Annotated in this window: 51 protein-coding genes and 2 tRNA genes; 19 read left to right on the top strand and 34 right to left on the bottom strand. The window is 68.4% G+C overall.

What is annotated here, in order from left to right:
* Positions 1 to 472: 472 nt before the first annotated feature.
* The 14 genes from G5V65_RS17920 to hisD form a co-directional block, all read right to left on the bottom strand.
* A tRNA-Phe gene (locus tag G5V65_RS17920) sits at positions 473 to 548 on the bottom strand.
* Positions 549 to 676: 128 nt separating this feature from the next.
* Complete coding sequence (locus G5V65_RS17915) at positions 677 to 856, bottom strand: DNA gyrase inhibitor YacG (RefSeq protein ID WP_165052861.1); 180 nt, start codon at positions 854 to 856, stop codon at positions 677 to 679.
* On the bottom strand, positions 853 to 1896 hold the full coding sequence (locus G5V65_RS17910; RefSeq protein ID WP_165052858.1) for a ribonuclease E/G: 1044 nt from the start codon (positions 1894 to 1896) through the stop codon (positions 853 to 855). Before G5V65_RS17910 ends, G5V65_RS17915 begins: the two co-directional genes overlap by 4 nt.
* Positions 1893 to 2468: a Maf family nucleotide pyrophosphatase gene (locus G5V65_RS17905; RefSeq protein ID WP_165052855.1), complete on the bottom strand. Its 576-nt coding sequence runs from the start codon at positions 2466 to 2468 to the stop codon at positions 1893 to 1895. The genes G5V65_RS17910 and G5V65_RS17905 overlap by 4 nt, the downstream gene beginning before the upstream one ends.
* Positions 2465 to 2683 (bottom strand): translation initiation factor IF-1, encoded by a 219-nt coding sequence (gene infA, locus G5V65_RS17900; protein ID WP_023664579.1) that lies wholly within the window; start codon positions 2681 to 2683, stop codon positions 2465 to 2467. Before infA ends, G5V65_RS17905 begins: the two co-directional genes overlap by 4 nt.
* Positions 2684 to 2831: 148 nt before the next feature.
* Complete coding sequence (locus tag G5V65_RS22730; protein WP_165052853.1) at positions 2832 to 4658, bottom strand: M10 family metallopeptidase C-terminal domain-containing protein; 1827 nt, start codon at positions 4656 to 4658, stop codon at positions 2832 to 2834.
* Positions 4659 to 4770: 112 nt separating this feature from the next.
* Entirely contained in the window at positions 4771 to 5091 is a 321-nt protein-coding gene (locus G5V65_RS17890; RefSeq protein ID WP_165052850.1) for a hypothetical protein, read from the bottom strand.
* A gap of 187 nt (positions 5092 to 5278) precedes the next feature.
* Positions 5279 to 6148, bottom strand: coding sequence for a carbon-nitrogen hydrolase family protein (locus G5V65_RS17885; protein WP_165052847.1), 870 nt, complete (start codon positions 6146 to 6148; stop codon positions 5279 to 5281).
* Positions 6149 to 6303: 155 nt separating this feature from the next.
* Positions 6304 to 6564: a glycine zipper 2TM domain-containing protein gene (locus G5V65_RS17880; RefSeq protein WP_165052844.1), complete on the bottom strand. Its 261-nt coding sequence runs from the start codon at positions 6562 to 6564 to the stop codon at positions 6304 to 6306.
* 236 nt (positions 6565 to 6800) lie between these two features.
* Positions 6801 to 7406, bottom strand: a complete 606-nt coding sequence (locus tag G5V65_RS17875) for a GNAT family N-acetyltransferase (protein ID WP_165052841.1) — start codon at positions 7404 to 7406, stop codon at positions 6801 to 6803.
* Complete coding sequence (locus tag G5V65_RS17870) at positions 7403 to 7813, bottom strand: ketosteroid isomerase-related protein (protein WP_241250631.1); 411 nt, start codon at positions 7811 to 7813, stop codon at positions 7403 to 7405. Before G5V65_RS17870 ends, G5V65_RS17875 begins: the two co-directional genes overlap by 4 nt.
* Positions 7810 to 8211, bottom strand: coding sequence for an arsenate-mycothiol transferase ArsC (locus G5V65_RS17865; RefSeq protein ID WP_206526866.1), 402 nt, complete (start codon positions 8209 to 8211; stop codon positions 7810 to 7812). The genes G5V65_RS17870 and G5V65_RS17865 overlap by 4 nt, the downstream gene beginning before the upstream one ends.
* Positions 8212 to 8276: 65 nt before the next feature.
* Positions 8277 to 8753 carry a UPF0262 family protein gene (locus tag G5V65_RS17860; protein ID WP_165052867.1) on the bottom strand — a complete coding sequence of 159 codons (477 nt, stop codon included), beginning with the start codon at positions 8751 to 8753 and terminating at the stop codon, positions 8277 to 8279.
* Positions 8754 to 8966: 213 nt separating this feature from the next.
* Positions 8967 to 10268, bottom strand: coding sequence for a histidinol dehydrogenase (hisD, locus tag G5V65_RS17855; RefSeq protein ID WP_165052838.1), 1302 nt, complete (start codon positions 10266 to 10268; stop codon positions 8967 to 8969).
* A 224-nt stretch (positions 10269 to 10492) separates the two neighbouring features.
* Between hisD and G5V65_RS17850 the strand changes: the two genes are divergently transcribed.
* Positions 10493 to 10912 (top strand): hypothetical protein, encoded by a 420-nt coding sequence (locus tag G5V65_RS17850; RefSeq protein WP_165052835.1) that lies wholly within the window; start codon positions 10493 to 10495, stop codon positions 10910 to 10912.
* A 517-nt stretch (positions 10913 to 11429) separates the two neighbouring features.
* Here the strand turns inward: G5V65_RS17850 and G5V65_RS17845 are convergent.
* Genes G5V65_RS17845 through G5V65_RS17835 form a run of 3 tightly spaced genes read right to left on the bottom strand, consistent with a single transcriptional unit; the run spans position 11430 to position 13381 of the window.
* Positions 11430 to 11906, bottom strand: a complete 477-nt coding sequence (locus G5V65_RS17845) for a DUF2948 family protein (protein WP_165052832.1) — start codon at positions 11904 to 11906, stop codon at positions 11430 to 11432.
* Positions 11906 to 13177 carry a UDP-N-acetylglucosamine 1-carboxyvinyltransferase gene (gene murA / locus G5V65_RS17840; protein ID WP_165052829.1) on the bottom strand — a complete coding sequence of 424 codons (1272 nt, stop codon included), beginning with the start codon at positions 13175 to 13177 and terminating at the stop codon, positions 11906 to 11908. The genes G5V65_RS17845 and murA overlap by 1 nt, the downstream gene beginning before the upstream one ends.
* A 9-nt stretch (positions 13178 to 13186) precedes the next feature.
* Complete coding sequence (locus tag G5V65_RS17835) at positions 13187 to 13381, bottom strand: hypothetical protein (protein WP_165052826.1); 195 nt, start codon at positions 13379 to 13381, stop codon at positions 13187 to 13189.
* Positions 13382 to 13514: 133 nt separating this feature from the next.
* Here G5V65_RS17835 and G5V65_RS17830 point away from each other — a divergent pair.
* A tRNA-Thr gene (locus G5V65_RS17830) sits at positions 13515 to 13589 on the top strand.
* A gap of 155 nt (positions 13590 to 13744) precedes the next feature.
* Positions 13745 to 14092, top strand: coding sequence for a YnfA family protein (locus G5V65_RS17825; protein ID WP_165052823.1), 348 nt, complete (start codon positions 13745 to 13747; stop codon positions 14090 to 14092).
* Positions 14093 to 14104: 12 nt separating this feature from the next.
* On the opposite strand, the gene G5V65_RS17820 is transcribed toward G5V65_RS17825, so the two are convergent.
* Together G5V65_RS17820 and G5V65_RS17815 are read right to left on the bottom strand one after the other, a co-directional pair.
* Complete coding sequence (locus tag G5V65_RS17820; RefSeq protein ID WP_165052820.1) at positions 14105 to 16498, bottom strand: YbcC family protein; 2394 nt, start codon at positions 16496 to 16498, stop codon at positions 14105 to 14107.
* 28 nt (positions 16499 to 16526) lie between these two features.
* Positions 16527 to 18080: a proton-conducting transporter transmembrane domain-containing protein gene (locus G5V65_RS17815; RefSeq protein ID WP_165052817.1), complete on the bottom strand. Its 1554-nt coding sequence runs from the start codon at positions 18078 to 18080 to the stop codon at positions 16527 to 16529.
* A gap of 116 nt (positions 18081 to 18196) precedes the next feature.
* Here G5V65_RS17815 and G5V65_RS17810 point away from each other — a divergent pair, with 116 nt between their 5' ends.
* Positions 18197 to 19069 (top strand): LysR family transcriptional regulator, encoded by an 873-nt coding sequence (locus G5V65_RS17810; protein WP_165052814.1) that lies wholly within the window; start codon positions 18197 to 18199, stop codon positions 19067 to 19069.
* Positions 19070 to 19078: 9 nt separating this feature from the next.
* Here the strand turns inward: G5V65_RS17810 and G5V65_RS17805 are convergent, their stop codons facing one another.
* From G5V65_RS17805 to iolC, 3 genes are read right to left on the bottom strand one after another with little or no spacing between them, the layout of a single operon-like run.
* The gene (locus G5V65_RS17805; protein ID WP_165052811.1) at positions 19079 to 19921 is read right to left on the bottom strand and encodes a class II fructose-bisphosphate aldolase; all 843 of its coding nucleotides are present in this window, start codon (positions 19919 to 19921) and stop codon (positions 19079 to 19081) included.
* Positions 19918 to 20757, bottom strand: coding sequence for a 5-deoxy-glucuronate isomerase (locus G5V65_RS17800; RefSeq protein ID WP_165052809.1), 840 nt, complete (start codon positions 20755 to 20757; stop codon positions 19918 to 19920). Before G5V65_RS17800 ends, G5V65_RS17805 begins: the two co-directional genes overlap by 4 nt.
* 12 nt (positions 20758 to 20769) lie before the next feature.
* The gene (gene iolC / locus G5V65_RS17795; protein WP_165052806.1) at positions 20770 to 21762 is read right to left on the bottom strand and encodes a 5-dehydro-2-deoxygluconokinase; all 993 of its coding nucleotides are present in this window, start codon (positions 21760 to 21762) and stop codon (positions 20770 to 20772) included.
* 153 nt (positions 21763 to 21915) lie between these two features.
* On the opposite strand from iolC, the gene G5V65_RS17790 reads away from it, so the two are divergent.
* Genes G5V65_RS17790 through G5V65_RS17780 form a run of 3 tightly spaced genes read left to right on the top strand, consistent with a single transcriptional unit; the run spans position 21916 to position 25081 of the window.
* On the top strand, positions 21916 to 23031 hold the full coding sequence (locus G5V65_RS17790) for a Gfo/Idh/MocA family protein (protein WP_165052804.1): 1116 nt from the start codon (positions 21916 to 21918) through the stop codon (positions 23029 to 23031).
* Positions 23032 to 23047: 16 nt separating this feature from the next.
* Positions 23048 to 23938 (top strand): sugar phosphate isomerase/epimerase family protein, encoded by an 891-nt coding sequence (locus G5V65_RS17785; protein WP_165052801.1) that lies wholly within the window; start codon positions 23048 to 23050, stop codon positions 23936 to 23938.
* A 9-nt stretch (positions 23939 to 23947) separates the two neighbouring features.
* Positions 23948 to 25081 carry a Gfo/Idh/MocA family protein gene (locus G5V65_RS17780; protein ID WP_165052798.1) on the top strand — a complete coding sequence of 378 codons (1134 nt, stop codon included), beginning with the start codon at positions 23948 to 23950 and terminating at the stop codon, positions 25079 to 25081.
* Here the strand turns inward: G5V65_RS17780 and G5V65_RS17775 are convergent.
* Positions 25078 to 26076 carry a LacI family DNA-binding transcriptional regulator gene (locus G5V65_RS17775; protein ID WP_165052795.1) on the bottom strand — a complete coding sequence of 333 codons (999 nt, stop codon included), beginning with the start codon at positions 26074 to 26076 and terminating at the stop codon, positions 25078 to 25080. The two genes, G5V65_RS17780 and G5V65_RS17775, sit on opposite strands and share 4 nt — an antisense overlap.
* Before the next feature lie 175 nt (positions 26077 to 26251).
* Here G5V65_RS17775 and G5V65_RS17770 point away from each other — a divergent pair, with 175 nt between their 5' ends.
* Positions 26252 to 26656, top strand: a complete 405-nt coding sequence (locus tag G5V65_RS17770; protein WP_165052791.1) for a rhodanese-like domain-containing protein — start codon at positions 26252 to 26254, stop codon at positions 26654 to 26656.
* A 7-nt stretch (positions 26657 to 26663) separates the two neighbouring features.
* On the opposite strand, the gene G5V65_RS17765 is transcribed toward G5V65_RS17770, so the two are convergent.
* The 3 genes from G5V65_RS17765 to G5V65_RS17755 form a co-directional block, all read right to left on the bottom strand.
* The gene (locus G5V65_RS17765) at positions 26664 to 27620 is read right to left on the bottom strand and encodes a Hint domain-containing protein (protein ID WP_165052789.1); all 957 of its coding nucleotides are present in this window, start codon (positions 27618 to 27620) and stop codon (positions 26664 to 26666) included.
* Positions 27621 to 27622: 2 nt separating this feature from the next.
* Positions 27623 to 28228 (bottom strand): toxin-activating lysine-acyltransferase, encoded by a 606-nt coding sequence (locus G5V65_RS17760; protein WP_241250630.1) that lies wholly within the window; start codon positions 28226 to 28228, stop codon positions 27623 to 27625.
* A gap of 170 nt (positions 28229 to 28398) precedes the next feature.
* Positions 28399 to 29187, bottom strand: a complete 789-nt coding sequence (locus G5V65_RS17755) for a DeoR/GlpR family DNA-binding transcription regulator (protein WP_206526865.1) — start codon at positions 29185 to 29187, stop codon at positions 28399 to 28401.
* A 220-nt stretch (positions 29188 to 29407) separates the two neighbouring features.
* Here G5V65_RS17755 and G5V65_RS17750 point away from each other — a divergent pair, with 220 nt between their 5' ends.
* The 5 genes from G5V65_RS17750 to G5V65_RS17730 all read left to right on the top strand — a co-directional run bounded on the left by G5V65_RS17750 (position 29408) and on the right by G5V65_RS17730 (position 36805).
* Positions 29408 to 30379: an ABC transporter substrate-binding protein gene (locus G5V65_RS17750; protein ID WP_165052786.1), complete on the top strand. Its 972-nt coding sequence runs from the start codon at positions 29408 to 29410 to the stop codon at positions 30377 to 30379.
* Positions 30380 to 30463: 84 nt separating this feature from the next.
* Entirely contained in the window at positions 30464 to 31489 is a 1026-nt protein-coding gene (locus tag G5V65_RS17745) for a quaternary amine ABC transporter ATP-binding protein (protein ID WP_165052783.1), read from the top strand.
* A complete protein-coding gene (locus tag G5V65_RS17740; protein ID WP_165052780.1) occupies positions 31486 to 33492 on the top strand; it encodes an ABC transporter permease in 2007 nt (668 codons plus the stop codon). The genes G5V65_RS17745 and G5V65_RS17740 overlap by 4 nt, the downstream gene beginning before the upstream one ends.
* Positions 33489 to 34373, top strand: coding sequence for a phosphotransferase (locus tag G5V65_RS17735; RefSeq protein WP_165052777.1), 885 nt, complete (start codon positions 33489 to 33491; stop codon positions 34371 to 34373). The genes G5V65_RS17740 and G5V65_RS17735 overlap by 4 nt, the downstream gene beginning before the upstream one ends.
* Positions 34370 to 36805 (top strand): GcvT family protein, encoded by a 2436-nt coding sequence (locus G5V65_RS17730; protein ID WP_165052774.1) that lies wholly within the window; start codon positions 34370 to 34372, stop codon positions 36803 to 36805. The genes G5V65_RS17735 and G5V65_RS17730 overlap by 4 nt, the downstream gene beginning before the upstream one ends.
* A 122-nt stretch (positions 36806 to 36927) precedes the next feature.
* Here the strand turns inward: G5V65_RS17730 and G5V65_RS17725 are convergent, their stop codons facing one another.
* Positions 36928 to 37575 carry a class I SAM-dependent DNA methyltransferase gene (locus tag G5V65_RS17725; protein ID WP_165052771.1) on the bottom strand — a complete coding sequence of 216 codons (648 nt, stop codon included), beginning with the start codon at positions 37573 to 37575 and terminating at the stop codon, positions 36928 to 36930.
* A 74-nt stretch (positions 37576 to 37649) separates the two neighbouring features.
* Between G5V65_RS17725 and G5V65_RS17720 the strand changes: the two genes are divergently transcribed.
* From G5V65_RS17720 to G5V65_RS17710, 3 genes are all read left to right on the top strand, one after another.
* Positions 37650 to 38552 (top strand): choline/ethanolamine kinase family protein, encoded by a 903-nt coding sequence (locus tag G5V65_RS17720; protein ID WP_165052768.1) that lies wholly within the window; start codon positions 37650 to 37652, stop codon positions 38550 to 38552.
* Positions 38553 to 38798: 246 nt separating this feature from the next.
* Positions 38799 to 39413 carry a hypothetical protein gene (locus tag G5V65_RS17715; RefSeq protein WP_165052766.1) on the top strand — a complete coding sequence of 205 codons (615 nt, stop codon included), beginning with the start codon at positions 38799 to 38801 and terminating at the stop codon, positions 39411 to 39413.
* Between the two features lie 229 nt (positions 39414 to 39642).
* On the top strand, positions 39643 to 40281 hold the full coding sequence (locus tag G5V65_RS17710) for a hypothetical protein (protein WP_165052763.1): 639 nt from the start codon (positions 39643 to 39645) through the stop codon (positions 40279 to 40281).
* A gap of 73 nt (positions 40282 to 40354) precedes the next feature.
* On the opposite strand, the gene G5V65_RS17705 is transcribed toward G5V65_RS17710, so the two are convergent.
* Together G5V65_RS17705 and G5V65_RS17700 are read right to left on the bottom strand one after the other, a co-directional pair.
* Positions 40355 to 41170 carry a CpsD/CapB family tyrosine-protein kinase gene (locus G5V65_RS17705; RefSeq protein WP_165052760.1) on the bottom strand — a complete coding sequence of 272 codons (816 nt, stop codon included), beginning with the start codon at positions 41168 to 41170 and terminating at the stop codon, positions 40355 to 40357.
* Between the two features lies 1 nt (position 41171).
* A complete protein-coding gene (locus G5V65_RS17700; protein WP_165052758.1) occupies positions 41172 to 42632 on the bottom strand; it encodes a Wzz/FepE/Etk N-terminal domain-containing protein in 1461 nt (486 codons plus the stop codon).
* 296 nt (positions 42633 to 42928) lie between these two features.
* On the opposite strand from G5V65_RS17700, the gene G5V65_RS17695 reads away from it, so the two are divergent.
* The 3 genes from G5V65_RS17695 (at position 42929) to G5V65_RS17685 (ending at position 47108) form a co-directional block, all read left to right on the top strand.
* Positions 42929 to 45427: a tetratricopeptide repeat protein gene (locus tag G5V65_RS17695; RefSeq protein ID WP_165052755.1), complete on the top strand. Its 2499-nt coding sequence runs from the start codon at positions 42929 to 42931 to the stop codon at positions 45425 to 45427.
* A 435-nt stretch (positions 45428 to 45862) separates the two neighbouring features.
* Positions 45863 to 46432 carry a sugar transferase gene (locus G5V65_RS17690; protein ID WP_165052752.1) on the top strand — a complete coding sequence of 190 codons (570 nt, stop codon included), beginning with the start codon at positions 45863 to 45865 and terminating at the stop codon, positions 46430 to 46432.
* A gap of 64 nt (positions 46433 to 46496) precedes the next feature.
* On the top strand, positions 46497 to 47108 hold the full coding sequence (locus G5V65_RS17685) for an ElyC/SanA/YdcF family protein (protein ID WP_165052749.1): 612 nt from the start codon (positions 46497 to 46499) through the stop codon (positions 47106 to 47108).
* Here G5V65_RS17685 and G5V65_RS17680 read toward each other — a convergent pair.
* The 5 genes from G5V65_RS17680 to G5V65_RS17660 all read right to left on the bottom strand — a co-directional run.
* Positions 47072 to 48109: an EpsG family protein gene (locus G5V65_RS17680; RefSeq protein WP_165052746.1), complete on the bottom strand. Its 1038-nt coding sequence runs from the start codon at positions 48107 to 48109 to the stop codon at positions 47072 to 47074. The genes G5V65_RS17685 and G5V65_RS17680 overlap by 37 nt on opposite strands.
* Positions 48106 to 49188: a glycosyltransferase family 4 protein gene (locus G5V65_RS17675; RefSeq protein WP_165052743.1), complete on the bottom strand. Its 1083-nt coding sequence runs from the start codon at positions 49186 to 49188 to the stop codon at positions 48106 to 48108. The genes G5V65_RS17680 and G5V65_RS17675 overlap by 4 nt, the downstream gene beginning before the upstream one ends.
* On the bottom strand, positions 49185 to 50396 hold the full coding sequence (locus G5V65_RS17670; protein WP_165052740.1) for a glycosyltransferase: 1212 nt from the start codon (positions 50394 to 50396) through the stop codon (positions 49185 to 49187). Before G5V65_RS17670 ends, G5V65_RS17675 begins: the two co-directional genes overlap by 4 nt.
* A complete protein-coding gene (locus tag G5V65_RS17665; protein WP_165052736.1) occupies positions 50393 to 51493 on the bottom strand; it encodes a glycosyltransferase in 1101 nt (366 codons plus the stop codon). The genes G5V65_RS17670 and G5V65_RS17665 overlap by 4 nt, the downstream gene beginning before the upstream one ends.
* Positions 51490 to 52088: hypothetical protein (locus tag G5V65_RS17660; RefSeq protein WP_206526864.1), on the bottom strand; the 599-nt coding region annotated here is incomplete at its 5' end. The genes G5V65_RS17660 and G5V65_RS17665, both read right to left, overlap by 4 nt.

Here is a 52088-nt window from a genome sequence, read left to right as displayed (position 1 = left end):
CATGACACGAAATCCATAACCAATGGTGGGTCACTTCTCGATGGAAAACCCGGGTCAGCTCTCAGTGCAAATCAACAATCACAAGCAGGGATTGTGTCAAGACGGGCTCGGTTAAACTTCACCCCTCACTGCGGGGCCGCTGTTCAGATGTGGAAATTCAACTGCGTCAGCGTGGCATGCACATCCGGTTCGGCCGGGTGCTCGATACCCTCAATTGCTGTTTCGCCACGACTTGATGAAAGCGAATGACCCAAAGTTCGTCCGCTTCCAACGCGTCCGAAAATGACCTCGCCAAGCTCGATTCTTTTCCCGCCCCACCGCTCCCCAAAACCCGCACAACACTCTTCCCCCACGCCCTCCCACCATGCATTCTGCAACCAAATTGAAGTCCAATTGAAGTCCAGAACCCCAAACCGCAGGAGAACCGCGCCAAGCCACGCAGAGCAACTATCTGATTTTGTTGGATTTTAATTGGTGCCCAGAGCCGGAATCGAACCAGCGACACGCGGATTTTCAATCCGCTGCTCTACCAACTGAGCTATCTGGGCACCGTGATCAAAGGGGCAGGCCCCTTCGGGTGGGCGGGTGATACGTCAGGCGGGCGGGGCTGTCCAGAGGGTTTCGGCAGAAAATTCGTGCGCCCGCAAAGGCCCCGCACAATGGCCAAAGGCCGGTCTCAGTGCCGCCGCGCGGGCGGGTCTTCGCCGGGCTCGGGCAGGTCGGCCTCCTCGGCCGGTTCGGCCGGGATAGCATAGCCCCCCGTCAGCCAGCGCCCCAGATCCACATCCGCGCAGCGGCGCGAACAGAAGGGGCGATAGGCCGCGACCACCGCCTTGCCGCAAACCGGGCAGGTCATGCCCCCGCCTCCAGCAGGGCCGCCAGCGGCAGCCGGTCGCGCTTGCGCGTCATCTCGTAAAGGCCCAGCGCCGTCCAGCCCGCCAGATGGCTTTCGCCGCCCTCGGCCCGGAAGGCCGCCTTCATCACCTGGTCCAGCGTGCCCCGGTCCTTCTTCGGCACCGGCGCGAAATCCACCACCACCTGCCCGCCCAGGCCCCGCAGCCTCAGCTGCCGCGGCAGATCCCGCGCCGCCGCGATATTGGCCTTCAGCGCGGCGGCGGGCGAGGTATCGGGCCCCGTATTCACATCCACCGCCACCAGCGCGCGTGTCGGCTCCACCATCATGTGCCCGCCGCCTGGCAGATCGACCCGGGGCGCCAGCAGCGCGTCGATCATCTCGCGCACGCCATGATCGTCAAACCCGCCCTCGATCACCTCATCCGCCGCGGGCTCGGCCCAGTCGCGCCAGGCCGCCTCATGCGCGCCCGGCCCATCGACCAGCAGTTCCGGCCCCCCCGCCAGATCGGCCACCACGGCGGCGGCCATCTCCTTCATCGCCAGGATATCCTCGGCCACCGCCGCCTCATCCTCGCCCTCGGCGGCCGAGCGCAGGATCAGCCCGTGATCGGCCGGCGCCCCCGCCATCGCCTCTTCCGCCAGCGCCTGCAGATCGGCCCGCGCCGCCTCGTCCCGGATCCGGCGCGAGATGTTGATCCCCGGCGCCCCCGGCGTGACGATCGCCCAGCGCGACTTGAACAGCAGCCGCACCGTCACCGGCACCGCCTTGCCCGGCTCCGTCGGGCCGGTCACCTGCACGATGATCCGCTGCCCCGGCGCCAGGCCCGAGACCTGCCGCAGAAAGCCCGATCCCCCCGGCAGCTTCACGAACATGCCGCCCTGTCCCTTGACGGGCCGGTCCGCCACCGCGCGATAGATCGCGCCCGGCAGCACCTCGTCCCCCGCCGGGTCGATCAGCAGATCCTCCAGCCGCCCGTCCACGATCAGCGCCGCCGCATCGCGGCCCCCGATCTGATCCAGACAGATCACACGCCCCTTCATTCCCGCCTCCAGACCGGCCATCCCGCCGCCTGCAACAGGGCCGCCGTCTCGGCCAGCGGCAGGCCCACGATGCCGGTGAAACTGCCCGAAATCCACGGGATGAAGGCCCCCGCCGACCCTTGGATGGCATAGGCCCCGGCCTTGCCCTCCCATTCGCCGCCCGCCAGATAGGCGTTCAGCTCCGCATCCGACAGCCGCTTCATCTTCACCGCGCTGACGCTCTCGCGCGCCCAGAGCCGCGCGCCCCGGCGCACCGCCACCGCCGTGATCACCTCATGCCGCCGCCCGCCCAGCATCGTCAGGAATTCCGCAGCCTCCCCCGCATCGCGGGGCTTGCCCAGGATGCGGCGGCCCAGCGCCACCGTCGTATCCGCGCACAGGATGATGTCATCAGGACCGGCCGCCACCGCCGCCGCCTTCTCGCGCGCCAGCCGCGCGGCATAGGGGCGGGGCAATTCCCCCTTGCGGGGATCCTCGTCGATATCGGGCGGCAGGATCGCATCCGGCACGATGCCCAGCTGCGCCAGAAGCTCCTTCCGGCGCGGGCTCCCGGACCCGAGGATCAGCTTCACTTGAAGCGATAGTTGATGCGGCCTTTCGACAGGTCGTAAGGCGTCATTTCCACCTGCACCTTGTCGCCTGCCAGAACGCGGATGCGGTTCTTGCGCATCTTGCCTGCCATCGTCGCGATCAGTTCATGGCCGTTGTCCAGCTCGACCCTGAATGTCGCGTTCGGCAGGAGTTCCTTCACGACACCGGGGAATTCGAGGATGTCTTCCTTGGCCATGGTCACTCCAAATGGGGTTTGCGCCCGCAAGCAGGGCTCGCGGGCTTCGGGCACAGCTATTGCGCCCAGTCGGCAGATTTTTCAAGGGGAAAACAGGCATCCGGCGCAGATTGGGGCGGGGCGGGCCATGCCCGCCCCGCCCGATCCGCTAGAACAGCACCAGGTCATTCTCCAGCACGGCCACATCCGTCACGCCCATGACCACCAGCCGGTTGCCGCTGCCGAAGTTGAAGACGATGCTGTCCGCGCGTTCATCGGCCAGGGCCGAGAATGTCTCCCAACTCGCCCCCGCCCCCAGCAGATCCGCCTCGACGCGCAGCGTATCCACATCGTTCTGGAAGCCGAAGATCGTGTCACTGCCCAGCGCATAGACAAAGACATCCGCCCCCAGCCCGCCGGTCATCTGGTCATTGCCCGCCCCGCCATCCAGCCGGTCGGCCCCGTTTCCACCGAACAGCTGGTCATTGCCCGCCTCGCCAAAAAGGGTATCAGACCCGTCCCGTCCCACCAGGCGGTCATCACCGTTCCCGCCGCGCAGCGTATCAAAACCGGCACCGCCATCCAGCAGGTCATTTCCCCCAAGCCCCGACAGCCGGTCGTGGCCCGCATTGCCGGTCAGCTGGTTCACCGCATTATTGCCGACGACGGTATCATTGCCCGACCCGGCCTCGAAATTCTCGATCACCGTGCCCCGGGCGATGGTCATGTTGCCAAGCCCCCCCATCACATCCGACCGCCCCAGCGAGGCGAGCGAGACATTCTGGTTCGTCACATCCTGCGTCATGCGGATCGTGTCGATCCCGCCCTCGTCATAGACGGTGAAGGACCGGGTCGTCATGCCCGCGCCGCCCTCGAAGATGTCGGACAGGAAGGTTCCCAGCGCATTGCCCAGCGTGTTGCCCTCACCCCAGACCGTGTTGCCCGCAGTCGCCCCGCCGCTGGCCGCGCCGTAAAGGTTCTGGATCGCCACGATATCGGCGGGCATCGCCGACAGGATATAGGCAAAGCTGCCCGGATCGGTCGTGTTCTCGTCCTGATGGAAATAGGACATCACCGACATCGACCAGCTGTCGTTCAGGAAATCCTCGTCCTGGCCATAGCTGGCAGCCCCGTTATAGCCGCCCTGATGGCCCAGCCCCAGCGCATGGCCGATCTCATGCACATAGGTCTGGAAGCTGTAGCTGCCATATCCCGTGCCATAGCTGTTCAGCCAGTTCTCGCCGACATTGACCGTGGACCGGTCGATGAACATCCAGGTGGTCAGGCTGTTCGCATAGGCGCCATCGGCCGCGTCATCGAACATGATGTCCGCGTTGTATTCGGCCGAGGCCTGGAAGTCGATATTCGCGACCATCTCCCAGATATCCATCGCCCACAGCGCCAGCTGCTGCCCCGCCGCCGTCAGCGCCGTGATGTTGTAGGTGATGATATTGTCCGTCTGCACATCGAAACTGTGGCGAAGACTGCCGACACTTTCCCAGTATCCATCGGTCAGATAATCCGCCAATTCGTTCAGCGTCCCCACGGCCGGCGGGGCCGGCGGGGCCACTTCGGCAATCGCCAGCCTGTAGCTGCCGGCCTGACTGTCGCCATAGCCGCCCGCCGAAAGGTAGAACGTCCCCCCGGAGGACGGCGTAAAGGAAATCCGCGACGACAGGGCCGAACTGTAGTCGTCATTCTCGGCGATGACGTTGCCGCTGCTGTCCAGCACCCGAAGATAGGTGTCCAGTTCGGGCGTGCTTCCCGTTCCGGCCAGCGTGATCTCATAGGTCTGGCCCGCCACCAGCGTCACCGCGACAAGGTCGCGGTCCCCGCCGGTGATGCTGCCAAGGAATTCATCCCCGACGGCGATGGTCACGATCGAGGGATCGCTGAAGCTGCTGGTGGCATCGCCGGATTCAAGGATCGTCGCCGAGACTGTCACCGTGGGATTGGAATAGGCGCAGTCGTCATCGGGCCGGGGTGCAAAGCACATTGTACACATGGGTCACTCGCATGGAACACAGGGTGGAGGTTGGAACACAGGGTGGAACTTGCCGTGTCAGCCTAGGGGCGGAAAACGCCGAAGTCGGGGCAGCACGGTGGAATCATGGCGGCACTCTCCGGACAAGGCCGCGCGCCATCTGCTGCGCCCAATCGGGCATCAGCGGCCCATCCATCGCCACGACCTGCATCACCAGCCCGGCCTTGCCGTCCCGCCACCAGCGCGCCGCCACCAGATCGGGCCGCGCCACACTTATCTCCAGCATCAGCGCAGTCGCCGCCCCCGCTCCGGCCTCCGCCTGCGCCTCCAGCGCCGCCGCCACAGCCCGGCACAGGGCCTCGGCCTGCGCCGGATCGGCACCCTCGGCCCGCTCGCAGCGCAAGCCGGGCGGCCCCGCCCCGATCACGACCGGGATCGCGCTCACGCCCGCCAGCCCGAGGCAAAGCCCCGCCGCCCAGGCCCGTCCAAAGGGAAAACCCCGCCTTGCCCGCAATCTCGCACCTGCCCTGCCCGCCGGTTTTCCCGGTCATCACCGGCCCCCTGCGAGGGGCCGTTCAACCCGCAATCCTATCAGAATGCGAATATGCGTCAACGCCCGCCCAGCCGCCCGCTCACCCCCGCGCCAGCCGCTCCGCCTGCTCGCCCCAATGCAGATGGTTCAGCACCCCGCCATCGCGCCGCACCTCGGCCACGGCGGCCAGATCCACCTCGGCCACCGCCCAGCCGGGCGCATTCAGCGCGGTCTCGGTGAAGATCCCCGTCGGCGGAAAGCCCCGGTCCGGCGGCCCGTAGATCGCCGCCGCCCCCACATTCTCGTCCACCGCCGGGCACCACTCCGCCAGCCCGACCGTGGGCGAATGCACCGTGATGCACTGTCCCTCCAGCGCCCGCGCCATGGCCCCCACCCGCACCCGCGTGAACCCCGCCAGCGTATCGGTGCAGGACGGCACCAGGATCACCTCCGCCCCCGCCTCCACCAGCCGCCGCGCCAGCAGTGGAAACTCGCTGTCATAACAGATCAGCACGCCGATCCGGCCCAGCGGAGTGTCGAACACCGGCAGGCCCGCGCCCGGCGCCACGAACCAGGTCTCGCGCTCGAACCGCGTCATGATCTGCTTGTCCTGATGCCCGACAATCCCCCCCGGCCCGTAAAGCGTCGCCCGGTTCACCGGCCGCGCCCCGGGGCGGGGCCAGACCGGCCCCGATGCGCCGAGGATATGCACCCCATGCGCCGCCGCCAGCCGCAGATGCAGCCCGTCCACCGCATCCCGCCAGCGCGCCACCTCGACCAGCGCCCGCTCCAGATCCGCCGCCACCTCCGCCCCGCCGAGCGAGGCCAGCTCCATCGCCCCATATTCCGGAAAGACCAGCAGATCCGCCCCCTGCCCCGCGGCCTCTGCCACCCAGGCCGAAAGCTTGGCCTCATAGGCCGCGAAATCGGGAAGGAAGCTCAAGGGATAGGCAGCGGCGGCGATCTTCATGGGCGGGCCTCGGGCAATGCGATCATCCCCCCTTCTTGCCAGTCTTCCGCGCCGGGGAACACCCGTTTCCCCGGCCCCAAAAGCAAAAGCCGGGGCGCGCGCGTGGGATCTGCTCCCGGCCCCGGCTTCCGCAGGATCACCCGCGCGCGCCTGCCTTACGGGCAGGGCGCCACATAGCGGCGGCCATAACGGTCTTCATAGACACAGTCATTGGGCGTATTCGCCCGGCCGATCATGTTGCCCGCCACACCGCCGACCGCCGCGCCGATGATCGCGCCTTCCACCCGGTCATCGGAATCCGAGACCGCCGCGCCCAGCACCGCGCCCGTGGCGGCACCGCCCAGCGTCGCCTGATCCGCAGGCACACAGGCCGCCGTGCCCAGCGCAAGGGCGGAAAGAAGGATGATGTTCTTCATGTCAATGACCTCCGGAGATGTTGTCTGACGACATAACGCGCAAGGCGCCCATCCGGTTCCCTGCCTGATCCGGAATTGTCGCAAGGTCCGGCAGGCACAGGCCGCGATGGCCGTGATCCAGCCCTACAAGCGCCGAACCGCCCCCGGCAATACGCAAGCCGCGCCATGGGCCGGGCCGCGCCGATGCCTCGGCGCGAAACCGGCGGCCTTCCGCCGCACCGCGCTGCAATGCGCCCTCAGATCGCCCGCATCCAGAACTGCAGCGGCTTCACCGTCTCGGCCGCCTCGCCCAGATCCTTCCAGGAAAACTCCGCCACCGCCCCGGGCAAGGGCGCATAGCCCCGCCCCCGCCAGAAGGCATCATTGCTGCGATAGCTGGATGGGCGCTGCGGGTGATCCTCGGGCCGCATCACCGAACAGAAGGCCACATGGCTGCGCCCCAGCTCGCGGGCATGCGCCTCGCGCAGGTCAAAGAAGCGATGCCCGATCCCCTTGCCGCGATATTCCGGCAGCAAGACCGATTCCGCGCCATAAAGGATCTGCTCCAGCGCCACCCCCCGCCCCGCCAGGGGGGCTGCGAATTCGCCCGCATGATCCTCCATCGGGGTCGAGGTGGAGGCCCCCACCAGCACATCGCCGAAAAACGCCCCCACCAGCAGCGCCCCCCCGGATTCCCGGTAGGTGCGCAGGTACTCCCGCTCATAATCCAGCGTGCCGTCATAGAGATAGGGCCAGTCGCGGAACACCGCGATGCGCAGGCGTGCCACATCGTCCAGCGCCGCCTCCAGCGCCGCCCCGCGCAGCGCCCGGACGGTGATCCCCTCCGGCAGGTCGCGGCTCATGCCGATACCTGTGTGATCCAGTCGTTCAGGTTGTAGAAGGTGGTGACGCGCGCGATCCTGCCGCCCTTGATCTCGAAGAACCCGCCCGCGGGCAGGATATAGCGCTGGCCCTTGGCCTCGGGCAGGCCCGGATCGGTTTGCAGATATTCGCCATGCACCACGAATTCCGCCGCCCCCCGCGTGCCCTCGTCATTGGCGAAGATCACCAGATCCTTCAGCTCCTCGCGATAGCTCACCCCCATATGGGAACAGAACTCGGCGAATTTCGCGCGCCCGCGCCGGATGCCGCCCTCGTTCACGCGATGCTCCACATCCTCGGCCACGCAGTCCAGCATGCCGCCCGCATCGCCCGCATTGAAGGCCGCGTAATAGCGCCCGATCAGGGCCATCGCATCCGCTCTCGTCATGTCGTCTCCTCCGTCGGCGGCCCGAACCGCGCCAGCATCCTGTCCCTGATCTGGTCCCGCGCCTGACGGTAGGCCGCCAGCTTCGCCTCGCGGCTTTCGCCCAGGCCCGTGGGATCCAGGATCGGCCAGTATTCTACGTCCAGATGATAGAAACGGGTCAGCTCCAGCGCCGTTCTCTGGCTCGCGGGCGACAGCGCGACGATCAGATCGAACTGCGACAGGTCATCGCCCCATTCCTGCATCTCCTCGAAGGACCGGCTGCGATGGCGGCTCAGCTCGATCCCCAATTCCTTGCAGACGGCGATGGAAAAGCCGTCCACCTCCATGTCGTTCTTCACGCCGGCCGACTGGACATAGGCCCGCTGGCCATACATCTGCTTCATCAACCCCTCGGCCATGGGCGAGCGGACGGCATTGTGATCGCAGCAGAACAGCACCGAAGCGGGAAAACCGTCGCCCAAGATCAACCCCAGTGCAGGACGCAGATCAGCGTGAACAGCCGCCGCGCCGTATCGGTATCCACCTCGGCCTTGCCCTCCAGCCGCTCCTGCAGAACCCGCGCGCCTTCGTTGTGGATGCCGCGCCGGGCCATGTCGATCGCCTCGATCTGGCTGGGCGGCAGGCGCTTCACCGCCTCGAAATAGCTCTCGCAGATCTGGAAATAATCCTTCACCACCTGCCGGAACGGGCCGAGGGACAGATGGAACTCCCCCACCTTCTCCCCCGCTTCCGACCCGATGTCGAAGACCAGCCGCCCCTCGCGGATCGCAAGGCCCAGCCGATAGGGCCCGGACGGCACCTCCCGCCCCTCCCGCACCGGCAGCGCGAAAGAGTTTTCCTCCAGCAGGTCAAAGATCGCCACCCGCCGCTCCTGCTCGATCTCCGGCGTCGGGCGGGCCAGACCCCGCTCGTCAATCTCGATATGGCAGATGCGGTTCATGGCAGACCTCTTTTCACCCGAAGGGTGATGCCCGACCAGAACCCGCAGCGCAAGGGCGATGGGGGAGGTACCGCGCATGCCATGCAGAGAAAGGCCGTCCGAAACCTGCCGCTGCGCCCCTGCGCCAAACCGTAGGGCGGGGTTCACCCCGCCTTGTAGGGGTTCACCCCGCCTTGTAGGGGTTCACCCCGCCTTGTGGGGTTCACCCCACCCCTACCCGTTCAACCGGTCCAGCCGCGCCCGCACGCTCAACCCATGCGCCTGCAGGCTCTCGCTCACCGCCAGCCGCTCCGCGCTCGGCCCGATGGCGCGCAAGGCCTCGGGCGTCATCCGCGCCATCGTCGTCTTCTTCATGAAATCCAGCACGTTCAGCCCGGACGAAAACCGCGCCGACCGCGCCGTCGGCAGCACATGGTTCGGCCCGCCCACATAGTCGCCAATCGCCTCCGGCGTCCACGCACCCAGGAAGATCGCCCCCGCATGCGGGATCTTCGCGGCCAGTGCCTCCGGCTCCGCCACCATGATCTCCAGATGCTCCGCCGCGATCCGGTTGGCCAGATCCGCCGCCTCGTCCAGATCCCGCACCACGATCACCGCCCCATTGTCGCGCCACGACGCCCCGGCAATCGCCCGCCGCTCCAGCATCTGCAACCGCGCCTCAACCGCCGCCGCCACGGCCTGCCCGAACCCCGCATCCGTGGTGATCAATATCGCCTGCGCGCTCTCGTCATGCTCGGCCTGGCTCAGCAGGTCCAGCGCCACCCAATCCGGGTCATTGTCACCATCCGCGATCACCAGCACCTCCGACGGCCCCGCGATCATGTCGATCCCCACGCGCCCGAACACCCGCCGCTTCGCCGCCGCCACATAGGCATTCCCCGGCCCGGTGATCTTGTCCACCGGCGCGATCGTCGCCGTCCCATAGGCCAGCGCCGCCACCGCCTGCGCGCCCCCCACACGGTAAACCGCATCCACCCCCGCAATCCGCGCCGCCAGCAGCACAAGCGGGTTCACCACCCCCCCCGGCGTCGGGCAGGTCACGACCAGCCGCGACACCCCCGCCACCTTCGCCGGAATGGCATTCATCAGGACAGACGAAGGATAAGAGGCAAGCCCCCCCGGCACATAAAGCCCCGCCGCCGAAACCGGCGTCCAGCGCCAGCCCAAGGTCGCCCCCGCCGCATCGGTCCAGCTTGCATCCTCGGGCAACTGCCGCAGGTGATAATCCCGGATCCGCGCCGCCGCCAATTCCAGCGCTGCCCGATCCTCGGTGGACACCCTGGCAATCTCCGCCTCGATCTCGTCGTCCGAAAAGGCCAGCCGCTCCGCCGTCAGCGCCATCCGGTCAAACCGCGCCGTCAGCTCCAGCAGCGCCGCATCCCCCCGCGCCCGGACATCGGCGATGATGGCGGCCACGGCCTGATCCACATCCTCGGCCTCTTCGCGCTTCATCGACAGAAGCTGCGCGAAATCCGCCGCGAAACCGGCATCACGGGTGGACAGGAAAAAGGTCATGGGCCAGGCCTCCGCAGGGTGCGCCCCATCTAGCGCGCAGGCTGCCCGCGCTCAAGTCCCGCGCGCGCCGTCCCGCGCGGCCCGCCCCCCCGCCCCGAAGTGACCCCGAATACGGCCCGCAAACCGCTTGACGGACAGCCATCCGCAGGGGAATCCTTCCCCCAGTCCGGTCACGATTTTCCCTCTGTTTCCAGCACCTTTCCCGATTGCCAAGGATATGTTCCATGCGTCTTGCGCTTTCCCTCATTGCCGGCCTGCTCCTCGCCGCCCCCGCCGTCCGGGCCGCCGATTTCACCGTGCCTGTCGATGGCCGCTTCACTGAATCCAGCATCCAGTTCACCGAAGGGTTGGGCCATGTCTATTACTTCGCCTGGGCGGTCTTCACCGACCAGGGCCGGTTTGCCGTCTGCGGCTCCGGCGCGCTTGAAAACCGGCAACTTCGCACCACCGTGGCCAAGATGGCCCGCGCGGGCGAGGTGCGCGTGGCGGGCAAGACCTACAGGATCGACCTGTCCTATTTCACCTCCGTCCCGGATCGCGCCAGCCTCACCGGCTCCACCGCAAATTGCAAACTGATCGGCCCCACCCCGGCTTCCGGCTCGGAATACGAATTGCGCTTCGGACGCGGCAGCTTCCGGGGCTGATCGCGTCAGGGCGCGGACCTCCGCGCTGACAGGCCGGCCCGCAGCCGTGCCCACCCACATGGCGGGGACGGCTCAGGGAGGGGGCACCCCTGCCCCCCACCAAGACCTCGGCCCATTCCTCACCACCCCCTTCTCCCTCCCCCGCAGGGCGGGGGAGGGCCGGGGAGGGGGCGCCCCCGCCCCCACCAAGACCCAGGCCCGATCCTCTCCGCCCCCTTCTCCCTCCCCGCAGGGCGCGGGGGAGGGTCGGGGAGGGGGCCGCGCCGACCCCGGTAAAACGGCGGATCTGTCCCCAATCCAAAGGGTCTTCGGGCCTCCCCGCACGAGCAAACCACATCTCGCCCCATCCAGGGCTCGAACCACAGGATGCGCCAAAACACCTGCGCCTGCGCACGGTTAACCACGAACCGCCGCCCTGCCCTCTCGGAATTTGTATGCACCGCCCGCTGCACTGCCGTGCTGCACTGGCGCGCTGCACGGCTGCGGCGCGGAAAATCCGGCAATCCCAAGGACTTGGTTAATCCCGATGCGCGGGTTTCTTCCGGCTCGGCGCCAGATAGGGCCGCGTGACATCATGCAGCGTCACTTCCAGCGCCTCGACCTCCACCCGCACCGCCCCGTCGCCCGCCAGAACCAGCGTCACCGCCCCCGTCCCGTCCTCCCCCGGCTCCCAGGCCAGCGACAGGATCGACAGCACCGTCTCCGGGTCCCCCCGGTCGATCCCCTGCGACCGCACCGCGCCCGCATCCTCGATCACCAGAAGCGCCCGCACCCGCTCATAGGGCCGCCGCGCAGCCTCGGCCGCCGCCCGGTCCTCCCAACGGAAGCGATTGATCAGACAGGCAAATCGCCGCTTCGACCGCTCCCATTTCAGATCCGCCCCGGTCAGCACCGCATCCTGCACCAGGGCCGAGATGACCTGCAGATCCTCCCCGTCCCGCGCCACAAGGTTCAGCGGGCCGATCTCGCCATCCTCAAAGCGCGCGTCGGCCATCAGTTGCCCTTGATCCGCTCGATCTGCGCCCCGCAGGCCCGCAGCTTTTCCTCGACCCGCTCATAACCCCGGTCCAGGTGATAGACCCGGTTCACCACCGTCTCGCCCTCGGCGGCCAGCCCCGCAAGGATCAGGCTGACGCTCGCCCGCAGGTCCGTCGCCATCACCGGCGCCCCCCTCAGCTTGGCCACCCCCGTCACCGTCGCCGTGCCGCCATGCACGTCGATCCTGGCCCCCATCCGCATCAGCTCGGGCGCATGCATGAACCTGTTTTCAAAGATCTTTTCCTCCAGAACCGACACGCCCTCGGCGGTGCAGAGCAGCGCCATCATCTGCGCCTGCAGGTCCGTCGGGAACCCCGGAAACGGCTCCGTCGTCACGTTCACGGCCCGCACCCGACCGCCCTTCCGCGACACTTTCAGACCCCGCTCCGTCTCGCTCACGCTGATCCCGGCCTCATCCAGCTTCTCGGCGAATGCCCCCACCAGATCCATCCGCCCACCCAGACATTCCACCTCGCCCCCGCAGATCGCAGGCACCAGCATATAGGTCCCCAACTCGATCCGGTCGGTCACCACGGGATGCGTCGCGCCATGCAGACGGTCCACGCCCTGCACCGTGATGGTCTCCGTCCCCTCGCCGTCAATCTGCGCGCCCATCTTCCTAAGGCATTGGGCCAGATCGACAATCTCCGGCTCCCGCGCCGCGTTCTTCAACACGGTCGTCCCCTTCGCCAGCGTCGCCGCCATCAGCGCGTTTTCCGTGGCCCCCACGGAAACAAAGGGAAATTCGACCACAGCCCCCTTCAACCGCCCGCCCGGCGCCTTGGCATGGACATAGCCTTCCCGCAGGTCCAGCTCCGCCCCCATCGCCTCCAGCGCCTTCAGGTGCAGGTCCACCGGCCGCGCGCCAATGGCGCATCCGCCCGGCAGCGACACCACCGCATGCCCATCCCGCGCCAGCATCGGCCCAAGGACAAGGATCGAGGCCCGCATCTTCCGCACGATGTCGTAATCGGCGGTATGATTGTCGATGTCATGCGACGACATCGCCAGCACCAACCCGTCCTGCAAGGCCGCAACTTCCGCGCCAAGGGATTGAAGAAGCTGGGTCATTGTCCGGATATCCGACAGCCGCGGCGCATTCGTCAGCGTCAGCGGCTCCTCGGTCAGAAGGGTGGCGGGCATCAGCGTCAGGCAGGCATTCTTGGCCCCCGCGATCGGGATCACCCCGTTCAGCGCCCCATTGCCCTTGACCAGTATCGAATCCATCTGCCCGCCTCACTCGTTCTCGCGGGGGCTGCCCGCGGCACCCCCGTCATCTTCTGCCCTGCCCGCCCCGCCCCGCGCCCTGGCCTGCGCCTTGCGCCGCGCCATATTGGCCTTCAGCGCCGCCTTCAACCGCGCCTCCCGCGTCCCTTCCGACGCGGTCCGGGCGGCTTTGGCGGGCTTGGTTTTCTCGGGTTCCGGCTCCATCGCCCCCTCCTATACGAAGCGGCGGAAAGGGTCCAGATTGCGCCGGAAAAAGCGGCGACTTTGCACTTGCACCCGCACCGGAAGGCGGCTATTCACCCGCCACGTCGCGCGGCACAGCCGCAATCGACCCGGCGCTGCAGTAGCTCAGTGGTAGAGCACTCCCTTGGTAAGGGAGAGGTCGAGAGTTCAATCCTCTCTTGCAGCACCACCTATCTCCTTGATCCGCCTTGCCTATCCTGCCCTTTCCAGAGGCTTGAAACGGTCCCTTCCCGGATCCCGCCTTGCGCCAAAGGCGCGGTGCGGGGCAGAAAGGTCAGGTCGGAACTGGCGATGCAGTCCGGTCGGGCAGGAAGGTTGGGCAAGATGGGCATCACAGGCGTTCTTCCCGCAATCGGGGCCTATGCGCTGGCCGCGCTGGCCGAAATCGCGGGCTGCTTTGCCTTCTGGGCCTGGCTGCGGCTGGATCGCTCGGCGCTCTGGCTGGTGCCGGGGATGCTGTCGCTGGCGCTCTTTGCCTGGCTCCTGACGCGGATCGACCAGCCCTTCGCAGGCCGCGCCTATGCCGCCTATGGCGGCGTCTACATCGCGGCCTCGCTGCTCTGGCTCTGGGTCGTCGAAGGGCAGATCCCCACCCGCTGGGATCTGCTGGGGGCGGCCCTCTGCCTGGCCGGCATGGCCATCATCCTGACCGGCCCCCTCCTGCAGCGATAGGACCGCCGCCCGTCAGGCCGCCGAAAGCCCGATCGCGGCCGGCCCCTCCTCCCAGATCAGCCCCGGGCGATAGCGCGCGGCGACACGGCCGTCCTGCAGGGCGAACAGATGCATCCAGCCCTTGTCGAACAGCGCCCGCACCCCGTCATGGCGCTCCAGGATCGCCGTCATCGCCGCGGTCGGCGCCTCGATCATCACCGACAGGCGCAGCGCCTCATGCGCGGGGGCCGCGCCGTCATGCACGCCTTGCAGCGGCAGGCCCGGGCGCAGCAGGCCGCCATTGCCCTCGACCACCCCGATCCCGCCCACGACATTGTGGATCAGCTTGTTGCCCCCGCCAAAGACCCGCGGCGCGACGGTCGATCCGTAATATTGCAGGCTGATCCAGCTCGCCACCACAACCGGCGCGGTCAGCACCAGTTCCAGCGTGGCAAAGTCGCGATCCTGATGCCAGTCATAGCTGTGCAGGAAGGCCCGCCCGGCCAGATCGCGCCCCGCCGTCACCGCCCGCGGCGCGGCGATGAAGGCGCTGCACCCCGCCAGCCCCCATTCCGGCCGCACCTCGGCCCAGTCCAGCGCCCGGCGCGGCAGATCCTCGGCCCGCGCGCCGGGCAGGCGCAGCGCCCGCTCGGCCCGCGCCGCCTGTCCCGCCGCCGCAAGCCAGGCCGCGGCCCGGTCCAGGTCGGCGGCATGATCCGCCACCGCCGCATCGGGATAAAGCGTGACCTCATCCGTCACCGTGTCATGCAGCCCCGCCACGAACAGCGTATCGGCAGGAAGCGCGATGCCTTCCCCGGCAAGCCCCGCCCGGGTTTCGGGATCGTTCAGCAGATCGGCCAGCAGCCGCGCCGAAACCTCGCCCGTCTGGCCGCAGCAGGCCCCGCAATGATAGGCGCTTTCATGCGGATTGTTGGTCACCTGCGCGCCATGGCCCACCAGCAGCACCAGCCGCGCATGGCCCTCGGTCAGGCTCATCGCGCGCAGCACCGCCGCCGCCGTCTGCGCCTTCTGCGCCGCGCTCAGCCCGCCCTCGATCCGCGGGCGCGGCAAGGGCGCCATCCCGCCCCTGCCCCGCCCCAGCGCATCGCCCAGGAGCTTGGCCCCGTAGACCGGACCCGCCGCCTCGACAAAGGCGAAGGACGACACCGCCGCCTGCCGGAACCGCCCCCAGGCCCGCGCCGCCCGGGCCGAGATGCGAAGCGCCGCCTCTTCCGCCTCGCTGCCATGGCTGGTCGATGTCATGGCCGGGTTCAGCAGGGCCGGCAGATGGGCCTGCAATTCCTCCGTGCCTTCGGGGCGATGAGCCAGCGGCAGGCCGAAGAAGCCTGCAAAACCCAGCGTGGCGATCTGGCCATCCTGCGCTTCCAAAGCGCGGCGCAGCACTTCAGAGCGGACGTCGATGCAAAAGGCCGCCTGCAGGACCGGGCGCGCAACCGCCGCCGCAGGGACCAGGGGCGCGGCCAGCAGCGAAGCCAGCCTGCGCTGATGCGCCCGCTCCGCCGCTTCCTGCAGCACCACGTCCAGCGCCTGATCCGGCGTCGGCAAAAGCGGCGCGGCATGGGCGGCGACCGTGGCCTGCCAGGCCTCGGCCACCGCGGGGCAATGGGCCAGCAGCGCCTCTTCCCAGATCAGCCGGATCGCCAGCATGTCGATCAGCGTGGCATCCGTGCCCCCCTTCAACTCGGCCTGCCAGAGCAGCCAGCGCGCATGCTGCGGCCAGCCGCCCAGATCGACCAGCAGCCGGTGAAAGACCGTCTCCGCCGCCTCGGCACTGATGCCCAACCGCTCTGCCGCGCGCAGGATCGCGCGCTCGGCCGTGTCGGGCGCTTCGGCCACATGGGCGGCGAAACCGTCCAGCCCCGCGATTTCCGGCGTCAGGTCATGCGTCGCCCATTCCCGCCAGGCGGCAAAGGCCCCATGCCCGGGCCGCGGTGTCCACAGCGCCTGCCCCCGGTCGAAATGCCCCGCCGCCCACAGCCCGAAACTGCGCCCCAGGATCGCGGGCCAATCCGTCCCCGTCGCCCGGGCGACCAGATCCGCCACCGTGGGCAGCGCCTCGGGCTCCGGGCTGTCCGCCGTCAGCCGCGCCTTCAGCCAGGACAGGTCGCGCGGCTTGACGGGGCTCGTCGAGGCGATCAGCGCCGCCGCCAGATCGTCATCGTCGATCTCGCCCCGCGCCACCCGCGCGGCCAGGTCCTCGCGCGGCAGCGTCAGCCGCACCCCCGCCACCCGGCCCAGCCGGGCCGCCGCCTGCGCCAGATCCTCGCCCGTCTGGCCCAGGAAGGGGTTCACCGCCACCGTCGCATCCAGCGGAAAGGCCGGCGGGATCGCGCGCGCCGCGGCCTCTGCCGCCTCCCGCAACCCCGAGGCCAGCATCGGCGCGATCTGACTGTGCTTGATGAACATGTCTCTCTCCGTTGTCGGATGGGTGTGGTCAGGATTTCGTCGCGATGCGGAAGCCGCCGGTGATCCGGTCGAACAGCGCGTTCAGATAGAGCCCGTTGGCCAGATGCACCCGCAGCCCCGCGGTCGAGGGGTGATGCGCCCAGAGCGGGAACAGCGCCTGTGCAAAGGCCACCAGCCCGAAGGACAGCACCGCCACCACGATCAGCGCCCATTCCAGCGGCCCGGCCACGGGTGCGGCGGGCAGATGCGCCCCCCAGATGGCCTGCGCCACGACCTGAAAGCCGAAATAGGCCAGCGCCGCCGCGACCGAGGCCGCCCCCGTCCGCCGCGTCAGCGCGCCGGGTGCCGCATCGGCAAGGCCCTGCGCGATCAGGTAGGACACACCGAAGATCAGCATCGTCCCCAAGGCCAGCGCCTGCGGCGTCTTCTCGCCCACCAGCGCCGAAAACACCGCCGCCACCGCCAGATACAGCACCAGCGCCAGCGCGAAGGACCGCGCCACCGCGCCCAGCCCCGGCACCGCCACCGGGCCCGGCTTGCGGATCGCATTCACCGCCCGCACGGCACCGCCCGCGCTCAGGAAGGCATGCGCCTTGTAAAGCGAATGCGCCACGATATGCAGCAGTGCCAGCGGCCACAGGCCCAGCCCGCATTGCAACAGCATGAACCCCATCTGCGCCACGGTCGACCAGGCCAGCGCCGTCTTCACCGCGCTCTGCGTCAGCATGACCAGTGCCCCGAACAGCGCCGTCAATCCGCCGATCAGAACCAGCGCCGCCATCGCGCCCGGGCTGTGCTGCACCAGCCCCGACAGGGTGATCAGCAGCACGCCGCCCGAATTGATGATCCCCGCATGCAGCAGCGCCGAAACCGGGGTCGGGGCCTCCATCACCTCGGTCAGCCAGCCATGCACCGGGAAGGCCGCGGTCTTCAGCACCGCCACCGCCACCAGCAGCGCCACCGCGCCCTGCGCCAGCGCAGGCAGCCCCGCCATCCCCGCCGCCTCGGACAGGCCCGCGATATCCAGCCGCCCATAAGCCAGCCACAGCAGCACCGCCGCCCCCACCAGCAGCACATCGCCCGCAGCCCAGACCCGGATGAACTTCGCCGCCGCACGCCGCGCCTCGGCCCGTTCGGGATAGAACAGCAGCAATTGCCGCAGGATCAGCCCGGTCGCCACGAAGGCCGCCACCAGCACCGGCAGGCTGCCCGCCTGCACCAGGATCAGCACCGCCGCGATCGCGGCCAGCGTCAGCGCATGGAAACGCCCCTCGCGCGCCTCGCCATCCAGAAAGCGCCGCGCATAGCGCGTCACGATCCAGCCGACAAAGGCCACCAGCACCGCCATCGTCACGCTGATCGCATCCAGCCGCACCAGCGCGAGCCCCTCCGGCCCAAAGGCCATCGGCCCGGCCAGCGCGAATTGCACCGCCCCGGCCAGCGCGATGCCCAGCGCCAGCAGCGCCGCCGCCTCGGCCAGCAGGGGCAGGCGTCCGGGCCGCCGCCCGCCATGGCGCAACAGCGGCAGCGCCGCCGCCAGCAGCAGGACAGGCGAAATCAGGATCAGAGGAAGGCTCGTCATGGCACAGGCTCCGTCGCGCAATCATTCGGGTTCAGGATCGTTCCGGCTGATCTAGCCCTTGTCCCTTGGCCAGAAAATTACATATATTTTCTGAAATCGTTCGGTTTGATGGAAGAATGGCCCAGATCAACCTGCATCACCTGCGCCTGTTTCGCGCCGTGGCCAGCGATGGCACCCTCACCGGGGCGGCGCGCGGGCTGAACCTGTCGCAATCGGCGCTGTCCACGCAGCTTCGCGCGCTCGAGGCGTCGCTGGGCCAGGATCTTTTCGAACGGCGCGGGCGCGGCCTCGTGCTGACCGAGGCCGGGCGCATCGCCCTCGATCATGCCGAGGCGATCTTCCGCACCGCCGATGACCTGACCGCCACCCTGCGCGAAACCGGCCGCGCCCGGCGCGCGCTGCGCGTGGGGGCGCTGGCCACGCTGTCGCGCAATTTCCAGATGCAGTTCCTGCGCCCCCTGATCGGACGGCCCGATGTCGAGGTGGTGATCCGCTCCGGCTCGCAGGACGAACTCCTGCGCGGGCTGGAGGCGCTGGCCCTCGATGTGGTGCTGACCAATCTCGCCCCGGCCCGCGATGCCGCCAGCCCCTGGCTGATCCACCGGCTGGACGAACAGCCCGTCAGCCTGATCGGCACGCCCGCCCGCATGGGCACTGCCCCGCTGCCGCTGGCCGAACTGATCGCCACCCAGCCGCTGATCCTGCCCACCCGCGAAACCGCCCTGCGCGCGGCCTTCGATGCGCTGGCGGCCCGGCTGGGCGTGACCCCCATCCTCGCCGCCGAGGTGGATGACATGGCCATGATCCGCCTTCTCACCCGCGCCGATGCGGGCCTTGCCATCATCCCGCCCATCGTCGTGCGCGACGAACTCCTCTCCGGCGCGCTGGTCGAGGCCGCGCGTCTCGACGGGATCGGCGAGACCTTCTTCGCCGTCACCCAGCAGCGCCGCTTCCCCAACCCCCTTCTGGCCGAGGTGCTGCACCGCTAGGCCGCCCGCCTACCCGGCCCGGCCCGCAGCCCCCATCCCCCGCATCACCGCCCGCGCCGCTGCCGAAAGCGGGCCTTCGGTTGCCTTGAGGATGGCGATGCGGTCGAACTGCGCCGGATCCTCGGCCAACGCCTGCCGCAGGGCGCGCCCGAATTCCATACGCAATTCGGTTCCGATGTTGAACTTGCACACCTGCGACCCCGCCGCCAGCGCCGCCCGCTGTTCGGGCGGCACGCCCGATCCGCCATGGATGACCAGCGGCACCGTCGTCACCGCCTCGATCGCGCGCAGCCGCGCCAGATCCAGCCCGCGCCCCGCCGCCTCCTGCAGATGCAGGTTGCCCACCGATACCGCCATGGCATCGACGCCCGTCTCGCGCGCGAAACGCGCGGCCTCCTCCGGGTCCGTGCCGGATGAGGCGATGCCCCCCGCATAGCCCACCAGCCCGATCTCGCCCTCGCATCCCGCCCCCGCGCGCCGCGCCATCTCGGCCACCTCCGCCGTCCGCGCGATGTTCTCCTCCAGCGGCAGGCGCGATCCGTCATACATCACCGACGAAAACCCCTCGTCCAGCGCGATGCGGCACTCCTCGGGCGAGGTGCCATGATCCAGATGCACCACCACCGGCACCGTTGCCGCCTCGGCCAGATGGCGCAGCATCCGCGCGAGGATCGGCAGCGGTGTATGCGCCCGGCACCCCGGCCCCGCCTGCAGGATCACCGGCGCGCGCTCCGCCTCGGCGGCCGCCACGAAGGCGCGCATGTCCTCCCATCCCAGACAGACCAGCCCCGGCACCGCATAGCCCCCCGCCATGGCCGGGCCCAGCACATCGGCCAGCGTCGCCACCGTCATCGGAACTTTGCCACCATGTCCATGATCCCCGGGATCGTCTTCACCTGATCGGCATGGGTCGGCTGGAAGAACTGCCGCAGGCTGCGCTGGCTCTGCCCGCCAAGGATGGTGAAGTAATACATCTCGTATCCCGGCAGCACGCAGCAGGGATGATAGCCCCGGTCGATCAGCACGGTCGATCCGTCCATCACGTGATAGGCATCGCCCGGTTCATTGTCGACGCGCTGCAGCATCTGCAACCCCGATCCATGCCCGGGCCGGAAGCGGAAGTTATAGCATTCGTCATGCCGCGTCTCGTCGGGCAGGCGGTCGGTGTCATGCTTGTGGCTGGGAAAGCCCGACCAGCCCCCCGCGCCCACGGTGTAAAGCTCGCTCACCAGCAGCCGCCCCACCCTGTCATGGCAGGCCGCGCCAAGGATATGCTTGATCTTGCGATGCGTCTTCGTCTCGTCCGATCCGTATTGCACCACGTCCAGATCGCCCGCCCGCACGGCAAAGGGGCGCAGCGTCCGGTCAAAGCGGGCGCCCGCGACAAAGACCTCGCTGTCGCGCCGCGCGGTGATCCGGGCGGGGGTGTCGCTGGGAATGTAAACCCCCTCGGGTTCCCCATCCCAGACATCCGCGCCGCGCTGGCCGATATCGACAAAGGTCTCGCCCGCGCAATCCACCTCCACCGTCCCGGTCGCAGGCACGACACAGCTCTCGTATCCCGGCAGGCGATAGCCGAAGCTTTCCCCCGCCTTCAGCCGCAGGATGTTGAAATAGACCAGCGGCACCCGCGCATCACCCATGTCGACGATGGCGCGGTTCCGGTTGTCATGGGGCGGGATATGCATGCTCTTCTCCTGTCAGACCGGGGTCGGCCCGGCATCCTCGGCCAGAAACCTGTCAAGCTCGGCCTGGGTCGGCATGGCCGGGGCACAGCCCACGCGGGCCACCACCATGGCCGCCGCCGCCGATCCGCGCAGCACGCAGTCGCGCAGCGGGCGGCCCTCGGCCAGCGCGGCAAGGAAGGCCCCCAGGAAACTGTCCCCCGCCCCCGTGGGCTTCAGCGCGCGGCTGCGATAGATCCCGGTGGCGATCTCCTCCTCGGCGGTCACCGTCACCGCCCCCTTCTCGCCCATCTTGTAGACAGCCACCTGCGCCCCCCGCGCCACCAGCCCGCGCGCGGCATCAATCCCCGCCTCGGCGCCCATGGCCGCCGCGCCGGCCAGCAGGGAGAATTCCTCTTCATTGCCGACGATCACATCGCACAGCGCCGCCGCCGCGCCGCACACCGCCGAAGCCTCCGCATCGGACGCCCAGGAATAGGGCCGATGGTCGATATCCAGGATCACCGGCACCCCCGCCCCGCGCGCCAGCGCGATGGCCCGCTGCACCGCCCCGCGCGACGGCTCTGCCGCCAGCGCCGTGCCCGTCACCACCAGCCCCGACAGGGCGGCATACTCCACCGCCTCCACATCGGCCCGCTCCAGCGCGAAATCGGCGGCCCCGTTGCGATAGATCACCGACTGGCAGTCCGACGCCCGCGTCTCCACCACCGCCAGCGAATTGCGCGCCTCACCGCCCGCGACGCGGACATGGTCGCGCCCCACGCCATATGCATCCAACTGCCGCAGACAGAACTGCCCCACCGCGTCCGCCGCGACGCAGGTCATCAGCGCCGCCCGGCATCCCTGCCGCACCAGCGCCACCGCGATATTGGCCGCCGATCCGCCCAGCGCCGCCGTAAAGCGCTGGCTGTCCTCGATCCGCGTGCCCGGCGGATCGGCATAGAGATCCATCCCCGCCCGCCCGACGACCAGGAAATTCCGCCCCGCAAGCCGCGCCAGCCCGGCCATCCCTCGCCCCCTCTTTGCGCCACCGCCCATAACGGGGCTTGCGCCCTGCCGGGACTCAGGATACGCCTTTTGCAACCGGTTGCAACCATCTCCGTCCGGGGCCGCCCAGGCACCCCGGAAACCGCGAGGCAGGCCAGGGAAAAGGGGGGCAGGATGCGCGATATCGGCATCGGACTCGTGGGCGGGGGCTATATGGGCAAGGCGCATGCCGTGGCGCTTTCCGCCGTCGGTGCCGTCTTCGACACGCCCCTTCGCCCGCGCCTTCAGGTCATCGCCGCCGCCAGCCCCGCTTCGGCGGAAGGCTATCGCCGCGCCTATGGCTTTGCCCGCGCGGCCAGCGACTGGCGCGATCTCGTCGCCGATCCGGCGGTCGAGGCGGTGGTCATCGCCTCGCCGCAGGCCACCCACCGCGCCATCGCCGAGGCGGCCTTCGCCGCGGGCAAGCCGGTCTTCTGCGAAAAGCCGCTGGGCGCATCGCTCGCCGACGCCCGCGCCATGACAGCCGCGGCCGAGGCATCGGGTCTGCCCAACATGATCGGCTTCAACTATGTCCGTACCCCGGCCACCCAATTCGCCCGCAGACTGCTGGCCGAAGGGGCCATCGGCACGGTGACTTGGTTCCGCGCCGAACATAGCGAGGATTTTCTCGCCGATCCCGCCCTGCCCGCCACATGGCGCACCTCGGGCCGGGCCAATGGCGCGATGGGCGATCTGTCGCCCCATATCATCAACTGCACCCTCGCCCTCATGGGCCCCATAGCCGAGGTATCGGCCCGCATCGAAACCGTCCACACCACCCGCCCCGGCCCCTCAGGGCCGGTTGCCGTGGACAATGACGATCAGGCCCAGATCATGCTGCGCACGGCCAGCGGGGTGATGGGCCATCTCTTCATCAGCCGCGTCGCGACCGGGCGGAAGATGGGCTATGCCTATGAAATCCACGGCACCAAGGGCGCGATCCGCTTCGATCAGGAAGACCAGAACGCGCTCTGGCTCTACCGCGCCGAAGGGCCGAATGCCACGCGCGGCTTCACCCGCATCCTGACCGGCCCGGATCACCCCGATTACCTCGCCTTCTGCCAGGGCCCCGGCCATGGCACCGGCTATCAGGACCAGATCATCATCGAGGCACGCGATTTCCTCTCGGCCATCGCCACCGGCCAGCCGGTCTGGCCGCGCTTCCGCGACGGGCTCGCCGTGGCCGAGGTGATCGAAGCGGCCTTCCTTTCCGCCGCCAGCGGGCGCTGGCAAGACGTGACCCCCGCCTGAAGGAGCAGCCCCGGCCATGACCATCCGCATCGGCAATGCACCCTGTTCCTGGGGTGTCGAATTCGCGGGCGATCCCCGCAACCCGCCCTGGCGCGACGTGCTGCGCGATTGCGCCGCCGCCGGCTATGAAGGCATCGAACTCGGCCCCATCGGCTACATGCCCGAAGACCCCGCCATCCTTTTCGACGCGCTTGAGGAGACCGGCCTCGATCTGATCGGCGGCGTGGTTTTCCGCCCCTTCCACGATCCCGCCGCCTGGGACGATGTCCGCGATGCCGCCTGGCGCACCTGCCGGGCGCTCTCGGCCCATGGCGCGCGCCATCTGGTGCTGATCGATTCCATCTCGCCCCGCCGCGCGCCCACCGCGGGCCGCGCCGAGGCCGCCGAACAGATGGACCGCGCCGAATGGCAGGCCTTCCGCGACCGCATCGCCACTATCGCCCGCTTGGGGACCGAGGAATTCGGCCTCACCGTCGCCATCCATGCCCATGCCGCGGGCTTCATGGATTTCGAACCCGAACTCGAACGCCTGCTGGACGAGGTGGATGACCGCCTGCTGAAGATCTGCTTCGACACCGGCCATCATTCCTATGCGGGCTTCGATCCCGTGGCCTTCCTGCGCCGCCATGTGGGCCGCGTCTCCTACATGCATTTCAAGGATATCGACCCGCGCGTGAAGGCCGATGTCATCGCTAAGGGGACCGGCTTCTATGAGGCCTGCGGTCAGGGCATCTTCTGCAATCTCGGCAAGGGCGACGTGGATTTTCCCGCCGTCCGGCAGATCCTTCTCGACGCGGGCTATCAGGGATGGTGTACCGTCGAGCAGGATTGCGATCCGACACTGGATGTCCGCCCGGTCGAGGATGCGCGCCTGAACCGCGACTATCTCGCCTCCATCGGTTTCTGAGGGATCATCATGGCCAAACTCAAATGGGCACTCATCGGTGGCGGCGAAGGCAGCCAGATCGGCCCGGCCCACCGTCTCGGCGCGCTGGCCGACGGGCATTTCGATCTGGTCGCGGGCGCGCTGGACCACCGCCCCGAAGCAGGCCGCGCCTTCGCCCAAAGCCTCGGGATCGCGCCCGACCGCGCCTATGGCGACTGGCGCGAATTGCTGGCCGCCGAACAGGGCCGCCCCGACCGGCCCGATCTGGTGACCGTGGCCACCCCCAACGCCACCCATTACGAAATCACCCGTGCGCTGCTCTCGGCAGGCTTCCATGTCCTGTGCGAAAAGCCCATGACCGTGACCGTGGACGAGGGCGAGGATCTCCTCCGCCTCAGCCGCAGCACGGGCCGCCTCTGCGCGGTGAACTACTGCTATTCCGCCTATCCCATGGTCCGCCAGGCGCGCGCCATGGTCCGCGCGGGCGAACTGGGCCGCATCCGCCTTGTCGTCACCAATTTCAGCCATGGCCATCACGGCGATGCCACCGATGCCGAAAACCCCCGCGTGCGCTGGCGCTATGATCCCGCACAGGCGGGCGTTTCGGGGCAATTCGCCGATTGCGGCATCCATGCCCTGCACATGGCCAGCTTCATCTGCGATGACGAGGTGGAACGCCTCTCTGCCGATTTCGCCTCCACCATCCCCTCGCGCCAGCTGGAGGATGACGCCATGGTCAACTTCCGCCTCTCGCGCGGGACGGTGGGGCGGCTCTGGACATCCTCGGTCGCCATCGGCCGCCAGCACGGCTTCGACATCCAGATCTTCGGCGAAACCGGCGGCCTGCGCTGGGCCTCCGAACAGCCCAACCAGCTGATCCATACCCCGGTCGGCGGGCGCACCCAGATCATGGAAAAGGGCGAAGCCGGCCTCTGTGACGAGGCCCGCCGCCTCAGCCGGGTGGCCATCGCCCATCCCGAAGGCTTCCCCCTGGCCGTGGCCAATATCTATTGCGAACTGGCCGACGCCATCCGCGGCACCCCGCGCGATGGCCTGCCCGGCGCGGAAAGCGGCCTGCGCTCCATCGCGGCGGTCCATGCCGCCGTCGCCTCGGCCCGCCAGGGCGGCGCCTGGGTCGAGGCCCGCCCCCCCATGCTGCGCTAAAGGGCCGCCCGCAGACTGCCCCGCTCCACCACCCGGCAGGGAAACAGGCGCTGCTCCGGCGCGCGGTCGGGCCGCTCGATCGTCTCGACCACCAGGTCGATCGCTGCCGGGATGATCAGGTCCAGCGGCTGGCGGATCGTCGTCAGCGCGATGGTCTGCCAGCGCGCCATCTCCATGTCGTTCAGCCCGATCAGCCCGATATCCCCCGGCACCCGCAGCCCGGCATCGGCAATCGCGCTCATGGCCCCCACGGCCAGCAGGTCATCGCCGCAGAAATAGGCCTCTGCCGGGCCCGCCGCCAGCAGGCGCTGCATCTCGGCCCGGCCCGCGTCAAAGGTATAGGCCGCCGCATGCGACCGCCCCACCGTCACATCCGCCCGCCCACTGCATCCCGCCAGAAACCCCGCCTCGCGATCCTGCGTCGATGTGGCCCCCGGAGGCCCGCCCAGAAACCCCAGCCGCCGGTAGCCCCGCGCCAGCAGCACCTCTGCCGCCATCCGCCCGCAGGCGGCATTGTCGATCCCCACGACATGCACCCCCGCCCCCGGCGCGGCCCGCCCGAAGGCATGCACGATGGGCAGCCCCGCCGCCCGGAAAGCCCGCGCGAAACTTGCAGGCAGCGTGGAGGAGGCCAGGATCACCCCATCCACCGAATATTGCCGCAGCATCCGCAACGAGGCCGCCGGATCCGTCGCATCGCTCAGGTTCACCAGCAGGGGCCGCAATCCGCGATCCTGCAGGCCGCGCGTGAACAGATCGAACACCTCAAGGATCAGGGGATTGTGGAAATTGTTCACGATCAGCCCGATCAGCTTCGTCCGCCCCGTCGTCAGGCTTGAGGCCAGCGCATTCGGCGCATAGCCCAATTCGTTCGCCGCCGCCTCCACCCGCGCCCGCATACCGGGCGAAACCGATGCCCCGGCGGTAAAGGTCCGCGACACGGCCGACCGCGACACCCCCGCCCGCGCCGCCACATCCTTCAGCGTCACCGCCATGCCGGTCCCGATCCCTGCTTGCACCCTGCCGCGACTATACACAGCCCGCCGCGCCGGGAAACCGCCCAACCGTCGCCGCCCCCCCCTGCCCCGCGCAGATGCCTTGCCAGCCCCGCCCGGATCGGGCACCACCGGGGGCGAACCGGCCCCGCGCCCCCAACCGGAAAGGCCCGCCATGCCCGTCGGATTCCGCCAACTTCTCGCCGAGGCCGAGGCCGAGGTCACCTCCCTTTCCCCCGAACAGGCGCAGGCCCATCTGGGCAGCCCCGACATCGCCTTCATCGACATCCGCGATCCCCGCGAACTGGATCGCGACGGGATGATCCCCGGCGCCTTCCACGCCCCGCGCGGCATGCTGGAATTCTGGATTGATCCCGAAAGCCCCTATCACAAGCCGATCTTCGCCGAAGACAGGCTCTTTCTCTTCTACTGCGCCTCGGGCTGGCGGTCGCTTCTGGCCGCCCAGATCGCCCAGCGCATGGGGCTCAGGACAGCCTCTCTCTCGGGCGGGTTCGGCGACTGGCGCCGCGCGGGCCTGCCGCAGGCAGGCCATGCGCCCGCCCCGGCGCGCAAGGGCTGATCCCGCGTCAGCAGGCCATCCGCCGCGGCCCGGTCGCCACCGGTGCCCGCCGCCCCGCCGCGGCGCGCAAGGGGGCGGCAAAGGCATCCACCAGAAGCCGCAACCTTCGCCCTGCGGGAAAGGGCCGCGCAGGCACCATGCCGCCCTGCGCCGCCACCAGCGCCGCCACCGTGGCGCGGTCCTCGGGGGCCAGCATCTCCATCGCCTGCGGGCCGGGATAGAAGCTTTCGCTGGCCAGCCCCTCGGCCATCACCACCTCATGCCGGTCGAACAGCAGATGCACATAGTCCACCCCCGCCTCCGGCAGGACCTGATCCACCCCCGGCAGCCCGGCCAGGGCATGCGCAGGCACCAGCACTTCGGACTCGTCCAGCAGAAGGTGCGCCACGGGCGAGGCGATCAGGATCCGGTGCTGGCGCGAGACGGTCACATCCGCCCCCGGCACCCCCGGACCCAGCGCCCCCGCCGCGATGCGAACGGGCTGCAAGGCGGGCCGCGCGATCATTTCCGCCCGGCTCACCCGCCGCATTCCGGCCCAGCGCACGGGTTGCAGGCCGTGATCCCTTGTCCGCACCAGATCACCCGCCCGGATCTGCCCCGCCGCACGCGGCCCCTCGGCCGTATCCATCAGCGTATCCGACGCGAAACAGGTGATCCCGTTGATGGTGATGGTGATGGTCTGGGTATCGCTGCCCACCGCATCCGATACCGCGACCACGAAGATATCGGTCAGCGTATCGCCGCCATCCAGCGCATCCACCACCGGATGGGCATTGTTCAGCACATAGCTCCACAGCCCGGTCGACGGGTTGATCGTCACCGTGCCATAGCTCGCCCCGCTGGAAATCGACCAGGTATTTCCCCAGTTGTTCGCCGTCTCGGTCAACTGCCCGGTCACCACCGCGCCGCTGTCCTCCAGCACCGATCCGCTGATCACGCCACCGATATTCGGGGGGGAACCCATGCTCAGCCCTCCCCGCCCATCAGCAGGCGCGCGAACTGTCCCGCGCCATAGGACCGCACCTCGACCTCGGCCTCGGGCCGGGCGCGCGCCCATTCCACCACCCGATAGCGCGATCCGTCGCGATTGTGCCAAAGCGTGCGCACATGCGGCAGGTCGGGATTGGCGCTCAGCATCGGCACGATCTGGTCGATATGGCCGAAGGGGGCCACGAAATCCACCAGCCAGACCGAGGCCCCGCTGTTCCAATCCTCGGGGCGCAGGCCCTGATGCTCCACCGCAAAGCGCCGCTCCTGCTCGGGGCCAAGCCCGGCCCAGGTGATGAAGGCCCGGGGAAAGCCGTTCGACCGGAACAACCGATACTGCCCCAGCCGCAGGGGCGGCTCCAGCAGGGACAGCATGTCCCCCATGGCGCGCGGGCGGTGATAGCGGGTCATCCCGGCGAGATAGACCATGGACCCCAGATCGGCGAACAGCCCCTCGGGCAGATCGAACCAGTCCGCGGGAAAAGGCCGGTCGCTGTCGGCAGCCTCCGGCCCCGCCGCCCGCAACTCGGCGAAATGGCGCATGGTTGCGCGGAAGAAATGATCCGACCGGGGGCGGTCTGTCATGCGCTCGAAAATGCCTTTGCTCGGGCCCGTCCTTCTTGCCCGGCTCTTGTGGCGGGCCTTTGCGGGGGGCTGATCTGTCCCAAATATCAATAAACGTTAGCATAAACGCCGGACTCCGACAACCTTCGTCTATCCGGCCTCCGAAAGTCCGGCCCCGCAGCGCCGCCCGGTCACCCGGCAATGACGGCCTCGGCCCCCCCCGCCGCCAGCGCGGCGGCGACATCGGGCGGCGGGGCCTGATCGGTCACCAGCCGGTCGATACGCGTGAAATCCACCACCCGGATGAATCCCTGCCGCCCGAACTTCGCCGCATCCGTCGCCACGATCCGCCGCCCGCCACAGCCCAGCACCGCGCGGGCGAATTCGGCTTCCTGCAGGTCGAAATCCATCACCCCGCCCCGATCCACCGCCCCGGCCGAGATCACCGCATGATCCACCGCGAACCGCCCGATGAACTCCAGCGCCGAGGCCCCCAGCGCCGCGCCGGAATCCCGGCGCAACTCGCCCCCCGCCATGAAGACGCGGTTGCCGTTCACCGTGGCAAGGATCCGCGCGATGTCCGAGGAATTGGTCACCACCGTCAGCCGCCGGTGCTGCAACAGCGCCCGGGCGATGAAACTGGTCGTCGTCCCGGTATCCAGCATGACCGACTCGCCATCCCCGATCCCCGCCGCCACCGCCCGCGCGATGGCCCGCTTGGCTGCCGCATTCTCGCGCATCCGGCGATCAAACGGCGCCTCGCCCGTCTGCCCGGCCAGCCCCACCGCGCCATGGCTGCGCACCGCCGATCCCGCCTCCACCAGCGCGCGGATCTCGCGCCGGGCGGTTTCGGCAGAAATGCCCAGCATTTCGGCCAGTTCCGCCACCGGGCGCATCCCCTGCCCGTCCAGCAGCTTCAGTATCTCTGCCTGCCGCCGCGACGCCATCCCCATCCCCGACCTGACCGTTACTGACCACATTCAGCCGTTTTCCTGACCGTTTCAACAGAAATCCTCGTCCAAACGGTCACCAAAATTCCAAACGCGGCCAGAATCCATTTGACAGCCGCCAGACCCTTTCGCCTAACCTGATCGTGGCAAACCTCCCGGGCGGCCCGTCCCCCGGAAACAGCCCAAGGTCGAACACCCATCCGACCGTCCAGATCAGACGCCAACAGAAATCCATCGCAGGGAGTTCACGATGCGCCGTTCCGTTCCTGTCCTATCCGGTCTCCGCCCCCTGGGCCTTGCCGCCCTCATCACCGCCAGCACCGCGCTCTCCTCCCTCGCGCAGGAGTCGACCGATCCGATCAAGCTCACCCTGCATGACTGGACGGGTCAGCTCATCACCACCCAGCTCATGGGCGAGGTGCTGAAGAAGGCGGGCTACAGCGTCGAATATGTGCAGGCCGACTATCTGGCGCAGTTCCCCGGCCTTGAATCCGGCGATCTGCATGTCGCCATGGAAATCTGGGAAACCACCGGGCGCGAGGCGATGGATGCCTCCGTCGCCACCGGCAATGTCGAAATCCTCGGCCCCACCGGCATGCAGGCGAAAGAGGAATGGTGGTATCCCACCTACATGAAGGAGCTGTGCCCCGGCCTGCCCAACTGGGAAGCGCTGAAGGATCCCGCCTGCGCCGAGGCCTTCTCCACCGCCGAGACCGCCCCCAAGGGCCGCTATCTGGGCGGCCCCGTCACCTGGGGCGGGTTCGACGAGGAACGGGTCGAGGCGCTGGACCTGCCCTTCGAGGTGATCCATGCCGGCACCGATGCCGCCCTCTTCGCCGAACTGGAAAGCGCCTATCAGCGCAAGGCCCCGGTCCTTTTGTGGATCTATGCCCCGCATTGGGCGCCTGCGAAATACGAAGGCGAATGGGTCGAATTCCCCACCTATTCGGTGGAATGCTACAATGATCCGGCGGTCGGCGTGAATCCCGACATGGCCTATGACTGCGGCAAACCCTTCGGCGATATCTGGAAGGTCGGCTGGGCCGGGCTCAAGGACAAGTGGCCCGGCGCGCACAAGGCGATCACCGCTTTCAGCATCGACAATGCCGAGATGGGCCAGATGATCACCGAGGTGGATCTGAACGGCAAGACGATCGAGGCCGTCGTCGCCGACTGGATGGCCGCGAACGAGGCGCGCTGGTCCGCCTGGATCGCGGGCTGATCCGCAGGGCGGGGGGGCGCCCGGCGCCCCCCCGCACCCCCCCACACCACGCAATTCCAACCGTGAAAGACCGGCCAGCCCCGCATGACCGAGACTGAAGCCAAGCTTGTCTGCCGCAACGTCTGGAAGGTGTTCGGCGCCCGCGCCGCCGACACCTTCGCCAGCCTCGGGCAGGATCCCTCGCCCGACCGCCTGCTTGCGGCGGGCCTCGTGCCTGCGGTGCGCGCCGTCGATCTGGCCGTGCGCGACGGCGAGATCTTCGTGATCATGGGCCTGTCGGGTTCGGGCAAATCCACCCTCGTGCGCTGCCTGTCGCGCCTGGTCGAACCCACGGCGGGAGAGATCCTCTTCAACGGCCGCAACCTTCTGGCCGCCTCCGAAGCCGAGATGATCGACATCCGCCGCCACAAGATGGGCATGGTCTTCCAGCATTTCGCGCTGCTGCCGCATCTGACCGTGCTGGAAAACGTGGCCTTCCCGCTGGATGTGCAATCCATCCCCCGCGCCAGGCGCGAGGCTCGCGCGCGCGAGATGATCGCGCTGGTGGGCCTTGCCGGGCGCGAGAACAGCTATCCGCGCCAGCTTTCCGGCGGCCAGCAACAGCGCGTGGGCATCGCCCGCTCGCTGGCGGTGGAGCCGGAACTGTGGTTCCTCGACGAACCCTTCTCGGCGCTCGATCCGCTGATCCGGCGCGAATTGCAGGATGAATTCATCCGCCTGCAATCGGCCCTGCGCAAGACCATCGTCTTCATCACCCATGATTTCGACGAGGCCATCCGCCTGGCCGACCGCATCGCCATCATGAAGGACGGCGTGATCGAACAGATCGGCACGCCCGAGGAACTGGTCCTGCATCCCGCCACCGATTACGTGCGCGAATTCACCCGGGCCGTCCCGAAATCCAAGGCCGTGCGCGTGGCCTCGCTCATGGTGGCCGACCCGCCCCCCCCGGATGCCCCCGCCGTGCCGGACCGTGCCACCGTGGCCGAGGCCGGCCGCGCCTTCCTGGCGGGGGCCGAGGTTCTGGCCGTGACCGATAGGCAGGGCCGCCGCATCGGCAGCCTGCGGCGCGAGGATGTGATCCGCCTCGTCCTCGGGGGGGCCGGATGACCGCGATCCCCACCACGCCCGGCAGCAGGGGCCTTCTGGCGCCGCGCCTTGTCTGGGGGCTGGCCCTGTCGCTGGCGGCGGCGCTCTGGCTCTGGGGGCAGACGCTGGCCCCCTTCGCCTTCGACTATCCCAAGGCCTGGCAGATCCCCGCCGCGCGCTGGATCGGGGGTTTCATCACCTGGCTGGTGAAAGAGGCCGCCATCGGCCCGCTCGCCTTTTCCGATGTCACCCGCTTCCTCGCCTGGCTGATCGACCTGCCCTATCGCGCGGTGCTGTCGCTTCTGGCGACGGGGATGCTCTCGGGCGAAGGCTCCAGCGCGGTACAACTCTGGCCGCCCCTGCCCTGGCTGGCGGTGATCGGCCTTTTCGCGCTGATCGGCCTCTTTGCGGGCGGCCTGCCGCTGGCGCTGACCGTGTCAGCCTGCATGGGCTTTGTCGCCGTCTTCGGCCAATGGCAAAGCGCCATGGTCACGCTGGCCTCCATCATCGTGGCCGTGCCGATCGGCGTGCTGGGCGGGTTGCTTCTGGGCATCCTCGCCTGGCGGGTGCCGCTGGTGGACCGGCTGCTGAAACCCCTGCTCGACCTGATGCAGACCATGCCGGTCTTCGCCTATCTGGTGCCCATCCTGATCCTCTTCGGCTTCGGCCCCACCGCCGCCATCGTGGCCACGCTGATCTATGCCATGCCGCCGATGACCCGGATCACCACGCTGGCCCTGCAGCGCGTCCCGTCCGAGATCCACGATCTCGGCCGCATGGTGGGCTGCACCCCGCGCCAGATGACATGGCGCGTGCTGGTGCCCGCCGCGCGCGAACCGCTGATGGTGGGCGTGAACCAGGTGATCATGCTGTCGCTCAACATGGTGATCATCGCCTCGATGATCGGGGCGGGGGGGCTTGGCTTCGATGTGCTGAACGCGCTGCGCCGGCTGGATTTCGGCGCCGGGATCGAGGCGGGCTTTGCCATCGTCGCGCTGGCCATCGCGTTGGACCGGCTGAGCCAGGCGCTGGCCCGCCGCGCGCGCGGGGCGCTGCCGCAGGGCGGGGCGCTGCAGCGCCACCCCTACCTTGCCGCCGCGCTGGCGCTGGTGGCGGTGACATGGGTGCTGGGCCTGATCCTGCCCGCGATCCAGACCTATCCCGAAGCCGCCCGCCTGAGCACCAGCCCCTTCTGGGCAGCGGCGGTGGAATGGATCAACCTGACCTTCTTCGACACGCTCGAGGCGATCAAGAACGCCATCCTGATCGGCATCCTTGTCCCGGTGAAGCGCTTCATGCTGTCGCTGCCCTGGGTCGCGGTGGTGGCGCTGCTGGGGCTGGCAGGCTGGCGGCTGGGCGGCTGGCGGCTGGCCGCGCTGACGGCGGCGCTCTCGTTTCTCATCGCGGCGACGGGGCAATGGGAAAAGGCCATGATCACCGTCTATCTCTGCGGTGTCTCCACCCTCATCGCCATGGCCATCGGCCTGCCCATCGGCATTGCCGTGGCCAATCGCGACAGGGCCTGGACGATCACCCGCCTGGTGATCGACACGCTGCAGACCCTGCCCTCCTTCGTCTATCTCATGCCCGTGGTGATGCTCTTCCGCGTGGGCGACTTCACCGCCATGATCGCGGTGGTGGCCTATGCCGTCGTGGCCGCCATCCGCTATACCGCGCTTGGCCTGCAGGGCGTGGACCCCCGCCTGATCGAGGCCGGCCGCGCCATGGGCTGCACCGACTGGCAGATCCTCACCCGCATCCGCCTCCGCCTCGCCCTGCCGGAAATCCTGCTGGGCCTGAACCAGACGATCATGTTCGCCCTGTCCATGCTGGTGATCACCGCCCTCGTCGGCACACGCGATCTGGGCCAGGACGTCTATATCGCGCTGACCAAGGCCAATCCCGGCAACGGCCTTGTCGCGGGCCTTGCCATCGCCTGCATCGCCATCATCGCCGACCGCCTGATCCACGCCGCCGCCGAAACGCAACGCGCCCGCCTCGGCCTTTCGGGACACGCCCCATGACCGCCCCCCCCGCCGCCCTCCGCGCCCTGCCCTGGCAGGGAGAGATCACCGCCGAACCCCTGCTGGGGGGCCTGTCCAACGAAAGCTGGAAGGTCACCGATGCCGCGGGCGCCCATGTCGTCCGCTTCGGCCGCGACTACCCCTTCCACCATGTCGACCGCGCGCGCGAGGTGATGGTGGCCCGCGCCGCCCATGCCGCGGGCTTCGGCCCCCGCGTCGAACATGCCACCCCGGGCGTCAGCGTGGTGGAATTCCTGAACGCCCGCACCTGGGGGCCCGAGGATCTGCGCGCCAACCCCGAACGCCTGGGCGATCTCCTGCGCCGCTTCCACCGTGACATGCCCGCCCATATCGCGGGCGCGGCCTTCCTCTTCTGGCCCTTCCACGTGATCCGCGACTATGCCCGCACCCTGCGCGCGGGCGACAGCGCCTTCACCCCCGACCTTCCCGCCTTCCTGTCCCTGAACGCCGAACTGGAAGCCGCCCAGATCCCCCTGCCCCTGATCTTCGGCCACCATGACCTGCTGCCCGCCAACTTCCTGGATGACGGCAGCCGCCTCTGGCTGATCGACTACGAATATGCAGGCTTCGGCACCGCGCTCTTCGATCTGGCCGGGGCCGCCTCCAATGCCGGCATGACGCCGGATGAAACCGACCGCCTGCTCATCGCCTATTTCGGCACCCTGCCCGACACCCCCCTCCGCCGCGCCTTCGACGCCATGCAATGCACGAGCCTGCTGCGTGAGGCGATGTGGGCCATGGTCTCCGACCTCCACCTCGCCGCACCGGGGGCCGATTACAAATCCTACGCGCGCGAAAACCTCGACCGGCTCGATGCCGCGCTCTCCCAGTATCACTCCCGCCACGGAAGCAAGACATGACCCTCCCCTCCCATGCCCAGATCGTCGTCATCGGCGGCGGCATCATCGGCTGCTCCACCGCCTATCACCTGGCCCGCGATCACAAGGCCGATGTGGTGCTTCTCGAACAGGGCAAGATCACCTCAGGCGCCACATGGCACGCGGCGGGGCTGGTGGGGCAACTCCGCGCCTCGGCCTCGATCACCCGCGTCCTCAAATACTCCGTCGAACTCTACAAGGGGCTGGCGGCGGAAACCGGGCTGGACACCGGATGGAAGATGACAGGCTGCCTCCGCCTTGCCACCAATGCCGACCGCTGGACCGAATACCGCCGCCTCGCCACCACCGCCCGCTCCTTCGGGATGGAGATGCACCTGATCTCGCCCGATGAGGTGAAGCGCATGTGGCCCCTGATGGACACCTCCGATCTGGTCGGCGCAAGCTGGCTGCCGACCGATGGTCAGGCCAGCCCCTCCGACATCACCCAATCCCTCGCCAAGGGCGCACGGATGCATGGCGCGCGCCTGCATGAAGGCGTCACCGTTACCGGCTTTGTCATGGACGGCCGCCGCATCACCGCCGTCCACACCTCCCAAGGCACGATCACCTGCGAAAAGGTCGTCAACTGCGGCGGCATGTGGGCGCGCGAGATCGGGGCCATGGCAGGCATCAACGTCCCCCTGCAACCCGTGAAACACCAGTATATCATCACCGAAAGGATCGACGGCCTCTCCCCCGACGCCCCCACCCTGCGCGACCCCGACCGCCGGACGTACTTCAAGGAAGAAGTCGGCGGCCTCGTCATGGGCGGCTATGAACCCAACCCGCAGGGCTGGGTGCAGGGCGACATCCCCAGGAACTGGGAATTCCGCCTGTTCGACGACGATTACGATCACTTCGCCCAGCACCTCGAACAGGCCATCGCGCGCGTCCCCGCGCTGGAACAGACCGGCGTCAAGCAGATGATCAACGGTGCCGAAAGCTTCACCCCCGACGGCAACTTCATCCTCGGCCCCGCGCCGGAATGCGCGAACATGTATGTCGGCGCGGGCTTCAACGCCTTCGGCATCGCGAGCGGAGGCGGCGCAGGCTGGGTGCTGGCGGAATGGGTCATGCGGGATGAGGCCCCGCTCGACCTCTGGGTCGTCGACATCCGCCGCTTCTCGGGCCTCCACCGCGACCGGCAATGGGTCTTCGACCGCACGATGGAGGCTTATGGCAAACACTACACCATCGGCTTCCCGCATGAGGAATATGAAAGCGGCCGCCCCCGCATCACCTCGCCGCTCTACCAGCGCCTCAAGGATCACCGCGCCGTCTTCGGATCGAAACTCGGCTGGGAACGCCCCAACTGGTTCGCGCCGCAGGGGATGGAACCGCGTGACGTCTATTCGATGGGCCGCCAGAACTGGTTCCCCCCCGTCGGACAGGAACACGCCCATGTGCGCGAGAAGGTGGGCATCTTCGACCAATCCTCCTTTGCCAAATACGAACTGACCGGCCCGAAGGCGGCCGAGGCGCTGGAATGGATCTGCGCGGGCCGCGTCGCCCGCGAACCGGGCCGCCTGACCTATACCCAACTCCTCAACTCCCGCGGCGGGATCGAGGCCGACCTGACCGTCGCCCGCCTGTCGGACGACCGCTTCTACATCGTCACCGGCACCGGCTTCCGCACCCATGACATGGCCTGGATCGCCGACCACCTGCCCGCCACCGGCTGCACCCTGACGGATGTGACCGAAGATTGGGGCACCCTCTCGCTCATGGGGCCGCTGGCGCGCGACGTGCTGGCGAAAGTCACCGATGCCGATATGTCGAACGCCGCCTTCCCCTTCGGCCATGCGCGCGAGATCACCATCGCGGGCGCCACCATCCGCGCGCTCCGCGTCACCTATGTCGGCGAATTGGGATGGGAACTTCACACCCCCCTCGCCCATACCGGCGCCGTCTTCGACGCGCTGATGGCCGCAGGCGGCAGCGATATCCGCCCCATCGGCTATCGCGCGCTGGAATCGCTCCGGCTGGAGAAGGGCTATCGCGCCTGGTCCTCCGACATCACCCCGAACGACACACCCTTCGAGGCGGGCCTCGGCTGGGCGGTCAAGCTCAAGGCCAATACCCCTTTCCTGGGCCGCACCGCGCTTGAGGCCGCGCAGGCGAGGCCCCTGACCAAACGCTTCGCGGGCTTCACCCTGTCAGATCCCGAGGCCGTGCTGGTGGGCCGCGAAACCATCCTGCGCGACGGCCAGCCGGTGGGCTATCTCACCTCCGGCGGCTATGGCTACACGCTGGGCCAAAGCATCGGCTATGGCTATGTCCGCAATCCGGATGGCGTGACCGAAGACTGGCTCACCGCCGGGCGCTACGAACTCGTCGTCGCCGGTGACACCCTGCCCGCCACCCTCGCCCTCGGCCCGCTGGTCGATCCCACAGGCGCGCGCATCAAGGCCTGATCGCCGCGCGGGGCAGCACCGTCGCATGGGTATTTGATCCAAGGTGAAACAGCCGCTTCATCTTGGCAAAAATACCCATTCAACGCCGATGCCGGGCGCGGGGCCGGGCCTTGCGCGCCCCGTCACAGCCGCCGCAGCACCAGCGCGAGCGAGGGCACGGTCCCCTTCTCCCCGGGCATGGAGATATAGGGCGCGGTCTGCTCCACGATATGCACAGCCGTCTGCACCGATGTCTGCACCGCCTGCTGCTGGGCCAGGGCGGCGGCAAAGCCGCCTTCCCACAGCGTCGTCTTGACCGTCAGCACGATCACGCCGCCGGGCCGGGTGATGCGGAAAAGCTCGGGCAAGCCTTCCGCCCCGACATGGCCCGTGGTGAAGACCCCGGTCGAGATGACAGCAGCGAACTGCCCGGTTTCAAAGGGCAATTCCCGCCCAAGCGCCAGATTGTGCAGCCGCGCATAGCTGCCCTTCGCCCGCGCCACCTCCAGCATGCCGGGCGACAGGTCCAGCCCCTCGACCGGGGAAAAGCCCAGAATGCCCAGCCAATCCCCCAGCAACCCCGTCCCGCAACCCGCATCCAGCACCGGCCCCGCCCCCCGCGGCAGATGCCGCGCCAGCAGCGCCAGCCCCACCGCCGGATGGCGGTAGCCTGCCTTGGCCATCTCTGCGTCGTAAGTGCTTGCCCAGGCGTCATAAACCGCGGCCACTTCCTCGGGCGCGCGGGCATCGTAGACCGCGCCCAGATGCCCGTCATGCCCGCCTGATGCCATGATCCCCACTCCCCGCTTTGCCTTGCCCCCAGCTTGCGGCAGACTGGTCTGCAACGCAACCTCGGGGGGCCAGCATGACCGACGACATCGCCGCCATCGCCGCGCGCATTCCAGCCTTGCAAGGCTTCACCGGCACGCCCCGGCGCCTTGGCGGGCTGACCAACCGCGTCTGGCATCTGGGCGGGCATGTCCTGCGCATCCCCGGCGAAGGCACCGCCGAATACATCGACCGCACCAACGAAGCCACCGCCGCCCGCGCCGCCGCCGCCGCCGGTGTCTCGCCCGAGGTGCTGCATGCCGATCCCGCCTCCGGCCTTATGGTGACGCGCTTCATCCCCGATACCGTCACCATGACGCCCGATCTCTTCCGCAGCCGCCCCGGCAGCCCGGCCCGCGCCGCCCGCGAGCTGCGGCAGTTGCATGACAGCGGCGTGATCTTCCCCGCCCGCTTCGATCTTTTCGCCATGATCGACGATTACCGCGCCCTTCTGGCCGGGAAATCCGTCGCCCCGCCCGAAGGCTATGACGCCGCCCTGCGCGAGGCCGACCGCGTCCGCACGGCGCTTGCCGCCCATCCCCTGCCGCAGGCGCCCTGCCATTGCGATCCGCTCTGCGAGAACTTCCTCGATACCGGCAGCCGCATGTGGATCGTCGACTGGGAATATTCCGGCATGAACGATCCGATGTGGGATCTGGGCGATCTCTCGGTCGAGGCGGGCTTTGATGCCGCGCAGGATGCCGCCATGCTCACCGCCTATTTCGGCCGCCCCGCCGGGCCATGGGAAGAGGCCCGCATGATCGCCTACAAGGCGATGTGCGATCTGCTATGGACGTTGTGGGGCCTGATACAGCACGCCAATGGCAACCCGGCGGATGATTTCCTCGCCTATGCGACCGGCCGCTTCCAGCGCTGCCGCGCGCTGATGTCCAGCCCCGATTTCGCCGCAAGGATGGAATCACTGCATCGGGGGGGCTGACGGTGCGCTGACGGCGGCCTTACCCCGCCCGCCACAATTCAACCCGTTCGCAATCAGCGGCAGAAGTCCCATGCAATCAAGGGTTGCCCCCCATGCCACGACGCGCGACCCGGGGCTGGATCATGGGGCATTGTTCGGGCCAGAACCCACAATCTGCTGGTCGGACTGTTCGCGAATGTGGCATTAATGTGTCGAAATCATGGCATTGTCCATTCTGCGTCAGACATCCTGAAAGGAGTCCGGGACATGTTCGCGACAGTCAGATCCCTCGCCTGCGCCGCTGCGGCCAGCCTGTTCCTTGCGCAAGGCGCGCAGGCCGCCACCGTGAACTTCACGATCGACAGCGTGGGACTGGGGACAGAGACATGCAACCCCGTCCCGGGAAACGACAACAGCTGCAATTTCGGCATCGCGGATCAGCTGGGCGTGACAGCATCCAGCGTGACAACCCCTGCCAGCCAGACCTTCCGGCTCTTCAATATCGTCGCGTCGGGCAACGATCAGGGTGATCCTGACAGTTTCTCCTTCACCACAACGGTCGAGATCCTTGTCGGTCTTGTCTCCTATGAATTCACGGCGCTTGCCAGCATCGTGAATTGGGGGCCATCGCAGGGCAACAACCTCAATCCGGGGGCAAGCCTGACCTGGGGCCCGGTTCTGGCAACGGCAGGCGCGCCGCTCTTGGTCAACTTCCTGTCCGGCGGCCCCTTCGATCCGGAGACCGGCCCCGATTACATCGGTGCCGATATCCGCATCGAAGCCGTCAGCGTCGTGCCGCTGCCGGGCGGCGTCCTGCTGCTGCTTTCGGCCATCGCGGGCCTCTTCGGCCTGTCGCGCCGCCGCCGCAACCTGCCGGCCTGAGCTTCCGCATCAACCCACAGCAAAGGGGCGCCCGTGCGCCCCTTTTTTCATCGCGACACATGCCGGATCCTTCCCCATCCAGCGCCAATCGGCCCCTGCGCCACAGTCTGTGGTGTTTTCCCCGCCGACCCCAACAAAAGGCTGGAAATCCCCCCATCGAATGTGTCATTAACATGTCTTAAGTTTGCCGTAACTTTGTCCGCGTGCCGGATCGTCGGAGTGTCTTGAAATGTTGAAACAGATTTTCGCCTGCGCCCAGGCCCTCGCTGCCACGCTGATGCTCTCGGGCAGCCTGCAGGCCGCGCCGATCGCCTTTCAGGTCGACTCTGCCGGCTCCTCGGTGCAGATCTCGAACTGCCAGAACTCGCTCGGCTTCGCCAGCGACTGCATCGCCTCGGCCACGCTGGCGCCCTCGCTTCTGGGCAACCCGATCATCAATGTGGAACCCTACGCCCCTGCCACGACGTTCCAGTTCCTGCGGATCACCGCCGCTGAATGGGATCCGATACTTCCTGACAGCTTTGATATCACGGCCACGCTCAGCTTCCTTGCCCCCACGGCTGCGGCCTTTGGTGGCGTCGGTGAAGGTGTGCAGTTCCTGACGAATGCTGCGATCCGCTTCACCAATGGCACGATCACCTTCGATCCCATCGCCCCGCAGCAGATCGCCGGGGTCGGGCTGGTGACCGTCACCTTCCTGAACGCGCCGTCCTCGCTCTTTGGTCAGGGGCAGGGCCAGAACCCGCGTTCCGCCATCATCAGCGCCTCGATCAGCGTCGTGCCGCTGCCGGCTGGCGTGTTGCTGCTCGGCACTGCTCTGCTTGGTCTTTTCGGGCTCTCCCGTCGTCGCAAACTCGCGGCGGCCTGAGGGACGGAACCCATCGCATGCCTGGGGCGCTTCGGCGCCCCTTTTTCTTTGTCCGCCCCCACAGGGGCGGCCCTCAATATCCGCTGGCAGCCCCGGCCGCGCGATAGCGGTTCAGAACCACCCCCGCCAGCGCCGTCCGGGCCGAGATGTCGCGCGAACAGGTTTCCACCTGCGCGCTGGTCGTATGTTCGGCCCGCGTGACCAGAAGCGCGCAATCGACATGGCCCATGAAGGCCAGCGCATCATCCGTCTCCATCAGGGGCGGCAGGTCGAAGATCACGATATCCGGGTTATAAGCGGCCTCGATCTCGGCCAGCACGTCGGCCACCCGCCCGCTTTGCAGGATCTCGGCCGAATGCGCGCTGCGGGCCTGGCTGGCAAGCACCGCCAGATTGTCACGCAGCCGCAGCGCCGCCTGCCCGAAGGGAAGATCCTGCGTCAGAACCTCGGCCAGGCCCGAAGCCCCCGGCAGGCCCAGCGCCCGCGCCAGCGAGGGACGCCGCAGATCCGCCTCGACAAGCAGGGTCCGCACTTCCTTCTGGCGGGCCAGGCTGAAGGCCAGGTTCATCGCCACCGTCGTCTTGCCGCATCCCTTGTCGGCCGAGGTGATGGCGATCCGCCGCCAGCCGTCGCCCTTCATGCGTTGCAGGACCTTGGTCCGCAGCATGTCGAAGGCCGTCGCCTCCGCCCCGCCCCGGATCACCCGCGCCCTGTCCAGCATATCCTCGGCCACCGCGACACGCGGCAGATCCGGCCAGCGATCCAGCGTCGTGGCCCTCGCCTCCACATCGGCCATGGCTTCGGGTTCGCCCGCCTCGGGCGCCTGATCCAGCCCGTCGCGCTGCGCGCGCGCCCGCGCGATCGCGGATTGAACGCGTTCCACCGCCATGTCAGGCCCCTCCTGCCGAATCCGTCGGCAACAGCCCGCGGATCTTCTCGATCACCAGGGTCTGGAACCGGTCGATCTGCGCCCGGTTCTGCCAGGTCAGCGCCCCCGCCCCCGCCACCACCAGAAAGACCAGCGCCCAGACGGCCCGGCCCATCATCACCTCGCGCCGGGTCCGCACATGCGGCAGCGTCACGATCATCTGCGCCCCGATCACGCTTTCGATGTCCTGCGGACGGCGGATAACGCCGCGCAGCATCTCCAGCGCCAGCACCACGCCGCCCGCGATCAGCAGACCCGCCAGAACCCCGATCAGCGCCACCTTCGGCCGGTCCGGGCTGAACGGACGGTCGGGCCGCACGGCCTGTTCGATCACGCTGATCCGCCGCCCCTTGGCCAGGCTTTCGATCAGCTCGCCGATCTCGGCCTTGGCCAGATTGGCGATGGCCAGATCATACTGGCTGCGCACATTGGCATAGTCGCGCTCCAGCGCCTCAAGCCGGATGGCCACGCGCGGGGTTTCGGCAATCGTGGCCCGCAGGCCCTCGGCCCGGCCCTGCAACTGCTCGCGCTCCTGATCCACATAGGACAGTTCCGTCACCAGGTCGCTGCGCCGCACGTCGCGCGTCGTCACGCGGCCCGAAATCGGCGCATCTGCCGCCTCTTCGCCCGCATCGCCGGGCGCGGGGGCAAGGCCGCCGGTCAGCCGGTCGATCCGGTCGATCTGGTCCAGAAGGATACGCCGGTCCCGCTCAAGCTGCACCATGCGCGCCTCGATCATCGCCAGATCCTCGCGCCGGAAGACAAGGCTGTCGGGCAGGGCCTCGATATTCTCTTCCTTGAACCCCTGAATCTCCATCGACCGGGTCGACAGGTCCTTTTCCAGCCGCGCGACTTCCTGCTCAAAGAATTCCTGCGTCTGCCGGGCGATCTGGATGCGCGTGGCCACATCCACCTCAAGGATCTGGGTCACCAGTTCATTGGCCACCCGCGCCGCCACATCCGCATCGGGCGAATCGAACATCACCCGCACCAGCAGCGCATCGGTTTCCGCCGGTGCCCCCGCCGTGCCGCTATCCGACGGCATCATCCGGATCCGCATCCGCAGATCCTCCACCACCTCGCCCGACGACATCTGCTCTGCACCCGCCCGCCCTTCGGCGGCATAGATGCCCAGCCGGTCGGCCATGCGCACCAGAACCTCGCGCGACAGCACCCGCTTCTCGATGATCTGCAACTGCTCGCGCGCATTGGTCTGCACAGTGGACGCCGCCAGATCGTCGGGGATCTGCTCTGATTCCACCACCAGCAGCGCCTCGGCCCGATAGACCGTCGGCAGGGTCAAGGCCACCACCACCCCGATCCCCGAGACCAGAATCAGCAGGAACAGGAACAGCAGCACCCATCGCCGGATTCGCGACAGGACAAAGCCAAGATCTAACTGGACAGGAGGATCCTCGGTCACCAACTCACCCTCTTTGCGGGCAAATCCGCCCGAAACCACTGAACACCGCTCTCATCGCCACTTCGGTCCTTCCCGGCCCACGTCACCCTTCAGCCCGAAGCGCGCAAAACTCATCCGTCCCCCACGCCTGAATGCCGAAACCGCGTTGCGCTTTCAACCCGAACATTAATACTAATTGACCGGGTCAGGTCCACCCGCCAGACCACGGTTTTTCTGTGCTGCAGCATGACCGGGCGGAAACCAGCCTTGCGGGGTGACCCGAGATCGGGCCCGCGCCCGCCGTGATAGGAGTAGTGATGCCGCGTCTGCCCCGTTCCTTGGCCCGTTTTCCGGCCCCTTCCCGCCTGCCGCTTGCCCTTGCCCTCTGCGCCTTCCTCGCCGCCTGCCAGACGGCCGAGGAAAAGGCCGAAGGCCATTTTGCCGCGGCCCAGGCCCTGCTGGCCGAAGGCGACACGCCGCGTGCGCTGGTGGAACTGCGCAACACGCTGGACAATCGGCAGGATCACTTCGAGGCCCGCCTCACCCTCGCCCGCCTCCTGCGCGAACAGGGCGATCTGGCCGGCGCCTGGGCGCAATACGACGTGCTGACCCAGCAGCGCCCCGACGACATCGACGTCCGGGTGGAAATCGGCACCCTCCTTCTCAGCCAGAGCATGTGGCAGGAACTTGCGCCGCAGGTGCTGGATGCCCGGCGCATGGCGCCCGCCGATCCGCGCGTCATGGCGCTGGGTCTGGCGCTCGATTACCAGACCGCCGTCGCCGCAGCGGATCGGGCGCGGCAGGCAGAGCTGGCCGCCCAGGCCGCCGCCCAGCGCGCCAGCCATCCCGATGACCCGGCCCTGATCCGCATCGCCGTCGATCAGGCCCTTCTCGCCGAAGACCGCGAAACGGCCCTCGCCCTGGCCGAAACCCTGCTGGCCGCCGAGCCGCGCGATTTCGACATCCAGGAGGTCAAGCTGCGCCTGCTGATCGAACAGGACGCCCCCGATCTGGTCGATGCCCAGTTCCGCGCCATGATCGCGCTGTTCCCCGGCAATGACCGCCTGCCGGGCGCCTTCCTGCAATGGCTTCTGTCGCGCAACGATCTGGCCGGTGCGGAAAGCTTCCTGCGCGAGAATGCCGGCCCCGCCACCGGGCCTGTCGAGGGCCATGTCGCCCTGATTGATTTCCTGCGCGGCACCAAGGGCAACGAAGCCGCGCTTCAGGCCGTCGCCGGCCTGATCGAGGCGAATGCCGATGACCCCAAGGCAGGGCTCTACCGCGCCATCCGCGCCTCGATCGACTTCGAGGCAGGCCAGCGCGATGCCGCCCTGCAGACCATGGCCGACATCATCGCCGGGGCCGAACCCTCTGACCAGACCCGCCGGATCAAGGTGCAGTATGCCCGGATGCTGGCCGCTTCCGGCGATGCGGCCGCCGCCGATTCTACCATCGCCGAGGTGCTGGCCGAGGATGCCTCCCATGTCGATGCCCTGCGCCTGCGCGCCGCGCGCCACATCGCGCAGGATCGCCCGGCCGATGCCATCATCGACCTGCGCAATGCCCTGAACCAGGCCCCGAACGATGCCGCCATCATGGCCGATCTGTCGCGCGCCTATCTGCGCGACGGCAATGTCGAACTGGCGACGGAAACCCTTGGCCGCGCCGTCGATCTCGCCCCGGCCGAGGCCAACTATGCCCGCGACTACAGCCGCCTCCTGCAGGAACAGGGCCGCGATGCCGTGGCCCGCGCCGTTCTCTACAAGGCCTGGCAGGCCAATCCCGCCAATCTCGCGCTGGTCGAACGGCTCTCCGCCCTCACCCTTTCGCAAAAGGATTGGCTGCTCGCCGCGGAACTGGTGTCGGTGCTGCGCCAGATCGCGACCCAAGCCGCCATCGAGGCTGCGGATCAGCTTGAGGCCGCCGCCCTGCTGGAACAGGATCGCCCGGATGAGGCGCTGGCCATCCATGACCGCCAGATCGCCGCCGCCGCCGACCCCGCGCCCTGGATCGCGCTCAAGGCCGATGCGCTGGTCAGCCTGAACCGCCAGGACGAGGCCGCCACCCTTCTGGCCCAATCCATCGCCACCCGTCCCGATTCGCGCCTGCTTCTGCATCGTCAGGCCCTGCTGGATCAGCAGATGAACCAGCCCGATCAGGCCATCGCCCGCTATCGCGCGCTGATCGCCTCCGATCCGGGCGACGAACTTGCCATCCAGCGGCTGCACGCCCTGCTCGAAGCTTCGGGCGATGCCGAAGCCGCCCGCACGCTTCTGGCGGCCGGGTTGGCCGAACGCCCGCAATCCCCCGCCCTGCGCTGGATCGAGGCGACCCGCCTTCAGGCTGAAGGCGATCTCGCCGGGGCGGTTGCCGTCTATGAAACGCTTTATGCGCAGGACAGCGGCAACATCGTCATCGCCAACAATCTGGCCAGCCTCCTGTCGCAGACTGCCAGCGAAGCCGCCACCATCGACCGCGCCTTCCGCATCGCGCGTCGCCTGCGCAACTCTGCCAATCCGGCCTTTCAGGATACCTATGGCTGGCTTCTGCACCTGACCGGCAATTCCGCCGAAGCCCTGCCCCTGCTGGATCAGGCCGCCGCCGCCCTGCCGGAGGACGGCTCGGTCCAGTATCACCATGCCGCCGTGCTGGCAGCCCTGGGCCAGCGCGAGGCGGCCTCTGCCGCCGCCAACCGCGCGCTTGGCCTGTCCGAAGCTGCAGGCCGGGCCCCGCCCCATGTCGGGGCGCTGCGCGCGCTGATCGACGATCTCGCCCGCGCCCCCGCAGCCCCCGCGCCGCAGCCCGCGCAACCCTGACTCCGGGGCATGCTGATTCTCCCATACGGGCGATCCGGCGCGAAATTCTCTCGCGATGGGGGATATCCATGCGTTTCCGCATGGATTGCCGCTGCGTCAGCCCCGCGCCGACATGAAACGATGCATCGGCACGGCCCGTGATCCGGGCCGATTCCGGCAACAATCGCCCTCTTGCGCGCCAATCCGCCGAAAATGGAACCAATCGCGCCATGGAATCCCCACATTCGTCTGGGGCTGGCATCAATTTGGATCCCCTGTCATTAACCTTTGTGTATATTTGGGTTAGGCCGTTGACCACTCTTCTGCTGCCACAGATGCCAGGGGCGAGACGTGAAGCTAGACGATTCATTTGATGTATTTCGCGCCGATATTGTTGCGCCATCGGGCCTGTATCAGCCCAAGGCCCCTGCGCGGTCCGTGCAAAGGCGGCTCGGCATGCGGATCCTTGACCTCGTGATCGTGATTCTCGCCGCGCCCTCGGTTCTGGTCGTGGCCGTGATCCTCCTCCTGCTCAACCCGGTCTCCAATCCCGGCCCGCTCTTCTTCCGGCAAAAGCGGATGGGCAAGGACGGCGTGCCCTTCATGATGTGGAAATTCCGCACCATGCGCCCGGCCTTCTCGGAACTTCGCTCGCCCGATGAACCGCTTGACCGCCACAGGATCACGCCGCTCGGCGCGTTGCTGCGCCGGTCGCGCCTGGATGAACTGCCCAACCTGCTGAATGTGGCGCGGGGGGAAATGGCCATCGTCGGCCCCCGCCCCGATGCCTGGGATCATGCCATCGTCCACATGCATTCCATCCCGCATTACCCCAAGCGCTTTGCCGTGCTGCCCGGGATCACCGGCCTTGCGCAGGTCCGCTCGGGCTATGCCGATGATCTGCCGGGCATCCGCCGCAAGGCGCGCTTTGATGCGTTCTATGTGCGCAAGCGCTCTTTCGCGATGGACATGGGGATTGTCCTTGCGACCTTCACCGTCATGTTCACGGGCTTTGGCGCGCGCTGATCCCCGGACATGCCCGCCCGCCCGGCGCCTGGCCCGTCTCGCCCTGCCCGCCATCGTCGGGCTGGTGACACTTCTCCTTCTGGCCGACTTCGCCCGCCGCCAGTTTCACCCCGATGACATCCCGCCCCCCGGCATCAGCGCCGTCGTCTTCACCGGCCAGTATGACCGCATCGAAACCGCCCTCGCCCTGTTCGATGCAGGCCGCATCGGCCGCCTGCTGATCAGCGGCGTGAACCGCCCCGCGGGCCTTTCCGTCGACACGCTGGCCGATCAGTTCCACGCCTCGCCCAAGGTCCGCCGCGCCATTGCCGAAGGGCGCATCCTGCTCTCCCCCGATGCCCGAGACACGGGCGAAAACGCGGCCGAGGCCGCCTGCTGGTATCGCACCGGCCCGGCAGGGGAGGGATTGCTCCTGATCACCTCGTCCCGCCACATGCCGCGCGCAAGCCTTGCGCTGCAATCGGAACTGTCAGGACAGGCCCGCCTCTTCCTCCAGCGCCCCACCACCCCGCCTTCGGCCGATGATCCGGCCTTCAGCCTGCGCGAACTGGCGGCCTTCGCCGTCACGCGCATCCGCAATGCCCTGACAGGCCCGCAGACCGACCGCGCGCATCTTTCCCTCTGCCGCGACCCGCAGGATCACGCGCCGGGCAGCCCGAACAGCCAGGATCGGTAGGGCAGATAGCATTGCTGGAAATGCGTCGACAGCAGCGTCCAGACCACCAGCATCGCCAGCAGCACCAGATAGGGCCCCGCCACAAGCAGGGGCCGCGCGACGCCCAGCCGCAGGAACGGCAGCCGCGCAAAGATCATCGCCTGGATCGGGACAAAGTAATATCCCAGCCGATCCGCGATCACCGAAGACACCAGGATCAACGGGATCAGCACCAGCATCATCAGCGCACCGATGGCCGCCACCTTGTAGTCGCGCGGAAAGGACGCCTGCCACTTGCGGCGCAGAAAGACCAGGAACCACAGCCCCGTCACCACCAGCAGCGCCACGCGCCAGACCGCCCCCGCCGCGTCGACGCCGGTATTCACATAGCGGCTTGTCGCCGTCGCCGCCGCATCCGTGGCCATCAGCCCCAGCACCCCCGGAATGGCCAGCAGCGCCGACAGCGCGATCCGCCCCCGCGTCAGCCCGCCCTGCACCAGCGGTGCCAAAAGCAGAAAGACCGCCGCGCTGGAATGAATGCCCGCCGCCAGCACGATCAGCCCGACAAACCGCAAAAGCCGCCGGTCCACCAGTTCGACAAAGGCCATGCAGACAAACCCGATCGCCGCCCCCTGCCGGATCCCCGACATCGGCATGTTCAGGATCAGCACCGGGAACAGCAGCACCAGAAATCCCAAGGCGTCCGGCTGCCGCAGCGCCAGCCGATGCACCCCGGCAAAGAACAGCGCCGAGGACAGCACGTTCAACCAGGGATAGGGTATGCCCAGCTGCACCTGCGCCGCGATGATCGCGGTCCAGATCGGCTCGCGCGTCGTCATCACCTGCGAGAAGGGCACCGCGCCATAGAACTCGTACTGCACGGCATAGCCGAACCAGTCGCAGCCCACCTGATGGCGAAAGGCCGAAAACAGGAACAACGCCGCCAGCAGCAGCCCATAGCCGACCCGCGCCCGCGACAGGCGCAGCAGCATCATCCCGATATAGCAGGCCACATAGATCACGGCGGCCCCTGCCCGGCGACCCCCGCCAGAAGTCCGGCCACGCGCGGCCCCCAGACCTGCAGGCTGTAGTCGCTCTCGATCCGCCGCCGTCCCGCCTGCCCCATCCGCGCCCGCAACGCCGGATCCGCCAGCAGCATGTCAATCGCCTGCCGCCATTCGGCATCGCTGCGCACCAGAAAGCCGTTCACCCCATGGTCCACGATCGCGCCGTTCACCCCGACATCCGAGGCGACCACCGGCACCCCGCAGGCCATGTACTGGATCAGCTTGTAGCCGCATTTGCCCCGCGCCCAGGGCGTATCGGTCAGCGGCATGATGCCCAGATCCATCTCGCGGATACGCGCGGCCTCGCTCTCCTCCGACCAGTCATGGCTTTCGATCAGCGGATGCACCGCCGCCGCCCCGCCCGCGCCGACGATGGAAATCCGCGCGCCCCACCGCGCCGCCACATCCAGCATCAGGGGCAGCCGCGGCTGCATGTATTCCCGCCAGGTGCTGGGCGATCCGATCCAGCCGATCCGCGCGGCCCCGCGCGCCGCCCCGGCGGGCCGCAGGGGATAGGCGTCCAGATCCACCACCGTCGGCACGATCTCCACCCGCGCTGCCCCCGCCTGCCGCGCCCGCTCTGCCAGATAGCCGTTGCCCGCCGTCACCAGCGACGCCCGCGCCATCAGGTGATCCAGCTTCCGCCCCAGCATCATCCGCACCGGCAGCAGGCGATGCAGATCATAGCGGTGAAACACCGCATCGTCGTAATCCACCGCCAGCGGCACATCCCTTGGCAGAAGCGCCGCCTCGATCAGCCAGGGCAGCCAGGGCAGCGCCTCCTTCTCGATCCAGATCAGGTCCGCCCCCCGCGCCGCGCGCAGATGCCCCACCCGCCGCGCCAGCGCCCGCAGCGCATCGGGCCAGGCCCGCCCGCCCTGATACAGCCGCAAGAGATCGGCATCCTCGAACAGCGACAGATAATCCGGCTCCAGCCCCGCCGCGCGCAGATAGGGGGCCTGAATCATCGTCCGCATCCGGCTCGATGCGCCCATCCGCGAATAGCGCGACAGAACCACCAGCCGCCGCATCATCTCGCCACCTCTGCCACCGCCCGCAGCGCCTGCGCATAGCTCTCCACCGTCGCGGCAAGCGAGAAGTGCCGCATCCCCGCCGCATGGCATCGCGCGCGCATCTCCTCGCGCCGGGGCAGCACCTCCTCCGTCACCCAGCCGATCGTCGCCGCCAGATGCGCCGCCTCGGCCGACCGGAACACCCCCTCGGCCTCCAGCACCCCGGTATTGCCCACGCCCGGCGTGCCGATCACCGGCACGCCCGCCAGCAGATATTCCCCCAGCTTGATGGGCAGCACCGCCTGCGTGGAAAAGGCGGGCTGCCGCAGCGCCAGCGCCAGATCGCAGCCGCACAACGCCCCCGGCACCGCCTCGGGTGCCAGGCTTTCCGCCGCGATCCACCCCGCCCCGGCAAGACCGCGCCCCGCCAGAACCTCGCGGATCGCGCCTTGCGCGGGCGACAGCAGGCGCAGCCGCAGATCGGGGATCCGCCCGCGCAGCGCCTCAGCCACATCCAGCATGTCCGGCAGGCGATATTGCACCCCAATGGAACCGGAATAGACCAGCGTGAACCCCGTCTCCCCGCCACGCGCCCCGTCCAGCGCCGCCCGGAACGGCGCCGGATCAACCCCGTTCCGCACCAGATGGCAGCGCCCGGGCTCCAGCGCCGCCCCGGCCCGCGCCAGCAGGATCGCGCGCGCGGCCTCGGTCCGCATCAGCACCGCATCGGCCCGGCGCAGGATCTCGCCCTCCACATCGCGCAGCAGCCGATAGGTCAGGCCATGCGGCGACAGCCCCCCGAAATCCACCCGCTCATCCGCCGTCAGGCCATCGGCATCATAGATCAGCCGTAGCCCCCGCCGCCCCGCCTCGCCCATCCGCAGCACGGCCAGCGCGGGCATCAGGCTGCGCGGCATCAGCGTGTCGATCCCCCATTCCGCCACCGCCGCGCGAATGGCCCGCGCCCCCGCCAGCGCCGACAGGAACGCCCCGGCCCCGCCCCCGCGCCGCCAGACGCCGGCCCGCCGATAGGGAATGCCCGCCGCCCGACAGGCCGCCTCCCGCGCCTCAAACACCGCCTCATCGCCCCAGCCGAATTGCAGCACATGGCACCGCCAGCCGCCCTCGGCCAGCCCGGCAAGGATGGGCAGGAACAACCGCTCCAGATAGCGCGTCTCCGGCCCGTCCCAGGTGATGAACAGGATGTTGCGGATCGCGCGGCCCGTCATGGCGCGGCCCCGCCCGCCAGCGCCGCATAAAGCGCGCCGCACCGCGCGGCGTGGATCTCGGGGCCGAAGGCCGCGCGCACATGGGCCGATCCGGCGGCGGCGATGGCGGCCAGTTCGGCATCGCTCAGCGCCTGCACCTCGGCGATCCGCGCCGCCAGCGCCCCGGCCTCGGGCCGGTCCAGCAGCCAGCCGGTCCGTCCCTCCGTGATGATCTCGGGCGCGCCGCCCACGGCGCTGGCGATCACCGGCAGGCCCGCCGACATCGCCTCGCAGATGGCGAGGCCAAACCCCTCGCTCAACGAGGGCTGCAGGTAAAGATGACAGCCCCGCAGCCGGTCGAAGGGGCGCGGATCAAACCCCTCCAGCCGCACCTGCCCCTCCAGCGCCAGATCCGCGATGCGCCGCTCCAGCAGCATCCGCTGGCTGCCCTCGCCCAGGATCCGCAGCCGCGCCGCGATGCCCCGGTCGCGGAGCAGCGCCACCGCCTCCACCGCTGCCAGCGGGTTCTTCACCGGCTCCAGCCGCCCGACAAAGCCCATCTCCAGCACCTCGCCACGCGGCGGAAAGGGCTGAAAATCCTGCGGCGCAAAGGGGTTGCGGATCACCTCCACCGCCGCCTCGGGCGCCTCGCCCAGCGACAGGATGCTGTCCTTCACCGCCTGTGACACCGCCACCACCCGGTCGCAGCGACGATAGACCCAGGCAAAGATGCGCCGCGCGCGGGGGGAGTGGCGCGGGATCCCGATCTCTTCGGCGATCACCACCGGCACGCCCGCCAGACGCGCCGCGATCAGCCCGTGGAAATTCGCCTCTGCCCCGTGCAGATGCACCACAGCGGGCCGCATCCGCCGCATCTCGCGCCACAGCGCGAAGGTCGCCCGGATCGAGGGGATGCCCACCGGCTGCTGCAAGGCCACCGCCCGCGCCCCCATGGCGCGCAACTCCGCCTGCACCGCGCCGCCGGGGCCGATGGCGCAGAAGGCGTGATCCCATCCCGATTGCGCCGCATGGGCGGCGACAAGGCGCATCTGCGATTCCACCCCGCCGAAATCCAGCGCGGTCAGCACATGCAGCACAAGGCGCCCCCGGCCCGTCATGGCCGGATCATGTCCTTCACCGCGCTTTTCCAGCCCGCAAAGCGGCGATAGCCACCCCGCGCCCAGAAGCCGATCACCGAAACCCACCGCCGCCAGCGCGGCAGGGACAGAAGATGGATGCGTGTCGAGAACCGGTCCTGTTCCCCCTGGATATAGGCTTCCGCAACAGCGGCACGGTCCGACAGGCCAAGCGAAGCAAGGATGCTGTTCGCCTCCCTCAACCTGTTTCTTATGATCTCGTTCTTGCCCAGCGTCGTCTTCCAGCTATCGACCGGCGACGCGAACCCTGTCTGTGCAATGACTGAAACGAGGGTTACGCCTCGCGGATCGCTGAACACCCATTGTGATTCATTCGCGCCATGTCGTCGGTAAAGCTGCAAGGGCTTCTCGATCACGCGCCGCGCACCGATTGCAACGGATAGATCCCCGATCCAACGGTCATGCGCAAACCGACATTCCCCAAGTGGCCTGCCGCTTGACTTCAAGATCGCCTGATTTTGCTCGCTGGGCAAGCGTTCTTCGCCCCGAGCGGTGTCTGTCGTCGCGCAAACGGCCGAAGTCGGGTGGATCAAGCCTCGAACCCGCAGCATTCTGG

The organism is Paragemmobacter kunshanensis (assembly GCF_011059185.1).
In the GTDB taxonomy this organism is placed as follows: domain Bacteria; phylum Pseudomonadota; class Alphaproteobacteria; order Rhodobacterales; family Rhodobacteraceae; genus Paragemmobacter; species Paragemmobacter kunshanensis.
Note: the sequence above shows the minus strand (reverse complement) of the source record. Positions and strands in the feature narration are given on the sequence as shown.

Excerpts from the sequence above, each read along its gene's own strand:
- G5V65_RS17705 (WP_165052760.1), bottom strand. The coding sequence starts at position 41,170 with ATGGCGGTGGAACGCGTTCAATCCGCGATCGCGCGGGCGCGCGCGCAG.
- hisD (WP_165052838.1), bottom strand. The coding sequence starts at position 10,268 with ATGACCTTTTTCCTGTCCACCCGTGATGCCGGTTTCGCGGCGGATTTC.
- G5V65_RS17845 (WP_165052832.1), bottom strand. The coding sequence starts at position 11,906 with ATGGCCGACGCGCGCTTTGAGGATGGCGAGATCGGCCCGCTGAACCTT.
- G5V65_RS17740 (WP_165052780.1), top strand. The coding sequence starts at position 31,486 with ATGACCGCGATCCCCACCACGCCCGGCAGCAGGGGCCTTCTGGCGCCG.
- G5V65_RS17870 (WP_241250631.1), bottom strand. The coding sequence starts at position 7,813 with ATGACGAGAGCGGATGCGATGGCCCTGATCGGGCGCTATTACGCGGCC.
- infA (WP_023664579.1), bottom strand. The coding sequence starts at position 2,683 with ATGGCCAAGGAAGACATCCTCGAATTCCCCGGTGTCGTGAAGGAACTC.
- G5V65_RS17835 (WP_165052826.1), bottom strand. The coding sequence starts at position 13,381 with ATGGAGCCGGAACCCGAGAAAACCAAGCCCGCCAAAGCCGCCCGGACC.
- G5V65_RS17750 (WP_165052786.1), top strand. The coding sequence starts at position 29,408 with ATGCGCCGTTCCGTTCCTGTCCTATCCGGTCTCCGCCCCCTGGGCCTT.
- iolC (WP_165052806.1), bottom strand. The coding sequence starts at position 21,762 with ATGGCCGGGCTGGCGCGGCTTGCGGGGCGGAATTTCCTGGTCGTCGGG.
- murA (WP_165052829.1), bottom strand. The coding sequence starts at position 13,177 with ATGGATTCGATACTGGTCAAGGGCAATGGGGCGCTGAACGGGGTGATC.
- G5V65_RS17710 (WP_165052763.1), top strand. The coding sequence starts at position 39,643 with ATGTTGAAACAGATTTTCGCCTGCGCCCAGGCCCTCGCTGCCACGCTG.
- G5V65_RS17790 (WP_165052804.1), top strand. The coding sequence starts at position 21,916 with ATGCGCGATATCGGCATCGGACTCGTGGGCGGGGGCTATATGGGCAAG.
- G5V65_RS17865 (WP_206526866.1), bottom strand. The coding sequence starts at position 8,211 with ATGGCCGAGGGGTTGATGAAGCAGATGTATGGCCAGCGGGCCTATGTC.
- G5V65_RS17915 (WP_165052861.1), bottom strand. The coding sequence starts at position 856 with ATGACCTGCCCGGTTTGCGGCAAGGCGGTGGTCGCGGCCTATCGCCCC.
- G5V65_RS17805 (WP_165052811.1), bottom strand. The coding sequence starts at position 19,921 with ATGACGGTGGCGACGCTGGCCGATGTGCTGGGCCCGGCCATGGCGGGG.
- G5V65_RS17860 (WP_165052867.1), bottom strand. The coding sequence starts at position 8,753 with ATGAACCGCATCTGCCATATCGAGATTGACGAGCGGGGTCTGGCCCGC.
- G5V65_RS17880 (WP_165052844.1), bottom strand. The coding sequence starts at position 6,564 with ATGAAGAACATCATCCTTCTTTCCGCCCTTGCGCTGGGCACGGCGGCC.
- G5V65_RS17875 (WP_165052841.1), bottom strand. The coding sequence starts at position 7,406 with ATGAGCCGCGACCTGCCGGAGGGGATCACCGTCCGGGCGCTGCGCGGG.
- G5V65_RS17785 (WP_165052801.1), top strand. The coding sequence starts at position 23,048 with ATGACCATCCGCATCGGCAATGCACCCTGTTCCTGGGGTGTCGAATTC.
- G5V65_RS17735 (WP_165052777.1), top strand. The coding sequence starts at position 33,489 with ATGACCGCCCCCCCCGCCGCCCTCCGCGCCCTGCCCTGGCAGGGAGAG.
- G5V65_RS17885 (WP_165052847.1), bottom strand. The coding sequence starts at position 6,148 with ATGAAGATCGCCGCCGCTGCCTATCCCTTGAGCTTCCTTCCCGATTTC.
- G5V65_RS17770 (WP_165052791.1), top strand. The coding sequence starts at position 26,252 with ATGCCCGTCGGATTCCGCCAACTTCTCGCCGAGGCCGAGGCCGAGGTC.
- G5V65_RS17745 (WP_165052783.1), top strand. The coding sequence starts at position 30,464 with ATGACCGAGACTGAAGCCAAGCTTGTCTGCCGCAACGTCTGGAAGGTG.
- G5V65_RS17780 (WP_165052798.1), top strand. The coding sequence starts at position 23,948 with ATGGCCAAACTCAAATGGGCACTCATCGGTGGCGGCGAAGGCAGCCAG.
- G5V65_RS17715 (WP_165052766.1), top strand. The coding sequence starts at position 38,799 with ATGTTCGCGACAGTCAGATCCCTCGCCTGCGCCGCTGCGGCCAGCCTG.
- G5V65_RS17675 (WP_165052743.1), bottom strand. The coding sequence starts at position 49,188 with ATGATGCGGCGGCTGGTGGTTCTGTCGCGCTATTCGCGGATGGGCGCA.
- G5V65_RS17775 (WP_165052795.1), bottom strand. The coding sequence starts at position 26,076 with ATGGCGGTGACGCTGAAGGATGTGGCGGCGCGGGCGGGGGTGTCGCGG.
- G5V65_RS22730 (WP_165052853.1), bottom strand. The coding sequence starts at position 4,658 with ATGTGCTTTGCACCCCGGCCCGATGACGACTGCGCCTATTCCAATCCC.
- G5V65_RS17670 (WP_165052740.1), bottom strand. The coding sequence starts at position 50,396 with ATGACGGGCCGCGCGATCCGCAACATCCTGTTCATCACCTGGGACGGG.
- G5V65_RS17665 (WP_165052736.1), bottom strand. The coding sequence starts at position 51,493 with ATGACGGGCCGGGGGCGCCTTGTGCTGCATGTGCTGACCGCGCTGGAT.
- G5V65_RS17720 (WP_165052768.1), top strand. The coding sequence starts at position 37,650 with ATGACCGACGACATCGCCGCCATCGCCGCGCGCATTCCAGCCTTGCAA.
- G5V65_RS17730 (WP_165052774.1), top strand. The coding sequence starts at position 34,370 with ATGACCCTCCCCTCCCATGCCCAGATCGTCGTCATCGGCGGCGGCATC.
- G5V65_RS17690 (WP_165052752.1), top strand. The coding sequence starts at position 45,863 with ATGCGGATCCTTGACCTCGTGATCGTGATTCTCGCCGCGCCCTCGGTT.
- G5V65_RS17910 (WP_165052858.1), bottom strand. The coding sequence starts at position 1,896 with ATGAAGGGGCGTGTGATCTGTCTGGATCAGATCGGGGGCCGCGATGCG.
- G5V65_RS17825 (WP_165052823.1), top strand. The coding sequence starts at position 13,745 with ATGGGCATCACAGGCGTTCTTCCCGCAATCGGGGCCTATGCGCTGGCC.
- G5V65_RS17800 (WP_165052809.1), bottom strand. The coding sequence starts at position 20,757 with ATGCATATCCCGCCCCATGACAACCGGAACCGCGCCATCGTCGACATG.
- G5V65_RS17810 (WP_165052814.1), top strand. The coding sequence starts at position 18,197 with ATGGCCCAGATCAACCTGCATCACCTGCGCCTGTTTCGCGCCGTGGCC.
- G5V65_RS17760 (WP_241250630.1), bottom strand. The coding sequence starts at position 28,228 with ATGACAGACCGCCCCCGGTCGGATCATTTCTTCCGCGCAACCATGCGC.
- G5V65_RS17765 (WP_165052789.1), bottom strand. The coding sequence starts at position 27,620 with ATGGGTTCCCCCCCGAATATCGGTGGCGTGATCAGCGGATCGGTGCTG.
- G5V65_RS17820 (WP_165052820.1), bottom strand. The coding sequence starts at position 16,498 with ATGTTCATCAAGCACAGTCAGATCGCGCCGATGCTGGCCTCGGGGTTG.
- G5V65_RS17755 (WP_206526865.1), bottom strand. The coding sequence starts at position 29,187 with ATGTGGTCAGTAACGGTCAGGTCGGGGATGGGGATGGCGTCGCGGCGG.
- G5V65_RS17850 (WP_165052835.1), top strand. The coding sequence starts at position 10,493 with ATGCGTCTTGCGCTTTCCCTCATTGCCGGCCTGCTCCTCGCCGCCCCC.
- G5V65_RS17695 (WP_165052755.1), top strand. The coding sequence starts at position 42,929 with ATGCCGCGTCTGCCCCGTTCCTTGGCCCGTTTTCCGGCCCCTTCCCGC.
- G5V65_RS17815 (WP_165052817.1), bottom strand. The coding sequence starts at position 18,080 with ATGACGAGCCTTCCTCTGATCCTGATTTCGCCTGTCCTGCTGCTGGCG.
- G5V65_RS17725 (WP_165052771.1), bottom strand. The coding sequence starts at position 37,575 with ATGGCATCAGGCGGGCATGACGGGCATCTGGGCGCGGTCTACGATGCC.